Annotated in this window: 56 protein-coding genes and 1 riboswitch (1 of these 57 running past the window's edge); of the genes, 8 read left to right on the top strand and 48 right to left on the bottom strand. The window is 42.7% G+C overall.

Translation table 11 applies throughout. The features are described from left to right. The 3 genes in view from BUB11_RS21265 to BUB11_RS21255 are tightly spaced (at most 12 nt apart) and all read right to left on the bottom strand, a layout consistent with a single transcriptional unit that may run on beyond the window. Window positions 1–693, bottom strand: the 5' portion of a protein-coding gene (locus BUB11_RS21265; protein WP_073032077.1) for an ABC transporter permease. The gene continues 1,686 nt to the left of window position 1, outside the view; the window shows 693 of its 2,379 coding nt (coding positions 1–693); the start codon lies at window positions 691–693; its stop codon lies beyond the left edge, outside the window. Next, entirely contained in the window at window positions 687–1,391 is a 705-nt protein-coding gene (locus BUB11_RS21260) for an ABC transporter ATP-binding protein (protein ID WP_073032076.1), read from the bottom strand. Before BUB11_RS21260 ends, BUB11_RS21265 begins: the two co-directional genes overlap by 7 nt. A gap of 12 nt (window positions 1,392–1,403) precedes the next feature. Continuing rightward, window positions 1,404–2,057, bottom strand: coding sequence for a TetR/AcrR family transcriptional regulator (locus tag BUB11_RS21255; protein WP_084110447.1), 654 nt, complete (start codon window positions 2,055–2,057; stop codon window positions 1,404–1,406). Window positions 2,058–2,644: 587 nt separating this feature from the next. On the opposite strand from BUB11_RS21255, the gene BUB11_RS21250 reads away from it, so the two are divergent. Then, on the top strand, window positions 2,645–3,190 hold the full coding sequence (locus tag BUB11_RS21250) for a hypothetical protein (RefSeq protein ID WP_073032073.1): 546 nt from the start codon (window positions 2,645–2,647) through the stop codon (window positions 3,188–3,190). A 199-nt stretch (window positions 3,191–3,389) separates the two neighbouring features. Here BUB11_RS21250 and BUB11_RS21245 read toward each other — a convergent pair whose 3' ends face one another. Next, complete coding sequence (locus BUB11_RS21245) at window positions 3,390–4,430, bottom strand: YeiH family protein (protein WP_073032072.1); 1,041 nt, start codon at window positions 4,428–4,430, stop codon at window positions 3,390–3,392. Window positions 4,431–4,670: 240 nt separating this feature from the next. Between BUB11_RS21245 and BUB11_RS21240 the strand changes: the two genes are divergently transcribed. Further along, window positions 4,671–5,594 (top strand): LysR family transcriptional regulator, encoded by a 924-nt coding sequence (locus BUB11_RS21240; protein WP_073032070.1) that lies wholly within the window; start codon window positions 4,671–4,673, stop codon window positions 5,592–5,594. A gap of 154 nt (window positions 5,595–5,748) precedes the next feature. On the opposite strand, the gene BUB11_RS21235 is transcribed toward BUB11_RS21240, so the two are convergent. Next, window positions 5,749–6,729: an MBL fold metallo-hydrolase gene (locus tag BUB11_RS21235; protein ID WP_073032068.1), complete on the bottom strand. Its 981-nt coding sequence runs from the start codon at window positions 6,727–6,729 to the stop codon at window positions 5,749–5,751. Window positions 6,730–6,970: 241 nt separating this feature from the next. Here BUB11_RS21235 and BUB11_RS21230 point away from each other — a divergent pair, with 241 nt between their 5' ends. Further along, on the top strand, window positions 6,971–8,146 hold the full coding sequence (locus BUB11_RS21230) for an aminotransferase-like domain-containing protein (protein WP_073032065.1): 1,176 nt from the start codon (window positions 6,971–6,973) through the stop codon (window positions 8,144–8,146). 89 nt (window positions 8,147–8,235) lie between these two features. Further along, on the top strand, window positions 8,236–9,789 hold the full coding sequence (gene pdxR / locus BUB11_RS21225) for a MocR-like pyridoxine biosynthesis transcription factor PdxR (protein WP_073032064.1): 1,554 nt from the start codon (window positions 8,236–8,238) through the stop codon (window positions 9,787–9,789). 134 nt (window positions 9,790–9,923) lie between these two features. On the opposite strand, the gene BUB11_RS21220 is transcribed toward pdxR, so the two are convergent. From BUB11_RS21220 to BUB11_RS21195, 6 genes are read right to left on the bottom strand one after another with little or no spacing between them, the layout of a single operon-like run. Continuing rightward, the gene (locus BUB11_RS21220) at window positions 9,924–10,910 is read right to left on the bottom strand and encodes a zinc-dependent alcohol dehydrogenase (protein ID WP_073032062.1); all 987 of its coding nucleotides are present in this window, start codon (window positions 10,908–10,910) and stop codon (window positions 9,924–9,926) included. Between the two features lie 36 nt (window positions 10,911–10,946). Next, the gene (locus BUB11_RS21215) at window positions 10,947–12,152 is read right to left on the bottom strand and encodes an NAD(P)/FAD-dependent oxidoreductase (protein ID WP_242947636.1); all 1,206 of its coding nucleotides are present in this window, start codon (window positions 12,150–12,152) and stop codon (window positions 10,947–10,949) included. A 25-nt stretch (window positions 12,153–12,177) separates the two neighbouring features. Beyond that, window positions 12,178–12,819 (bottom strand): hypothetical protein, encoded by a 642-nt coding sequence (locus tag BUB11_RS21210; protein WP_073032059.1) that lies wholly within the window; start codon window positions 12,817–12,819, stop codon window positions 12,178–12,180. Then, window positions 12,816–13,562: a 4Fe-4S dicluster domain-containing protein gene (locus BUB11_RS21205; RefSeq protein ID WP_073032057.1), complete on the bottom strand. Its 747-nt coding sequence runs from the start codon at window positions 13,560–13,562 to the stop codon at window positions 12,816–12,818. The genes BUB11_RS21210 and BUB11_RS21205 overlap by 4 nt, the downstream gene beginning before the upstream one ends. A gap of 36 nt (window positions 13,563–13,598) precedes the next feature. Then, window positions 13,599–15,143, bottom strand: coding sequence for an anaerobic carbon-monoxide dehydrogenase catalytic subunit (locus BUB11_RS21200; RefSeq protein WP_073032055.1), 1,545 nt, complete (start codon window positions 15,141–15,143; stop codon window positions 13,599–13,601). Window positions 15,144–15,182: 39 nt separating this feature from the next. Beyond that, on the bottom strand, window positions 15,183–15,707 hold the full coding sequence (locus tag BUB11_RS21195) for a 4Fe-4S dicluster domain-containing protein (protein WP_242947634.1): 525 nt from the start codon (window positions 15,705–15,707) through the stop codon (window positions 15,183–15,185). Between the two features lie 199 nt (window positions 15,708–15,906). Here BUB11_RS21195 and BUB11_RS21190 point away from each other — a divergent pair, with 199 nt between their 5' ends. Next, entirely contained in the window at window positions 15,907–17,478 is a 1,572-nt protein-coding gene (locus tag BUB11_RS21190) for an ATP-binding protein (protein ID WP_073032054.1), read from the top strand. An 82-nt stretch (window positions 17,479–17,560) separates the two neighbouring features. Continuing rightward, window positions 17,561–18,262: a response regulator transcription factor gene (locus BUB11_RS21185; protein WP_073032052.1), complete on the top strand. Its 702-nt coding sequence runs from the start codon at window positions 17,561–17,563 to the stop codon at window positions 18,260–18,262. Window positions 18,263–18,487: 225 nt separating this feature from the next. Here the strand turns inward: BUB11_RS21185 and BUB11_RS21180 are convergent, their stop codons facing one another. The 18 genes from BUB11_RS21180 to BUB11_RS21095 form a co-directional block, all read right to left on the bottom strand. Continuing rightward, window positions 18,488–19,759, bottom strand: a complete 1,272-nt coding sequence (locus BUB11_RS21180) for a TRAP transporter large permease (RefSeq protein WP_073032050.1) — start codon at window positions 19,757–19,759, stop codon at window positions 18,488–18,490. Further along, a complete protein-coding gene (locus BUB11_RS21175; protein ID WP_073032048.1) occupies window positions 19,756–20,238 on the bottom strand; it encodes a TRAP transporter small permease in 483 nt (160 codons plus the stop codon). Before BUB11_RS21175 ends, BUB11_RS21180 begins: the two co-directional genes overlap by 4 nt. A gap of 112 nt (window positions 20,239–20,350) precedes the next feature. Beyond that, window positions 20,351–21,385 carry a TRAP transporter substrate-binding protein gene (locus BUB11_RS21170; protein ID WP_084110443.1) on the bottom strand — a complete coding sequence of 345 codons (1,035 nt, stop codon included), beginning with the start codon at window positions 21,383–21,385 and terminating at the stop codon, window positions 20,351–20,353. A 536-nt stretch (window positions 21,386–21,921) separates the two neighbouring features. Further along, entirely contained in the window at window positions 21,922–23,199 is a 1,278-nt protein-coding gene (locus BUB11_RS21165; protein ID WP_073032046.1) for a (Fe-S)-binding protein, read from the bottom strand. 4 nt (window positions 23,200–23,203) lie between these two features. After that, window positions 23,204–24,616 carry an FAD-binding oxidoreductase gene (locus BUB11_RS21160; protein ID WP_073032044.1) on the bottom strand — a complete coding sequence of 471 codons (1,413 nt, stop codon included), beginning with the start codon at window positions 24,614–24,616 and terminating at the stop codon, window positions 23,204–23,206. A gap of 59 nt (window positions 24,617–24,675) precedes the next feature. Continuing rightward, a complete protein-coding gene (locus BUB11_RS21155) occupies window positions 24,676–25,830 on the bottom strand; it encodes an aconitase family protein (RefSeq protein WP_073032102.1) in 1,155 nt (384 codons plus the stop codon). Window positions 25,831–25,957: 127 nt separating this feature from the next. Continuing rightward, the gene (locus tag BUB11_RS21150) at window positions 25,958–26,380 is read right to left on the bottom strand and encodes a 2-oxoacid:acceptor oxidoreductase family protein (protein ID WP_073032042.1); all 423 of its coding nucleotides are present in this window, start codon (window positions 26,378–26,380) and stop codon (window positions 25,958–25,960) included. Between the two features lie 5 nt (window positions 26,381–26,385). After that, window positions 26,386–27,246, bottom strand: coding sequence for a thiamine pyrophosphate-dependent enzyme (locus tag BUB11_RS21145; protein WP_073032040.1), 861 nt, complete (start codon window positions 27,244–27,246; stop codon window positions 26,386–26,388). A 13-nt stretch (window positions 27,247–27,259) separates the two neighbouring features. Beyond that, window positions 27,260–28,405 carry a transketolase C-terminal domain-containing protein gene (locus tag BUB11_RS21140; RefSeq protein ID WP_073032038.1) on the bottom strand — a complete coding sequence of 382 codons (1,146 nt, stop codon included), beginning with the start codon at window positions 28,403–28,405 and terminating at the stop codon, window positions 27,260–27,262. A 12-nt stretch (window positions 28,406–28,417) separates the two neighbouring features. Next, the gene (locus BUB11_RS21135) at window positions 28,418–28,702 is read right to left on the bottom strand and encodes a 4Fe-4S binding protein (protein ID WP_073032036.1); all 285 of its coding nucleotides are present in this window, start codon (window positions 28,700–28,702) and stop codon (window positions 28,418–28,420) included. Between the two features lie 317 nt (window positions 28,703–29,019). Then, window positions 29,020–30,921, bottom strand: a complete 1,902-nt coding sequence (locus BUB11_RS21130) for a sigma 54-interacting transcriptional regulator (RefSeq protein ID WP_073032034.1) — start codon at window positions 30,919–30,921, stop codon at window positions 29,020–29,022. A gap of 58 nt (window positions 30,922–30,979) precedes the next feature. Continuing rightward, the gene (locus BUB11_RS21125; RefSeq protein WP_073032031.1) at window positions 30,980–31,507 is read right to left on the bottom strand and encodes a nitroreductase family protein; all 528 of its coding nucleotides are present in this window, start codon (window positions 31,505–31,507) and stop codon (window positions 30,980–30,982) included. A gap of 235 nt (window positions 31,508–31,742) precedes the next feature. Continuing rightward, the gene (locus BUB11_RS21120; RefSeq protein ID WP_073032030.1) at window positions 31,743–32,480 is read right to left on the bottom strand and encodes a precorrin-6A/cobalt-precorrin-6A reductase; all 738 of its coding nucleotides are present in this window, start codon (window positions 32,478–32,480) and stop codon (window positions 31,743–31,745) included. A gap of 27 nt (window positions 32,481–32,507) precedes the next feature. Next, on the bottom strand, window positions 32,508–33,362 hold the full coding sequence (locus BUB11_RS21115) for an energy-coupling factor ABC transporter ATP-binding protein (RefSeq protein ID WP_073032028.1): 855 nt from the start codon (window positions 33,360–33,362) through the stop codon (window positions 32,508–32,510). Window positions 33,363–33,367: 5 nt separating this feature from the next. Continuing rightward, window positions 33,368–34,138, bottom strand: a complete 771-nt coding sequence (gene cbiQ / locus BUB11_RS21110) for a cobalt ECF transporter T component CbiQ (protein WP_073032026.1) — start codon at window positions 34,136–34,138, stop codon at window positions 33,368–33,370. After that, window positions 34,135–34,431 carry an energy-coupling factor ABC transporter substrate-binding protein gene (locus tag BUB11_RS21105; RefSeq protein WP_073032024.1) on the bottom strand — a complete coding sequence of 99 codons (297 nt, stop codon included), beginning with the start codon at window positions 34,429–34,431 and terminating at the stop codon, window positions 34,135–34,137. Before BUB11_RS21105 ends, cbiQ begins: the two co-directional genes overlap by 4 nt. After that, a complete protein-coding gene (locus tag BUB11_RS21100; RefSeq protein WP_073032023.1) occupies window positions 34,428–35,213 on the bottom strand; it encodes an energy-coupling factor ABC transporter permease in 786 nt (261 codons plus the stop codon). Before BUB11_RS21100 ends, BUB11_RS21105 begins: the two co-directional genes overlap by 4 nt. 355 nt (window positions 35,214–35,568) lie before the next feature. After that, window positions 35,569–35,753, bottom strand: a riboswitch (cobalamin riboswitch). A gap of 59 nt (window positions 35,754–35,812) precedes the next feature. Then, window positions 35,813–37,477, bottom strand: coding sequence for a ribonuclease J (locus BUB11_RS21095; protein WP_073032021.1), 1,665 nt, complete (start codon window positions 37,475–37,477; stop codon window positions 35,813–35,815). Between the two features lie 502 nt (window positions 37,478–37,979). On the opposite strand from BUB11_RS21095, the gene BUB11_RS21090 reads away from it, so the two are divergent. After that, the gene (locus BUB11_RS21090; RefSeq protein ID WP_073032019.1) at window positions 37,980–38,117 is read left to right on the top strand and encodes a DUF1540 domain-containing protein; all 138 of its coding nucleotides are present in this window, start codon (window positions 37,980–37,982) and stop codon (window positions 38,115–38,117) included. A 177-nt stretch (window positions 38,118–38,294) separates the two neighbouring features. Then, window positions 38,295–38,813: a DUF6125 family protein gene (locus tag BUB11_RS21085; RefSeq protein WP_073032017.1), complete on the top strand. Its 519-nt coding sequence runs from the start codon at window positions 38,295–38,297 to the stop codon at window positions 38,811–38,813. A gap of 115 nt (window positions 38,814–38,928) precedes the next feature. Here BUB11_RS21085 and dapA read toward each other — a convergent pair whose 3' ends face one another. The 19 genes from dapA to infB all read right to left on the bottom strand — a co-directional run. Further along, complete coding sequence (gene dapA / locus BUB11_RS21080; protein ID WP_073032015.1) at window positions 38,929–39,885, bottom strand: 4-hydroxy-tetrahydrodipicolinate synthase; 957 nt, start codon at window positions 39,883–39,885, stop codon at window positions 38,929–38,931. A gap of 36 nt (window positions 39,886–39,921) precedes the next feature. Next, window positions 39,922–41,148, bottom strand: coding sequence for an aspartate kinase (dapG, locus tag BUB11_RS21075; protein WP_073032013.1), 1,227 nt, complete (start codon window positions 41,146–41,148; stop codon window positions 39,922–39,924). A gap of 119 nt (window positions 41,149–41,267) precedes the next feature. Then, on the bottom strand, window positions 41,268–42,257 hold the full coding sequence (locus BUB11_RS21070; RefSeq protein WP_073032012.1) for an aspartate-semialdehyde dehydrogenase: 990 nt from the start codon (window positions 42,255–42,257) through the stop codon (window positions 41,268–41,270). An 88-nt stretch (window positions 42,258–42,345) separates the two neighbouring features. Beyond that, entirely contained in the window at window positions 42,346–42,939 is a 594-nt protein-coding gene (locus BUB11_RS21065; protein WP_073032010.1) for a dipicolinate synthase subunit B, read from the bottom strand. 3 nt (window positions 42,940–42,942) lie between these two features. Beyond that, window positions 42,943–43,860: a dipicolinate synthase subunit DpsA gene (dpsA, locus tag BUB11_RS21060; protein WP_073032008.1), complete on the bottom strand. Its 918-nt coding sequence runs from the start codon at window positions 43,858–43,860 to the stop codon at window positions 42,943–42,945. A gap of 82 nt (window positions 43,861–43,942) precedes the next feature. After that, entirely contained in the window at window positions 43,943–44,746 is an 804-nt protein-coding gene (dapB, locus tag BUB11_RS21055) for a 4-hydroxy-tetrahydrodipicolinate reductase (RefSeq protein WP_073032006.1), read from the bottom strand. A gap of 112 nt (window positions 44,747–44,858) precedes the next feature. After that, a complete protein-coding gene (locus BUB11_RS21050) occupies window positions 44,859–45,128 on the bottom strand; it encodes a YlmC/YmxH family sporulation protein (RefSeq protein ID WP_073032004.1) in 270 nt (89 codons plus the stop codon). A gap of 14 nt (window positions 45,129–45,142) precedes the next feature. Continuing rightward, window positions 45,143–45,451 (bottom strand): hypothetical protein, encoded by a 309-nt coding sequence (locus BUB11_RS21045; RefSeq protein WP_073032002.1) that lies wholly within the window; start codon window positions 45,449–45,451, stop codon window positions 45,143–45,145. Window positions 45,452–45,590: 139 nt separating this feature from the next. Further along, the gene (dut, locus tag BUB11_RS21040; protein WP_073032000.1) at window positions 45,591–46,043 is read right to left on the bottom strand and encodes a dUTP diphosphatase; all 453 of its coding nucleotides are present in this window, start codon (window positions 46,041–46,043) and stop codon (window positions 45,591–45,593) included. A 109-nt stretch (window positions 46,044–46,152) separates the two neighbouring features. Continuing rightward, window positions 46,153–47,421, bottom strand: a complete 1,269-nt coding sequence (locus tag BUB11_RS21035) for a M16 family metallopeptidase (RefSeq protein ID WP_073032100.1) — start codon at window positions 47,419–47,421, stop codon at window positions 46,153–46,155. A gap of 24 nt (window positions 47,422–47,445) precedes the next feature. Continuing rightward, window positions 47,446–48,603, bottom strand: coding sequence for a D-alanyl-D-alanine carboxypeptidase family protein (locus tag BUB11_RS21030; protein ID WP_073031998.1), 1,158 nt, complete (start codon window positions 48,601–48,603; stop codon window positions 47,446–47,448). Between the two features lie 24 nt (window positions 48,604–48,627). Beyond that, window positions 48,628–49,383: a polysaccharide deacetylase family protein gene (locus BUB11_RS21025; RefSeq protein WP_073031996.1), complete on the bottom strand. Its 756-nt coding sequence runs from the start codon at window positions 49,381–49,383 to the stop codon at window positions 48,628–48,630. A gap of 80 nt (window positions 49,384–49,463) precedes the next feature. Further along, window positions 49,464–51,611 (bottom strand): polyribonucleotide nucleotidyltransferase, encoded by a 2,148-nt coding sequence (locus BUB11_RS21020; RefSeq protein ID WP_073031994.1) that lies wholly within the window; start codon window positions 51,609–51,611, stop codon window positions 49,464–49,466. Between the two features lie 376 nt (window positions 51,612–51,987). Beyond that, a complete protein-coding gene (rpsO, locus tag BUB11_RS21015; protein ID WP_007786194.1) occupies window positions 51,988–52,254 on the bottom strand; it encodes a 30S ribosomal protein S15 in 267 nt (88 codons plus the stop codon). 110 nt (window positions 52,255–52,364) lie between these two features. Then, window positions 52,365–53,339 carry a bifunctional riboflavin kinase/FAD synthetase gene (locus BUB11_RS21010; RefSeq protein WP_073031992.1) on the bottom strand — a complete coding sequence of 325 codons (975 nt, stop codon included), beginning with the start codon at window positions 53,337–53,339 and terminating at the stop codon, window positions 52,365–52,367. 48 nt (window positions 53,340–53,387) lie between these two features. After that, window positions 53,388–54,272, bottom strand: a complete 885-nt coding sequence (gene truB, locus BUB11_RS21005) for a tRNA pseudouridine(55) synthase TruB (protein WP_073031991.1) — start codon at window positions 54,270–54,272, stop codon at window positions 53,388–53,390. Then, window positions 54,256–55,239 (bottom strand): DHH family phosphoesterase, encoded by a 984-nt coding sequence (locus tag BUB11_RS21000; RefSeq protein ID WP_073031989.1) that lies wholly within the window; start codon window positions 55,237–55,239, stop codon window positions 54,256–54,258. The genes truB and BUB11_RS21000 overlap by 17 nt, the downstream gene beginning before the upstream one ends. Beyond that, the gene (gene rbfA, locus BUB11_RS20995) at window positions 55,232–55,606 is read right to left on the bottom strand and encodes a 30S ribosome-binding factor RbfA (protein WP_073031987.1); all 375 of its coding nucleotides are present in this window, start codon (window positions 55,604–55,606) and stop codon (window positions 55,232–55,234) included. The genes BUB11_RS21000 and rbfA overlap by 8 nt, the downstream gene beginning before the upstream one ends. A gap of 28 nt (window positions 55,607–55,634) precedes the next feature. Continuing rightward, window positions 55,635–57,671 (bottom strand): translation initiation factor IF-2 (gene infB / locus BUB11_RS20990; RefSeq protein ID WP_073031985.1); only part of this gene is annotated, 2,037 nt, incomplete at its 5' end.

Genomic DNA, 57,671 nt, shown 5'->3' with positions numbered 1-57,671 from the left:
ACTATCCTTCACCGAATCAAAGCTAACTCCGGGTTTCAGAGTGATCACGATATCATTGACTTGTCCTTTTTCCTTGACCAGTGCTTTAAGTGTGCTTAATGGAACATAGGCTATCCCAAATTCTTCAGCTGATGGATAAAGGTCTTGGGCATTTCTCATAATGTATATGAACTCTGGGCTTTGTGCAGTTCCCGTAATATATAAGGAGACCTGATTTCCATCAATACTTACGTCAATTGAATCTCCTAACGACAAATGATTTGCTGCTAGGAATTTTGGGTCTACGAGGATTTCTGGTTGGTTTTCGTCGGGAAGTTGCCCCTCGATAAGCTGAATTTGGTTAATTTGAGGGGCATTGGCATCATTCAATGTCAACATTTTCAAGTATCGATTAGAGTCTTCTTGTTGGTCTATCACACGAACCTCTTTGACAATCCGTCCAGCGGCTTGATCAATTCCAGGCAGGAACGTAAGCGAGTTTACTTTGTTTTCAGGATACCCTGTCACCGTAATAAATCCATCGGCAAAGTTTGTCTCCACATAAAAATCTTGCTGTGCCTTATCCATACTTTCCACTGCAATGGACATCGAGGTATAGAGGAGTAAGCCTAAGGCAATGACCATGATACAAGCGAGATAAACCCCAAAATTTTCTTTGATATCTCTCCATGTCTTTCTTCTAAGCATTACCATGATATCTCCTCAGGGCAAAGTGGTTTTTCTATGACTTTGACATCATCCAGTAATCCGTCCTTCAAATAGAAAACCCTATTCGCCATTTTGGCAATTTCCACATTATGCGTAATGATGATCACCGTCTTATGGTATTCACGATTTAATTTCTGCAAGGCTTTTAAAACCTGAATACCTGTTTGAATATCTAAAGCCCCCGTCGGCTCATCACAAAGGAGAAGTTCAGGGTTTTTAACGATGGCCCGTGCGATAGCAACCCGTTGTTGCTGTCCTCCTGAGAGTTGGGATGGGAAATGATCTGACCAATTCTCCAGACCAACCTCACGCAAGATGTCTGATACAGAAAGAGGATTTTGAGCAATTTCCACAGCTAGTCTTACATTTTCATAGGCTGTGAGATTTGGCATTAAGTTGTAGTTTTGAAAGACAAAGCCCACTTCATTACGGCGGTAAAGTGTAAGCTCTTGGTCATCAATCTCATGAAGCGGTTGTTCTTTGTAATAAAGCTCACCCGTCGATGCCTGGGTCATTCCACCGATAATATTTAATAACGTAGTTTTCCCGGAGCCGCTTTGGCCTAAGACGACAATAAATTCCCCATAAAATATTTGAAAGTTTATTCCCTTCAAAACTTCGATTTCCACTTCACCTGTACGATAATGCTTGCGAAGGTCTTTTCCTTCCATAAGAACGTCCATCCATCTCACCTCCTAGACATGTGAATTAGTCTTCAATTCTGAGCCGTACATTCCATACTTCAAGATTTCCATGTACTCCATATACTCTGCCATAATCTTATCGTAGTCTTGGAACATCTCCTGTTCCTTGCCTTTATAGTCCTTGAGATACTTTTCTCCAAGTGCCCCTAGAAAAAGCATAATTATTTGAATTGCCTTAGAAGGTTCTACACCGCTGCGAAACTTTGAATAATCAATATCTTCAAAGAACAACGGCATCCAATCCTTTGAAGTTTGAAGATATTTCTTTTCAATCTCTGGCCGCATGTCCAGTGGAGCCTTTTCGAGTGATTCCATAAATAGCTTAACAATATATGGATATTTATGGGCTATCTTAAGCTTGATCACTCCCAACTCACTTATCCTTTGAAAAATGTCCTTCGTCTCGGTCAATGGGTATCTCGTAAATTCTTCAATCATTTCCCGAATGCAGTAATCTAAGATATAGAAAAATAAGCTTTTTTTATTCTTAAAATAATGAAACAAAATCCCTTTAGAAATACCTGCTTCTTTAATAATTGAGTTAGTTGACGCGTTATCATATCCTTTATCAGCAAATTCATGGACACATACATCTATAATCTTTTTCTTTTTATCTTCATTTAGATTTTCAAAATTATCGTACAACATGATCTCTCCTTGTAAGACTGCGCTAGAATGATAAATAATCGACGGATGATAGGATTATACACTAAGTTTGACCACTCGGTCAATAGGTTTGTGACCGAGTGGTCAATGCTTATATTACTCCTGATAAATTGGTGGCGCAAGGACATTTTCGTTAGTTTCACATTGCCTTTTCACCACAGTTGTTACCATGCGTGACGCATCTATAGAAAGCTAAATTACGCTCAGCTTCAGGCTCGGGCTATAAATACTAAAGAAGACTTGGCCGGCGCCCACACGAAGACACTGTCTTCGCACGTATTAACCTTCTTGCAGACACTGTCTTCGCAGGTGTTAACTTAGCGGAGAATCCTCCGGCGAGGCGGCAGCCAAGTTGCACTTATGCTTGGAAAGTATATAACGTAAGTTTATACTTTCTGACAGTATAAAAAAGCAGGGGCTGTCCCCCTGCTTTCCCTGCTCAAACAAAAGTGCTAACCTTATGTTTTTTGTTATAAGTATATATTATTACAGTAAAAATTTCAGGCTAAAGATACCTTTACGTGGAAATAACTAAATGATACGTAAACCTAAAGGGGGCTAAACGCTTGGAAGAGATATTTTCGCCCAATAGCATCATAGACTTAGGTCCTGTCGACTTGGTGATTGTACCGCAGGTAGTTTCTGCTCCAAATGTTATAAAGCTAAAAGTTTATGAACGAGAACACTTTTTTCTCAACCCTAATCCAGCTGTTAACCAAAATCAAATAGCAATATACTCTATTTGTTCGAGTTGCTTTACCCAAGCGGTTGCTGAAATCCGCGATCTATATGCTGGATGGTCCAAAATCGATAGAGCCGAGCCTACAAAACTGATTGGTATTCATAATCAAAATCCGAACACCCTTTATATCCAGTTTTCGCTCGGAGAACGTTATTTTATCTATAAACGCTGCTTAACATTAAATAGAGACATGGTTTACGAAGAATTGTTCGGCAAGAAGCATAACCTAAGCAGGCGTTCTCTAAACAGTGAGGATGAACAGTATCTCATCTCTAGGCTTAGGTTTATGCCAAAGGCAAAAAATGCAATTAGCTTTTATGCTTTTAAGGTTCACATCCGTACCCGAAGACATTTTGCATTTTCTCATTAGCCAACCCGCTTTCCTCACCGCAGGATGTAGCTTTAGTCGCACTTATGATTCCAGAAAGTATATATCAATAAGTTATACTTTCTGTCCCAGAAAATTAATTTCTATTCATTAATGGTGCCGTTTTGGCATGGAGGTCTATTAGGAAAAGCTACAAACTACTTAGTAGCAACTGTTCCCAGTTGCCACTGAGTCTGTAACCTTATAGGCCAAACCACATAAGGGTAAAGAAAGATACTGTTGATACTACTATTGAAGCAATGATCATTGCCAGAAGGGGACGCATTGCTCTAGTCCGCAAACTTGACAGATGGACATTAAGCCCTAACCCAACCATGGCTGCTGCCAGCAGAAATGTGGATGCTTTAGAAATATCGTTTAGAACATAATCTGGAATCGGCAGATAAGTTCCCATTAAACTTGTCATTATGAATCCTACCAGAAACCAGGGAAAGGGTGCGCTTTGATTACCCTCACCTTCTCCTTTGCGCTTCATCCAAAATGAAAGGATTAGGCTTAAGGGGATCAGCAAGAATACTCTGCCCAGCTTGGCTAGTAATCCCATCGCTAACACATCCGGGCCAGCTGGCATAGCGGCAGCTGCCACATGAGCTATCTCATGTAAACTGACACCGCTCCAGACCCCGTATTGGACAGCACTCATGGGCAAAAACGGCATCAAAAATGTATATGTTAAAGTAAAGACTGTTCCAATTAAGGCAATAATACCCGCGCTGATTGCAGTATCTTCGTCATTCGCTTTTAAAATCGGAGATACAGCTGCAATTGCTGCGGCTCCACACACTCCTGTCCCGATTCCAAGAAGCAAAGAGAGGTTGAGGTCTGCTTTAAACAACTTTGCCAATAACATAGTAGTTGTTATCGCAATAACAATCGTCATTGCGTCATAAACAAGAAGCATCCCGCCCTTATGAATAACCATATCAATATTAAGCTTGAATCCATAGAGTACGATGGCAAAACGCATCAGGTAACGTGCAGAAAACTGAATTCCTTCGCGAACACTCTCCGGATATCCAATAACATTTCGATAAATAACGGCAATCAAGATAGCACTTAGCATTGCTCCGATTCGGTTGATTCCCGGTAAGGCTGCTAGCCATGTACCAGAACCGGCAACAACCATTGTAAATAAAATTCCAAGTATAAAACGGTTCCGTCTTTCCTGGTCTATCACTAAAGCTTCTTGAAAGCTTAAGTCCACTTTTGCTTGAAACCACATTTTCCATAGGCCTCCTCATCATTCTCTATAGTCCTTTTCTCTTCTAAAGGACTGAGTTTCTATTTAAAACTATAGAATGATTGAGGTAATGGAGCAATATAGGTTCTTGTAAGCAATCATTAGGAATACATATTATTCGCTTTTTCTGAGTTATTGTATTATAATGTAGTACTTCCTTGAAGTGCACGAACATAAAAACCACAGTATTTTCCATAGTTAAATGAACTTGAGGTGTAAACAATGATTGCCGATCCCTTAAAAATCTTTGTAACTGTTGCAGAGCTTAAGAATTTTTCTCGTGCCGCTGAAGAACTGTATTTATCTCAACCCAGTGTCAGCCTGCAGATACGCAATCTAGAAAATGAGCTTGGCTCAAAGCTTATTAATCGTTCACCGAAACATTTAGAGCTCACTCAATCAGGTGAAATACTCTATAGTTTAGCAAAACAGATATTGCAACTGTATGAAAAGGCAAAACAAGATATCAACGAGTTAACAACTACTGTTACAGGATCACTCAAGGTTGGTGCCAGCTATACGATTGGTGAGTATATTTTACCTTTTGCATTGGCAGAATTTGCTGCTCAATTTCCAAATGTAGATATCGATGCATCAATCGCTAACACTGTGGAAATCACCCAAGCTGTCCGATCTAATCATTTGGACTTGGCACTTGTGGAAGGTGAGGTCAATCACCCAGACCTTGACATTCAAGCTCTGATGGATGACGAGATTATTTTAGTTGTCCCTAACCAACATGCTTTGGCGAGACTTCCCATTGTCACAGCTGATCACCTTCAAGACCGAGTATGGATTCTTAGAGAAAGTGGGTCTGGAACTCGAGACTTCAGTGACAAGTTGATTAAGGATTGGAACATTAACGTAAAAAAATCCCATATCTTTGGGAGCAGTCAAGCCGTTAAGCAGGCAGTCATTGCAGGTCTGGGGATTGCACTTGTCTCAAGCTGGATAGTGCGTAAAGAATTGGCTGCCAAAGAATTGACAGCGATCCGAATTAAAGGGAAGAGGCTAATTCGTACATTTTCCATAATAAGACTGAAAAACAATGATATGTCCAAGGCTATGAACGTTTTTACAGAAAACCTTCTCTCACATGACCTTATCTCTTCGCTTATTGATAATAATCCTTCCGTACTCGATTGAAGGATATTCAAAACAGTAATAAATGAGCCCTGCCCCTAACAAAAAGATGTTTTTGTCAGGGCATGGCTCATTTATTACTATTCTCACAAGTAATATCATTCTCTAGGATTCCTTACACTGTATTAAAGTACTTTCGCTCAAATTGGGAGCCTGTTTAGCTGCTTATTCTAAAAATTCTCACGCCATCTTCTTCTGTCTTTTTCAGTTCGCTCTTATACATTAAATACTCAAGATGGGCAAGAGTTTCAGTCATGGCGAAGCGCAACTCGTGATAGCTGAGGTCCTGTCTGAAAACCTGTTTGCACACTTGATAAGCTGTGGCGCCAGCGCCTGTACAACTTTTGATTTCTTGCAACCGAGCTTCGTGGTGAGCCTCTAATTGACTTATTCTCTCTTCAATCGTGGAGAACGGCTTACCGTGAGAGGGTAAAGCCATCTTACAGTTCAAACTACGGATGCTGTCAAGGGCGTGTAAAAAGTTATCCAAGGGGTTAGGGTTAGGATAAACATCAGTTTGGGGCCACAAACTGATATTGGACGAGATTTCGGGTAACAAGTGATCCCCTGATAACAGTACCCCATGATTGACATTATAATAGCAGATATGTCCATCTGAATGCCCCTGTGTCAAGATAACCTGGTAATCAAAATCCCCTATAGTTACCACTTGACCCGCTTTTAAGGTTGTCAACTCTGCATGTGGAGATGTAAAACGAATTATGTCATTTACGGAACCCATTGTTTCTTTGACCATATCATTAGGCATGCCATTTTCTCTAAACAAAGCATCTAAAGCATCGAAGCTATTTTCACTTTTCCAATAGTGTTTTATCAGCTCGGCATCGATTTCCCCGATATAGACCGGAGCACCAGAAAAGCACTGAAGCCATCCCGAACATCCATAATGGTCCGGATGAAAATGTGTAAGATAGATTCCTTTAATATCTGTTGGCTTAATGGAGTGTTCCTCAAAAAATTGCATCCATCCTTCAACTGTGGCCTCTCGACTAAGGCCCGCATCAATAAGCCACCAGCCCAGTGATCCTTTTACTGCATAACAGTTGACATGGTTTAACCTAAATGGCAAAGGCAATTTTACTTTATAAATCCCTAGCGCTTCGTAAATCACGATCATCACTTTCTTTCTTTTCTGTAGATTATATCAGAATAGTCTTACTAGTTATTCTTTATATTATTTCAAATACCTGCCATTTAGTAAGACCATTTCCATTTAAATACGAGGTATCATTAAATGCTGAAAACACATAATGAAAAATATAAGTTATTGGATGTATTATACAATCATCCAATTGGATGTTGTAAGATTGGAAACTCCCCCATATAATTAGCTAAAACTTAAACAGGGGGGAAAAAATATGCCATATACCTTTGCCGAAAGGGTAAATCACATGCAGAATTCAGCGATTCGCGAACTTCTAAAAGTTACTGAACAACCGCAGATTATTTCTTTTGCCGGTGGTCTTCCAGCCCCAGAGTTATTTCCTCTTAAGGAAATCCAGGAATCTTATGCTCAGGTTTTTGGGACAGGCGATCCTTCAGTCCTCCAATACGGAACTACGGAAGGATATTTACCCTTACGTGAAGAGATAGCTGCCCAAATGAGGATTAAAGGCATCCAAACTGAAGCAGAAAACATATTTCTTACGAACGGTTCACAACAAGGCTTAGACCTTATCGCCAAGTTATTTATTAATCCTGGCGATATAGTGCTCCTCCAGAACCCTAGTTATCTTGGAGCCATCCAAACCTTTCGAAGTTACCAAGCCAATTTTGAGACAATCCCTACAAATGGGCCAGGAATTGACAGTGCGGCTCTCGAATTATCAATTAAGCTTAACCGCCCCAAGATCATTTACCTCGCTCCCACTTATCAGAATCCTACCGGCACCACTTTGACTGTTGAAGAGAGAAAGATGGTACTCCGTATCGCGAGCAAATACAATATTCCCATAATTGAGGATGATCCTTACTGCGAACTTCATTATGATGGTTCTTCCATTTTGCCTATTAGGTCTTATTCTACCGAGGATGAAGTAGTTTATCTAGGTACCTTTTCTAAAACCCTTGCACCCGGGCTTCGACTCGGCTGGATTGTCGGAGGAAAGGATCTGATAACCAAACTGGTCGTTGCAAAACAAGGAACTGATTTACACACCAGCACTCTATTACAAAAAGCTACTCATTACTACCTAACTCATTTTAATCCAATTCAACACATCGAAAGGATTCGCCAAGCCTATAAAATACGAAGAAATCTTATGCTTAACGAACTAAAGAAAAACTTTAACGATCAAGCTATATGGACCGAGCCATCTGGGGGAATGTTTATTTGGCTGACCCTGCCAGAAGCGTATGACACTCTTAAACTCCTGCCCTATGCCTTGGCTAGTAATGTGGCCTATGTTCCGGGAGCAAATTTTTATACAGATGGAAAAAGTTACAGCAACATGAGATTAAATTTTTCTAACCCCTCCCCACTGCAAATAAAACAGGGAATTAAACGTTTGGCAAGCATATTACCAAATTACTAATTCGGGATAAGTCGAACCGAGAACCGCGAAATTTAAATATTTGACTTCAGACATGTTAAATCGAAACAAGTAATGTGAGGAAAACAAAAATGAAACTGCACTTAGACCGTTCCCTAAAAACGCCGCTTTACTTACAAATCAGAAGTCAGATTCGTCAACTCATTCTAGCTAATGAACTCCCTCCCGGATACCGCCTCCCACCTGAGCGCAAACTTGCCGCCTCTTTAGGAGTCAATCGCACAACAGTAGTCAACGCCTACCATGAGCTGACAGCAGATGGATTAATTCAGCCACACGTAGGCAAAGGAACCATCGTAAGCCCCGCCCAGACAGTTCAACATTTTCTCAACCGTTTGTCTAATCTCGACCATTCTGAGGTACTTGGTATGCCCGTCCAGCCAATATCTTGGCAGAACTTTTATACAAGTCAGTCTGAACGTATGCACAATCCGGTATTAGCCTCCATACTGGATGAGATCGGTGAAGAGGATCAGATTTCCTTCGCCTTGGGATCTCCCGCAGGGGAATACTATCCGCTAAACGAATTGAACGAAATTTGCAAGGAAGTAATGCGTCCAGGTAATTGGAAGGCCTTAGAATACGGACCTACCATTGGACATTATCCTTTACGCCAATACTTAGCGGATTGGCTTAGTTACCGAGGCATAAATGCTCAAGCCCAAACAATTCTTATGACCTCCGGTTCTCAACAGGGACTTGATCTGCTTACCAAAGTTTTCTTAGAACCAGGTGACTATATTGTAATGGAGGAACCTTCCTTTCTTGGAGCAATAGGGGTCTTTAAGGCAGCCGGGGCTCACATTCTTACTATACCTTTAGATGAAGAAGGCTTAAGAATAGATGTCTTAGAGCAGATTCTCTCACGACATCGGCCTAAATTCATCTATACTCTCCCAACCTTTCAAAACCCCACTGGAACAACCATGAGTATTGGACGGCGGCATGAACTTCTTAGATTAGCCTATCAATACCATGTGCCCATTGTAGAAGACGATCCTTACAGTGAACTCTATTACGAAAATCAACCACTTTCTTCCCTTAAGTCCCTTGATGAGCACGCACATGTAATATATCTTGGAACATTCTCCAAAATGCTCTTTCCAGGTCTCCGCCTCGGCTGGTGCGCAGCACCTCTCCCGGTTCTAGAGCAATTATCCCTAGCAAAACAGCACGTTGACCTCCATACCAGCACAACAACTCAGTGGATTATGACCGAATTTTGTACCCAAGGACTGTTGGACAAGCACCTTCCACTTGTAAGAAGCCAATATAAGAGTCAACGAGATGCTATGGTGAGCGCTTTAACGGAGTTTGCACCACAAGGCTTATCTTGGACCGTTCCAGCAGGCGGGTATTATTTATGGTGTGAATTGCCGCCGGGATTGAAAGCTACAGCACTGCTTACCAAAGCAGCCGAAAAGAAAGTGAATTTTGTCCCGGGAAATGCTTTTTACGTTAACTCCGGAGGGAAGGACCGGATAAGACTCTGTTTCTGTCGTCATTCCGAAACGACGATTCGAGAAGGGATCTTCCGTCTCTGCGGAGCTGTTTCCGAGTTATTAAATCAGCCTAACCATGGAGGCAGGATTCTCAGACCTCGATTTAATGAACCTTTAGTGTGATGAATACTTAAAGAAGGGGCTCTGCTTCAAAAATGATGCAAGCCCCTTCTTTTATGGTATTTGGGTGATTTAAATCCGGCTCAAATAATTCTCCCTTTTCCTTCATCGCAAAAAACAAGGGAACGGTTTGATTATTACGGACGTAAGATGACTTTTATCGCTGTATCATCTTTATCCACTAAATCAAAGGCTTTTGAAATCTGTTCAAGTTTAAACTCATGGGTAATTAAGGATTTAATATCAATCAGCCCTTGAAGAACTGGTCGAAGGGTTTTGGGAGTCCAGACAAATCGTTCACGCCAAGAATGATGAACGAGGCAGGTATTGATAAATTCTATACCATCGTCATGCCACCGGCTGATATCCAAAGTAACTGGTTGGGTAATCCAACTGTACCAGACAAACTTTCCATTATGCCTAAGTACTTTGGTGCACATATTAATAGATTCTTGGCTGCCTGCTACCTCCACCACGACATCTGCACCTTGTCCTTTAGTTAATTCAGCAATTAACTGGGCCGCATCTTGTTGGGTGGAATTTATGACAATATCCGCACCGAGCTTTTTAGCCAGATCTAGTTTCCCCTCCAAGACATCAACGACGATGACTTTTTCCGCACCCTTTTGTTTGGCACATTGAGCGATGATCTGACCCGCAAAGCCGCCACCCATAACTACTACAGTATCCCCTAATTGGACACCTGAGTTCATACCGGAGTACATGGCACAGGATACAGGCTCACCTAAAGCCGCTAAATCTGGGTCTAAACCTTCCGGCACCGCTTGGAGTTCCCATTCTTTTGCTTTAAAATACTCAGCCAGATTGTTATTCCAACCAAAGGCAATAACCTGGTCCCCAACCTTATATTCCCTGACCTTGGCACCCACTTCTACGACGGTGCCGCCGCTCTCGTGCCCTAATCTAAAGGGAAACTCCGGCTTTTGTCTAAACTCAGCTGTCTGGGGAGGCATCTGCCCTCTGTAAAAGGTTTTATCCGACCCGCAGATTCCAATCAAATGGTTTTTAACAATAACCTCATCAGGCCCACATTCTAAATTACGTTCGACAAGAAAAATGTCGTACGCTTTATTGAGTAAAGCAGCTTTTGTAGTTATTCCCATTAAATACACTCCTATTTGCAAATTTGGTTTGGCAGGTCAAGCCAGCATGTCCTCCACATCGAGCACTCTTAAGGAACCCCAGTATCCTTGGTTAAGCAACTGTCCTAATTTGTGATACAAAACCCCAGCTTCCTGGACTTCCCCTGCAAATAAGAGACCTGTTAAGCACCCATTCTCAAGTAAAAGCTTCTGATAGACCCCTGAAGAGGGCTGGCTTAGAATAACTTCCTCCACACCTGAGCCTCCTTCAATTCTCCCTAAAGAAATGATCGGCAACCCAAAAAGTTGAATTGAGTTCATCGCGTGACTCCCAGGATAAGCCGTCCTCGAACCAGCCATACTGGCGCCGGCAATTTTGCCCTGCTGAACCGCTGTCAGCCACAATGCCCTGAGCATTGATTCACCGGTAAGCAGGCTGGCAGCTTGCGCTATATCCCCTGCTGCATAGATTGTCGGGACATTTGATTGCATGAATTCGTTGACCACGATCCCCTTTTCAATTTGCACTCCACTTTCAGTCAGAAAATCAAGATTGGGTCTTACCCCGACAGCTGTGATAACTAGCTCAGCTTCCAGGAAGTGATCTATTGTTTGAACTCCCTCAACCTTGTTCTCTTTAACTTGTAAAGATTTAACCTCGGTCCCCAGTAAAACCTGTACTCCATGGTTCCCAAGGGCTTTTAACAGCATATCTGCGGCAGCTTGATCTAGTTGTCCCGGCATTAGGCGGTTGGCCATTTCCACAACACTAACCTTAATGCCGCAGGCATTTAAAACTCGAGCGGCCTGTAAACCCACGAGACCCCCACCAATTATCACCGCATTTTTAACTTGGGGTAAAAACGAGTTTATTTCCTCGGAATCCGCTTTATTCCAAAGGGAAAATACCCCTTCCACCTCTAGATCAATCCAGCTTGGAATAAAGGGCCGAGATCCTGTGGCAATTAAAAGCTTATCATAAGCAATTTTCTCGCCATTCTCTAAGATAACCGCGTTTTCCAGTACGCGGACTTGTTCCGCCCTGTGCCCAAGTCGAGTTTCTACACCATAGTTTTCGTAGAAATCAGCATCTCTAATATACATATCTTGTTCTTCGAGTTCATTTGTCATATATTCCGGGGTTGTAATTCGGCTATACGGAAGGTTAGCCTCTTGAGCTATCAAGATAATTTTCCCCGTTGGGTCGATGTTGCGGATCTGTTCGATCGCATTTGTCCCCGCAGGGCCATTACCCACTATCACATAAACCAATGGTGTAACCCCCTGTCTATACTTCGTCAAAGCACCATACTTCTGCCAATTCCTCAAGTAGTCTCTGCGCCCTTTGGGGATTAAAGACTCCACACACACAGGGAGTAGCCAAATATTCCCCCGCTTCTTGAGCAGTGCGTTTGCCACGTTTTAGATCCAACAGCATTTGCCTGACTAAATGCTGTGAAACCATACCATGTCCGCACATGGTCGTAATTTCAAGGAGCTCATCCTCAGGAATTCTCGCAAGCTTACCGCGAATTCCGACTGAGTACTCTACAGTATGGGGATCAATCCCGGCTTCCTGACAAGCCTGTTCCACATGCTCAACGATTCCTGATACAATCACCGAAACCCCAAGGTCTGCCTCTTTCAGTTCTTTTAGAGCATCTCTGAGTTGCTTCCGATCCGAAAACACTGCGTGAACGATCGAGGTGTCTGCAACATTGTTGATGATTTGATCCTTATTAACAAGAAACTTCCCACCAGTTTTCATATCACCCATATTCACATGTTCATATTTATCGAGGATTCGTAAAAATTCCTGTAAAGCGTACCTGGAATTAACTTCATTAAAACCTTTGGCAGTCATAGAAAAGACAATATAATCTTGTTGTAAGTTTGCTTCAGTTCCTCGTCGATGAAGGGTATGGCTCATTTTACACCCGCTCCCTTCACGTTCATGTGACCCAACCCCAAATTAATTTTTCCGTTGATTGAAAACCATTTATCATTTTCATTCATAATGCGGGCTGTAGGAACGGAAAAATCCTCATCAGTCCTCGCCACTAAGTCGATTGAAAATACCGTATTGATTTCCTCTGCCACCCTCTCCATCGTTTCCAGCACAGGAATCACCTTATCTAAGGGAATAATCATTTCAATAATCGCGGAAAGCACCTTTTCATTGAGCACCTCTGGGTTCATCTCCCCAGTGGTTTTATCTTTGAGTAATCCTGTCAAAGGATTATTGGGTTCAAACTCTACACCTAATTTGGCTAAGGCCATAAAGACCTTTTCTGCTTCGCGCATTCGGGCGCCCGTACCCGGACGTCCCATCTCAGCAGCCATTCCAGCAAAGCCTCGTTTAAAACGATTGGTAATATCATTAGTCTTCATTTCTTCTGTACCGCGACCTGGCACTCGGGTTTCCTTATGTTCAGCTAACGGATTGCTAAAGGTTCCTCTGATGGAACGAGGCCAACCATAGAGTGGTTGATGAAGGGCATCGACTGGACATACCTGGGCCCGGTAGCATATTCCGCAATCTACACATTCATCCTCATCTACATAGCAATGAACTTTGGTCCCTTTTCCACTGCGAGTGAAATTAATCACTCCCATAGTGCAAAACGGCCTGCATTGCCCACATCCTACGCACTTATTCGCGTCAATTTGCAAAACTTATCCCTCCTTTCAGCTTGAGCCTTGCGCAAGCTACTCTTGAATTCCAAAACATTTCGCCACAGTATCAGCTAAATCTTTAGGTTCACTGTACTCGATGACTTTACCAATCTCTTCTGAAATCTTAACACTGCCTGCAACAGGTAATTGCACGCCGGTAAATACCTTAGCCCCTGTCTGGGCTAGAGCTAAAGCCATCTGCAAATCTCTGGCACTGGTTAACTCCGGGAAAACTGCTACAACTTTTTCTACTCCAACAGCCCCAAGTACTTCAATTAGCTTAGCTGCATCCCCTTCCCCGCCCACACTGCAAATCAGTGGCGTAGCTTCGCCTTCCAATTCGTCTGCCAGGACTTTGTTTTCCAGTCTTTCCGAATTCAAACAACCGTACTTAGCAAGAGTTACCGCCGAATTTCCATAGGTTAGGCATAAAACCTTCTGAAAGCTCAGCTTTCTGGCCAGATCCAAATTACCTAGATCTTCCGTGAGCTTAAGGTTTGAACCTCCGCCAATCACACAAATTCCCTTGATCAAACCTTGGCCAAGGAGCGACTTAATCCCTAATGGATTAATGTCAGATACCCCTTCAGCCTTTTCGACTTGATTAGAAACCTTTACTTTCTTCAGATTACGTTGACTATAAGCGGCAATGCCTTGCATAAAGACTTCCTTAAGTGCCTCTTTGGTGGAAACTGCTGAAGCGACGACGGTATGATAACTAGCGGCAGGGATCCTTCCTTTACCAAGCCCATCTCCAATAAGATATAAATCTACGAGTCCTGTTAAAACAGCAAATTCGACCGTCCCCTGATTGCAGGAGGTATTAAAGCCAAAGTTCGAGGAGAAATCCCCAGCTAATACAATGTTCAAACCATCACTCGCACCTAGTTGGATCGCTTCCCCCTCAAGTTCATTGCGTAACTCAAACGCTTTGGCTAGCATCAGAGGGCTCACACCATCTAAGCAAATGTTGACGGCTTTTTCTTTAATTACACCTAACCCAACCAAGCGGGACTGACTGCTGTACTTGCCGTATAGTACCTCTGCCAGATCAGCGTTAAAGCCTGCTAAATTGATTTGTTGGGTTCCTAAGGTCATTAAATCATTTATATTACACGTTTTAGACTGTGCTCGATGATATGTTAACTCTGCAAACTTGAGGCTCAACCCCATCACCAAGTCACCCAAATCCGTCCCATTGACAGACCATTTTGTTGCTTTTAATTGGAGTAAATCCAGGGCCACTTCGCCAACTGAAACTTTACTCTTAAGCTCCGCTAGCATTTGTGAACCTGCAGCAACCAATTCGCGATTTTCTCCGGCTTGCCTAGTTAACCAAAGTAAGACCAGCTCATCGTTCCCTAAACCGCAAACCGTGCTATTTTCCTCAGGGCGAAAGGGGTTTAAGCGGCACGGCCCCTGCAAACACTCGTAACAGCTCAGTCCAATTTGGCTAAACCCGTCTTGAGGTAACATACCCTCGTATTTATTCCAAGAAAGTTGAAGCCCCTCGTTTTTAGCCTTAAACAAATAGTCTCTAGCAGCAGTATCCATTGTTTTTCTTCGAACTTGACGCATGAATCAAAATCCCTCCTTAATTCAACTTAGAAACTATTTTTATACATCTTTATCAACCCAGGCAAGCCCAGACTCCCTTTTTTGCTTTAACTGAAGTAAATAGTCCTCAAGAGAGATTTCCTGTAAGGCACCCGTTGGGCAGGCCGCCACGCAATAGGGTTGCGACATTTGGAAACATTGGTCACATTTATCCGCAGAGTGTTTCTCGTGGGCAGGCGCAATCACTCCATAAGGACAAACCATAACACACATCCAACAAGAGATACATTTGTTGCCATTGACAAAAACACAGCCACTCTTCTCATCTCGTTGCATTGCCCCGGTTGAGCATATTTCCAAGCATGGGGCATCTTCACAATGCCTGCACTGAATCGGTGAAGAATTCTCCCCATCCCATTCTACATAGACTCTTGGCCTTGGCAAGATTTGTTCCTGAACAGCCTCTGGCAAGGATTTGCTTATAGAGCTGCGTTCGACCGCACATCTTAATTCGCAGGTTTTACATCCTAAACAACGACTCTGATCCACGAAAATGCGCTTACGCGCGGGATTATCCATAACCATCTTGCGATCCCCCTTTCGAAAAATTATGATTCGCTCTCCATCTCCCGGCATCCTATATTTTTTCATTGTTTTCATTTGTTTTTTGAAAATTACGTAAATTGAATAAATTTTCCGAAATCCATCTAGGAATTAATTAAAAAATCTGTTAGTATTCAAGAGTAGCTGTCTACTAGCACTCCATTTACAGCCGGAGGGTATTATGGGAAAACCACTTCCTTTGCGTGTTCGAGTTTTTATTACCACTGCAATTAGTAGTTTAATACCCCTTATCCTAGCAATAAGTATCTTACATTTCAGTTTTATCGATAGCTTTGAGGAGCAGATTGCCAATCAAGCTATGGATATTGCCACACTCGCTTCCCAACGTCAGGACGTCATCGCAGGATATTATTCGGAAAATCCAGTCAATGACCTCCAGATAATCGCAGAGGAGATTCGAAATTATACACACGCGACGTTTGTTGTCTTTCTTGATAAAGAAGGTAAACGACATAGTCATCCGAATGAGGCCTTAATTGGCTTGCCTTTCACAGGAGGGGACGAGGGCCCTGCTTTGCACGGTCAATCTTATACCTCTAAAGCAGTAGGAATATCCGGCCCCTCGATAAGGGCCTTTGCGCCAATCTTTAACGGTTCTCAACAAATTGGCGCAGTTGCTGTTGGCTATTTTGAACCTGGAATTTCCCTAACTCTAGCGAAAATTTACAAAATATTCTATCTTGTCATTCCGCTTGGCCTTTTACTAATTGTGCTCTTTTCGATTTTATTGGCCAATAACATTAAAAACTTAATTTTCGGAATGGAACCTTTAGAAATTGCAACCTTGCTTAAGGAGCGGGACTGCATGCTTCAATCCGTTAAAGAAGGGATTATTGCGATTGACCAAAATTCCGAGGTTACAGTGGTCAACCAAGTAGCTCAAAACCTTTTCCCGCCGGGCACGGTATTTATTGGATGTCACATTTCTAAACTAATTCCAGACTCTCAACTGACGCTTGTTATGAGTACTCAACAACCCTTAGAAGACGAGCAGTTATTGATTAATGGAAATATCGTCCTAACGAATCGTCACCCCCTTGTTATTAATAATAAAATAATGGGAGCAATTGCTACTTTCCGTCCTTTAACTGAGGTCAACCGTATTGCCGAAGAGCTTACTGGGGTGAAGAATATCGTCGGCGCCTTACGTGCACGTACTCATGAATTTTTGAACAAACTCCATGTTATTTCTGGCTTAATTCAACTCGAAGCTTATGATGAAGCAAAAAGTTATATTTCATCGATCACCTTGAAAGAACACTCATTAGTCAGTTTTCTGATTGACAGTATTCAGAGCAGTGCCGTCGTCGGACTATTAACTGGTAAAGCCAGCGAAGCTCAAGAGAAACAAATCAATCTGGAAATCGACCGCGAAAGCCAACTCGTTACCCTTCCTAAGTATTTCGATGAACATGCTATGATTGTTGTTTTAGGGAATTTGATTGAGAATGCTTTTGATACAGTTGCTGGCCAGGAAAAACGTCTAGTTCGTGTGCTGATAAAACAAAGCCCTCATGATATTTGTATACTAATAGAAGATAGCGGCACCGGAATTCCTATAGAATACCGCCATCGAGTATTTGAGGCTGGATTCACCTCTAAAGAACACGGTCAAGGCTTTGGTCTTCCGAACTGCAAGAACCGTATCGATGTCGCTGGTGGAACAATTACCTTTTGCACTGACGAAAACGGGACTGTTTTCCGAATCGTTATTCCTTATGAACTTCCCTAAGATTTCTGCTCCATTGCAAGCGTTGGCATTCGATCTAAGCTTTATCTACCGCTGAAATTATCACGAAAGGAGTTGTTTTCACTTGGACCCAATTCGAGTGTTTATAGTTGAAGATGATCCCATGGTAGCAAGCATTAATAAACGGTTTACCGAAAAAATGCCTCCTTTTATAGTGGTTGGGATAAGCAATAATGAAAATGATTCTTTACAGCTAATAAAGGAAACCAAGCCAGATTTAGTTTTATTGGATATCTTTTTAACTCACGGTAACGGCCTGAACATTCTGAAACGAATCCGGCAAAGAAAAATATCTACAGATATTATTTTAGTGACAGCCGCTAAAGATAGTTCAACAATCCATGAAGCCTTACGCTACGGCGCTGTCGACTATTTGATTAAACCTTTTGATATGGAGCGTCTCCAACAAGCTCTCCAAAGTTATTTGAGGCTTCGTAACATGATGTCAAAAAACTCAGACTTAAGCCAACATGAGCTTGATAAGCTTAATACCCCGGTTGAAGTTACTCGCGAAATCGTACCAATGGCTAAATCTACGCCCCTTCCTAAAGGGGTTCATCAATTAACTCTTGAACAAATCCTAGGCTTTCTTAATAAACAAGAAAAATCCCTTTCCTGTCAGTCCATTGCCTCAGAACTGACCATGTCTAAAATTACCGTTTGGCGTTATTTAGAATACCTATTAGAAACTGGGAAGGTTCAAGTTGAATTGGAATATGGTACTCTCGGACGTCCGACTAAACTGTATAGTGTTAATCCTTGGTGATTATGGCCCAATATCGGTTACCTTATAAGCGAAGCAACCAGTCGTTTGGTATTTGAACAATGCCCACTGGTTGCTTTAGTTTTGCTGTTGACCATGGCCAGCGCATAAGGGCAACTAAAGTTGCCGACTGCGCTTATGGCTTCTCCGCTAAGTTAACACGTACGAAGACAGTGCCTTTGGGCGCCAACCAAGTTTTCTTTATCGTTATTCACCTTATTCTCACCTCTACATCACCGAAGGTAAATAAGTACTAATTATCGGAACATAGGTTATCAATGCTAAAATTCCCAGCATGACTGCTAAGTAAACTTTGAGATAAGGGAAGGTTTGAACCAATGGAACATTTCCGACTGAACAAGCTGTCAGTAAAACAGAGGCAACCGGTGGAGTTTGCTGACCAATCCCCAGGTTAATGGTGATGATGATCCCGAAGTGAATCGGATCAATCCCCAATTCACGAATTAAAGGCATCAAAATTGGGATAAGCATAATGATCGCCGCTGCAGAATGCATGAACATCCCAACAATCAAAAAGAAGACATTTAGAATCGCTAAAACGGCAATAGGATTAGAAGTTATGGTTGTCACCCAAGCAGCCAAACCCTGAGGGATTTGCTCACTCGTTAAAAACCAGCCGATAACAGCTGAAGCGGCGATAATAATCATGACAACAGCTGTCTGATTAGCTGCTCTTATTAAAAGGTCAGGCAGATCTTTAAACTTTAATTCCTTGTAAATGAACATCCCTATTAAAAACGCGGCAACCGATGCTACAGCGGCAGCTTCGGTAGGGGTAAATATCCCGCCCCAGATTCCGCCGAGAATAATAAAGGGTATCGTTAGTGCCCAAAAGGCTTCTTTAAAGGTCTTTCCTACAGCCGGAAAAGAAAAGGTAGAAGCAGCTTCCCAATTGTTTTTCTTAGCAAAGAAGTGATTGACGACTGTTAATACAAATCCAACAATCAATCCTGGGAAAATACCTGCAATAAACAAATCCGATACACTGACTCCAGCCATAACTCCGTACAGAATCATGGGAATGCTAGGAGGTAAAATAATGGCCATTGTTGCAGCCACAGACACTAAGGCTGCCGCAAACCCCTTCGTGTACCCCTTTTTCTCCATTTCCGGGATCAAAATCCCGCCTAAAGCAGCCGCACCAGCCACAGCGGAACCGGAAATTTCGGCGAAAATCATCGAGGTCACAACGGTTACTTGAGCTAATCCTCCGCGAGCAAAACCAACAAGACTACCCGCGAAATTCACGAGTCTTTGGGATAAATTCACAGCGCCCATTAACTCCCCAACAACCATAAATAACGGAATGGCGAGTAGGGGGAAGTTATTAGAACCATCAAACAAAATAATCGGCAACATATCCAAAGGAGCGCCTGTCAAGATAAATAGCCCTACTCCAACAATCGCTAAAGCAAAACCTATCGGCAGTCCTAAAAGGACTAACCCCATAATCCCACCAATTAGTATAGTTGCAATCATTTGCTATCACCTCTTTTAAACGAATTTACCGTGTCTGAGAAAAAACCAATCACCATAATTGCACTACCTATAGGAAGGACTAAATAAGCGATACCTTTAGTGATTGGAAGAGATACGGTCTCAGCAGACATTGCACCAATTGACAAGTTAAAGCCAAGGATCATAACAATTGCAAAGAAGGCAAGCATACTAAGATTGAAGATCGTTTGAATAACTAATCCTATCGATTTAGGAAGCATATCAAATAGCGATTCAAAACGAATATGAGTTTTTTGATATACTGCATAGGCAGAACCAAGAAAGGTAATCCAAACTAGAGAAAAGCCTGAAAATTCCCCTGTCCACGTTGCAGCATTTTGTAATATAAAACGAGTGAATACTCCCCAAGCCACACTCAACGTAATCGCAATCATAAGTATGATAAGGGTCCATTTTAACCCGGCTTGTATAATTCGATCAATTCGACTTAGGAACTGCATTTGATTCTGCCTCCTTTAGCTTTATTAATTAAGAACTCATGCCCCCATATTCGAAGCCATAAATATGAGAATAAGGGACATGAGCTTTTTAAACTTGCGATCGATTCTTTAATTACTCCTTGGCTGTTTTCACTACTTTATCCACAAACGCAGGATCAATAGATTCTTTGAGCAGATCAATGACCGGCCCTGTTTTGTCCTGGAAGGCTGCTACATCAGCTGTGTTAACGGTCATTCCTGCTGCCTTAAATTTGGCTAGGAGCTCGCCTTCTACTTTCGCTCCATATTCACGAGTAAAGTCACCTGCATCAACAGCAGCTTTTTTTAAGATCTCTTGTTGCTCAGGCTTTAATTTGTCGAACCATACCTTACTGGCGACTAAGTAGGCAGGTGTATAGGTATGATTTGTAAGGGAAAGATATTTTTGAATTTCAGCGAAACGACCAGCTTCAATTTGCACGAATGGATTTTCCTGACCATCAAAGACTCCCTGCTGTAACGCTGTAAATACCTCACTGAAATCTGAAGTCGATGGATTAGCCCCAAATTCCTTAAACATTGCTACTCGCAGTTTACTTTCTGGTACCCGTATTTTAATTCCTTTTAAATCTTCAGGAACGTTAATCGGACGTTTATTATTGGTAATGTGACGGAAACCATTTTCCCAGAAGCCTAAGCCATACATACCGTACTGCTCAAATAAAGGTTGAAACTCTTTCGTCCACATTTCTCCGTGTGCGAATTTAGTGACTGCAGCAGCATCTTTAAATAAGAACGGGATATCAAAAACTCCAAATTTCGGATCTATTTGAGCCATAGCTGTTGAAGGAAGAGACAAATGGATTGCTCCAGTTTTATGGGCATCAATTGCAGCTAGGTCTTTCGCTAATTGACCATCAGGAAACACTTGAACCGCTATATCTCCTTTAGAGCGCTCTTCAACAAGTTCCTTGAACTTCATCGCCCCTTCATACATTGCTCCACCCTTACTGGATGTCGAGGATAGCTTTACAGTAACACTTGGTTTCTTAGCAGAATCACTTCCTGCTGTGTCCGCAGGCTTAGTTGCAGCAGTCGATCCACACCCAATGAGTGCAAAAGCAATTACCGACACAAGTGCTAGATTAATAAAGCGATTTTTCTTCATCAATATAAATCCCCTCTCATTTTAGAAATTCCCCACCCGTTCCTAACCACCTTCACCTCCCAGAAAAATTGTTACATTACTCTAAATAGATAATTTTGAGAGAATGTTCAATTTTTTTCTCTCAAAAAAATTGCATTGGATTTTGAATATTGCAATTTTTATGCCAATTTTTATCATTTTTTTCTTAAGCTCCTTCGCTTTAAACCCAATGTTCTCTTATCACAGTCCCCTGCTTGTGTCTCTATTTAAACATTTCAAATATATGGATTATCAGAATATATCGTTGTAGGAATCGTCTTATTATTGAAACATTGTACTGCTTATTTTGCAAAAACCGTTTCTTATTTGAAACAGTTTTTGCAAACTTTTGGTAACTTGATTCTACTGCCAATGATACTCCTATAAGTAAGTCCCACGTTCTCTTATCAGAGTGGACTTCTCCAATGAATAAGTGATTCGCCTTTTGACCTTTTACTCCTATTTATTTTCATTGTTTTCATTGTTTTGAATATTTAATATGACATATGATTTTAAAGTTAGGTTTTCGTCTGATACGTTTTAGCCAATAACTGAACTGGATGTACTACCTGTGCAACCATACCGTGTGTTTTTAACCCGTAACTTAACTGCATTGTACAGGTTGGGCAACTGGTAGCAACCACAGTAGCTTTGGCAGTTGCGATGTTACTAATCTTCCGTTCAAGAACTTTCATGGACAGATCATGATGCATAATACTAAAGCTGCCCGCCGAACCACAGCAACGATCCGCTTCCTTCATCTCTTTAAACTCCACACCAGGAATAGCTTTTAATAGTTCGCGTGGTTGCTTAAAGACATTTTGCCCCCGTTTCAAATGACACGGATCGTGGTAGGTTACCGCGACATTAACTGGATTAGGACCTGGCTGAACACCCGTTTTTTCCACTAAAAACTTACTGAGATCATAGACCTTGTTACTTAATTCTTTTGCCTGGTTGTATTCGTCTGTACCCGGCTCAAAAAGCTTTGAATAGCTTTCCGCTAAAGTAGCCGAGCACGACGAACAATCAGTCACAACTGCGTCCACTTGTGCTGACAGCAAAATCTTCAGATTTTTTTTGGCCAGTTGTACCGCTGTATCCGTGTCCCCATAGGCTAAATGCGGCATACCGCAACACTTTACAGCCGGAGTTATCACTTCACAACCATGCCTGGCTAGGACGTCCACCCCACTCACCACAACATCTGGATAAATTAAATTCGTCGCACACCCTAAAAAATAAGCTACGCGAAAACGCTTTTCTCCATAGGGCTTAACAACTTCCGGTATCCGTCCACGAGCTAGTTTTTTTGAGACATCCGGCAATATTTTTGCACCTGCACTCATTTGTTCTGGCAAATGCTCAATTAGTTTTGACCTTGTCAAAACATTATTTAACCCCGTCTTTTGATAAAGTTTCACGAGTGAAAAAGATGTTTGAAGCAGAGCTGGGCGAGTTAAGAATCCCCTAAGCACCAACTTTTTGATAATGTTTCTATCTAAAACATCATCAAGGTAATCTCTTACTCCCATCACAATTTCATCCGTAATCACCCCAGACGGGCAATTGACAGCACAGGTTTTGCAAAGTAAGCACCCATAAAGTTTTTCAGACAGTTCTGCAGAGGGTGTGATCTTGCCTTCTTGGAGAAGTTTTACCAAGGACAGTCTTCCACGGGGTGAATCTGGCTCTCTTTTTGACTCGGAAAAGATAGGGCAATTCGCTCGACACTCACCACAGCGAACACATTTCTTAAGTTCCTCAGCAAAATCGACTCGATATGTTGTTTTCATACGCTTACCTCTCAGCCCATATCTTACCAGGATTCATAATTCCTTTAGGGTCTATGGCGTCTTTAATAATTCTCATGATCTCCAAGGCCTTACCGTGTTCTTCTTCCATGAATTGGGATCTAGTAAAACCTACCCCATGTTCTCCCGTCGTTGAACCTTCTAATTCCAAAGCAAGTTGATGAATATCATCTGCCACGCGGTGGGCGGCTTGAACCTCTTCTGGTTTTAAGGGATCAATAATTGGCGCTGTATGCATATTCCCGTCGCCAATATGACCATAAATGACCACAAGAGTATTATGTTTTGCCCCAATCTCCTTAATTCTCCGCAACGCTTCAGGAACCTTAGCCATCGGAAAGCAAACATCTTCTCCACAAAAAATTCTGGTTGCCCCTTCTTTGACACGAGCGGAAGCGGCTCCGATGACAGCTCGCCCTTGCCAAAGCTTCGCCATACGTTGGGCATCTGTAGCCCATTCTACCGAACTTGCCCGTTTTTCTGCAATCTCCTTGACTTGCTGTCCCTCAAAGTCGACGGCTGCTTTACTCCCATTAATTTCAAAGAACAGGGCTGCCTCAGCCTCAGGAAGCTTTAGATCCGGTTGAAATTTATTAGCGGCTTTAATCCCAGAGTCATCCAATATCTCAATACCCGATGGAATAATCCCATTCTTAAACACTTCTAATACGGTTGCAGCTGCATCATCCAAACTGGAAAACAACGTAAGCAGGATCCCTCTAACCGGTGGTTTTGGCAGAACCTTCAGTCTAACCTGAGTGATAACCCCTAGGGTGCCTTCTGACCCAACGTAAAGGCTTGTAAGGTTTATCCCGGAAACGCTTTTCAGGGCCCTGGAGTGTAATCCTCCGGTCTTCATGACTTCCCCATTTGGCAAGACGACTTCCAACCCCAGCACATACTGGCCTGTATTGCCAAACTTGACTGCTCTCAACCCACTGGCATTATTCCCAACCATGCCGCCAATCGTGGCCATTTTCGAGCTTCCTGGATCAGGTGGGAAAAATAGCCCATAGGGTGAAAGTGCAACATTAAGGTCAGCGTGCACAATTCCTGGCCTCACAACAACTTGCATATTTTTCTCATCGATTTCCACAATATCCGTCCAACCTGAAAGGTCGAGTACAATACCGCCTTTCACAGCTACACTCCCTCCGGTTTGACCGGACCCTGCTCCTCTGGGCGTAACAGGTATATTATGTTGATAAGCATAGCGCATGATGATTTGAACGTCCTCAGTGTTCATTGGACAGACCACAACATCAGGGTAAAATTCATTCAGCTGTGATAAAAAAGAACTGTCATAAGTATAGGTATACCGCTCGAGCTTACTGGAAATCACTTTTTCCGGGCCTAATAACTTCTTCATATCGTTAACTAGTTGACTTTTTTCTAACATACTTTCTTCCTCCCTTCTCCCTAGTACCTATTCATACATTTTACCAGCTACCAAAATATTTAGATTACACCTTTTACAGCGGCTTGCGCTACAGTTCGAGGAGATGCTAAGTAAATGCTGGCCTTAGTCGATCCAATTCGGCCAGGCGTATTCTTAACCGTCGTAGTAATTGCAACATCCCCCTCAGCCAATACTCCGAAATGTTTACCAGGGCACGGACCGCAACCTGGTGACATGATAAGTGCACCACGGTCTCTTAGAAGTGTGCTTAATCCTTTGTTATCCATCTCTTTGGCGACTTCTCGCGAAGCTGGAGTAATAATGAAGGTAACCTCAGGATGCACTGATTGGTCTCTTAAAACTTCTGCGATAACCTCCATATCTTCTACCCGGCCGGATGAACACCCTCCAGCGATTGCTACAGTCACTGTAGTACCTTCAAGCTCATGGACAAACCTAACCTCAGCGGGAGATGGAGGGACGGCGATCATCGCCTCTATTTCACGGGCATAAAGGGTGAAATTAGGTCGTCCCTCTTCCCCTGGAGGAACTATGAATGCTGTCACAGCCCCCGCTTCAGGAAGGAAATTACAAATAGCCATACACCCAGCATCGCTTAATCCATTAACCAATGCACCTGATAAAGCTATTGCCTTACCATTAATCTGGTCACCTAATTTCCAACTAAGGTATAAGGCCACATCCCTAGGCAGAATTCCCGGGCCTAATTCACCATCCAATTGAACAGACAGGACATGGGGTACTTTTAGTCTTAATTTCCCCGTGGTCATAACAGGGATCAACTCTTCCGGTGTTAATGCAAAAGCGATGGCTCCAAAAGCTCCCGCTGTTGCAACATGACCGTCCGCGCCGGCAATAATCATACCTGGGCATAGAGAGAGCCTTTCAGCCACAACTTGGTGTAAAACCCCTTCACCTTTATTATAAAGTGTACAACCCTGGACCTTTGAAAATACCGCAAATTCTTTATGAAAAGCACGGTCTTGGGGGGTCGGGGCAGGAAAAGCATGATCAACAGTAAAAACTACTCTCCGCCCATCAAACACTCTTTCTTCCGGATTCCATAGTTTAAGCAACTTAGGTCCGGTTCCATCGTGAGCCAGTACTAAATTTATATCTACCTCAATATCCTGTCCCTGCGAGATTTCCAGTAATCCCGCACTGCGAGCTAGATTTTTATAGAAATAATCCACCAAAAACCTAACACCTGCTTTCCGGAATTAGTTAGAATCAAAATCTATTTTCTTCATTGACGATTGAGAAGGTCAGATTTGTTGACAATAACTTATTGAAACATGCTACTGCTAGTTCAAAATTATTTTAGAACAAATCTTGTTTTTGAAGTAATTTGATAAAATTAGCTTCTATATTTGCACTCTCTCCGAAGATAGGCTCTAAAGGAACAAACCCGAAACCATTAGCTTTATCACCCAGAACCTCTTCACTAACCCCCAAGGCCATGACCTTTCCAGAACTTTTCAATCCTTTTGTAACATCCGTTACACTGAATAGACTATTGTCTAAGATGACAACCGTATCAGGCCGCGTATTGTTAGTGGATCTCACTCGGATGGGTTGTTCAGAAACTCTTAAAATTGAATACATTGGCGCCCCCGGGCGAAATGCGGCAAAAGAGTCAAACACTTGTACATTTTTCCCCTGACCCAACGCATATTTGCCAAGAACTCGAACTAATTTACCAACAGGTTGACCAAAGCGACCATGAAAGCGAATCTCTGTCATTTTTTTCACTCCCCTCTTCCATAGTGCCTGTTTACTCCAGCTTGAATATCTTGAATATCTTCTTGAGTCAAATCCTTAAATCGACCTTGAGGCAGCAGATAATTATCAACCGGAATAAAGGTGGGCTCAACCGTGCGAGTTCGCTTACCTTCATCTACTTCGTAAAGTTCAAACAAGCCACTTTCCACTGCTAAACGGGCAAGTTCGATGGTTTTTTCCGCCGGAATTTGCCAACCGCGATGACAAGGTGCCAAGATATGCATATAGGAAAAACCAGGTTTTTTGGCTGCTTTTTTAAATTTGGCGATGAGATCTAACGGATACGCTATCGAGGCACTTGCTACATAATCGATTTCATGGGCTTCCATAATCGCCAACATATTCTTCTTCTTAACCTTTTTGCCATTCGCCATGTTACTAGTAATCGCGAACTTAGGGGTCTGACTGCCCGTTTGCCCCCCGGTATTCATGTACATCTCGTTGTCATAACACACGTGCATCATGTGTTCATTACGTTCCGCCGCTCCCGTCAGAGCTTGGAACCCAATGTCCGCTGTACCTGCATCCCCCGCCCAAGAAACTACGTTGACATCTTCGATCCCTTGGGCATCTAAGGCTGCCCTGATTCCGGAAGATACTGCCGGGGCTATTTCAAATAACGTATGATAAAAGGGAATCTGCCAAGTCGTTTTTAGGTTTGAGCCGCCCATGGTTGCCATGCACGATGCTGGAATTGTTATAATCGTCCTTGAGCCTAAAGCCTTCATTGCTTGCCTTCCAGCAACGGCTGCACCACAGCCCCCACAACCCGCATGTCCTTGACCAAATAACTCCTCTTTCGGCAAATCAGCGATGGATAGAGCCATGTTTAATCCCTCCTTATAACCCGAACCACTCGGAAGCGGTTGCCTGTTGTTCAGTTTTCTCTGAAAGTTCGAGTACTTGCTTAATTTCTTCGGTCGTTACATCTCGGCCACCCAGCCCTAGAATATAACTGTTAATGCGTACGGTTTGCCCGTATAATGCTGATCTCACTTCAGTACCTAACGCTCCCCCGAGGCCATAGACAATATTTTTATCACCTACAGTAATCAGTTGAACCTTCTTCAGGGCTCGTCGGAGTGCTTCGGCTGGGAAAGGACGCCATGTCCGCATTTTGACTAACCCAACTTTTTGACCTTGACTCCGCAGTTCATCAACTGCGATTCGGGCATCACTGATCATTGAGCCCATTGCTACAAAGGCATGCTCTGCATCTTCCATTTGATAACTATCGATTAACCCCGACCAATCTCGGCCAAATTCATTAGCATAATCTGTGGAAACACTGTCGATGACTGTTAGGGCTTGCTCCATGGCCTCATTTTGGCGGAACTTATAATCCATATAAAATTCAGGACTGGCAACAGTATTGACCGCCTGTGGGTTCTCAACATCAAGGGTTCGAACTCGAGTTAAAGGTAAAAATTGATCTAGTTTCTCCTGATCAGGAACCTCAACTTCTTCTAGGGTATGAGATTGAATATACCCTTCATAATTCACCATCACTGGCAAACGAACTGTTTCGGCGATTTTAAAGGCCTGGAGCATATTATCCAGCACTTCTTGATTATTCTCACAAAAAAGCTGAATCCAACCGCTGGCTCCTTGGGAAATCGCATCCCCTTGTTCCGGGAAACGGCTATGCGGTGCGGAAAGAGCTCGATTGGCAACTGCCATCACCACAGGTTGACGCAATCCAGCCGTATGATATACGACTTCCGTCATATAGAGCAATCCTTGAGAATTTGTCACAGTAAACGTTCGACTGCCTGCAAGACTGGCACCCAATGCCGCTGCTAAGGCACTATGATCAGATTCAACTCGTACAAATCGGGTATTTAAATCACCCTCATCAATAAACTTACTAATCCTCTCCATTGCTGGAAAAGCCGGTGTAATCGGGTAATATGCCAAGACTTCAATACGGGCGAGCTTTGCCCCATAGGCTGCTGCCTCACTGCCTGTTAATAACGTTGTACTCATTCATTTCCCCCCTTAACGGAAAACGCCCTTAACCCCAGAATACTCAGGGATCATTTGTATGGCATTCTCTTTACATTCATTCGCACAAATTCCGCACCCTTTACATAACCTTAAGCTTAGAACTAATTCACCCGCTTGTTGGACTATAGCCCCATCTGGGCAAAACAAGGTGCAATCTAAGCACATATTGCAGTTCTCTAAAATTTCTGGATGTTGAATACGCCATGTTATTCCTGTTGGCGTCTCGACGAGGCTTCCTGCCTTCGCTGTCGGAACAACCGGAAGATTTTTAACCACTGATTTTCCTCCTTTCGTTTTGTATTTGAAGAATATTGCAATTGTTGTGCCAACAAAGAAACAAAAAAAGAGCCGAAGCTCTTCTAATACTAAAATATTCTGTCATTAAGCCTATGGCGCCAATATATGTCCTCTTAACTAGTTGTATATTTTAAAGCTTTTCCATGAGGCCTGGTTAACTGTTTCACATAAGCAACATAAAGCATCCAGTAGTTGAAACAAACCGTTGCGATTACTGGACGCTTTATCTTTTTCTTGCATCTTACCAAAGTAAGCTGAGCTCTCTCGATACGTTTCCCTATGACTATTATCAATTATTACATATCCTCTGCTTCTTGCATCTTACGCCACAAAGTAGTCCGACTAATTCCTAAACGACGGGCCGTTTCAGTTTTGTTGCCGCCACATTCCTTAAGGGCCTTTTGAATGGAACGAATTTCTGCTAACTCTACTTCGCCGCGCAGCCTCTCTTCCCGTTCAGGAATAATGACAGTCTGCTTTCGGTCCAGGCCAAGCGCCCGAGCAGTATCATCCTCGGAAATTTCCCTTTCCCCGGTCAGCATGACTAAACGCTCCATGGCATTGCGCAATTCGCGTATGTTTCCAGGCCATGGATAGTCTAAGAGGATCTGCTCAGCTTCTCCAGAAAGCCCACCCGTACTCCGTTTCATCTTTCGACTAAATTCGTCCAAGAAATGACGGGCAATTATTAGAATATCACTCCCACGCTCAGCAAGCTCTGGCACTACTAAGGACAAAACATTCAAACGATAAAACAGATCTTCTCGAAAACTTGCCTTTTCGACCATTTCTTTAAGGTCTCGGTGTGTCGCTGCCACTAGCCGAACGTTCACTGGCAAAATGCTGTTATCCCCCAAACGCATGACCTCGCCCTCTTCCAGTACCCGAAGTAAGCGTGCTTGCAACGAGGGTGCCATCTCCCCAACCTCGTCCAGAAATAAGGTTCCGCCATGGGCGATCTCGAATACTCCTGCCTTGCCACCTTTGCGAGCCCCTGTGAAAGCACCCTCAACATAACCAAATAGTTCACTTTCTAAAAGGTTTTCTGGCAAAGCTGCGCAGTTTATGGCCACGAACGACTCACACCGTCGCGGGCTGGCATTGTGAATTGCTTGAGCAAAAAGTTCTTTTCCCGATCCGGTCCTGCCATGCAATAGGACTGTAGAATCAACTTGGGCATATTCCCGCGCCCATTTTACAGCATCTTTAATCGCTTGACTTTGCCCTAAGATATGACTAAAACTATGCTTTGCAACATGTCCCCTGTCGGCCAGAGTGCGCCGCACTTTATGCTCTAGACTTTGCAACCGGTCAACGGACTGAAAGGTAGTAACAACCCCCTCTACTTTATCGTCCACTTTAATAGGGATATTATTAGCCACAACTTTAGCCCGATTTATCTCCATAATCTCCCCAACCTCTGCCTTGCCCGTCTTTAAGACATTTTGACAGCGGGATTTTTGCAGCACGTCAATAACTAAACGACCAATGGCTTTTTCAGCAGTCCATCCCGTAAGTTTCTCCGCAACCGGATTAAAAACGCTAATTCTCCCCTGTTCATCCAAGGCAATGACCCCGTCATAGGTGAAGTCTAAAATAGCTTTTAATTGTTCAACACGACGTTTTTCTAATTTACGCACTTCTAAGACACGCTTTGCTTCCGCTAGGGCACGCCGGACTGCTTCTCTGCCAGACCTAATTACCACCGCCTGCATGCCTAATTTTTTAGCCGCATTTGCCATAGCCACTTTACCAATTACAACTTGTACATTAGCATCTTTCAGGGCAGCTACCCCTTTAAGAATATCCTCTTTCTGATCTGCCAAGGTATACTTTACGAAACTCTCTCCGACAATTTCTTCGAAACTGGCTATCTCTTGAATCATATCATTAACATCAACAATCCCAATTGGGCTTCCGAGATTTTTAGCCTGTAAATAAGCTTCCAGGATATCTAATCCACCAATAAGTACATCGATGACAGGGAGAGATGCTCTAGATTCTCTAATCATCCAAGCGGTAACTCCCCTGCTGACAATTACGTGATACCCCTGTCTCTCGGCTTCTAAGGCAAGTTTCACCCCTTCTTCCATTCGGGCAACTTTAATATCGATCTCCGGCGCCTTTTCCAGACGACTGACTTCTTTAACCAAACTAGCCAGCTCTTGTAATGGTGCGATAAATAAGATTTCTGCCATTTCTTACGCCCCCCGGTTTCATGTTTTGCCATTGATCAACCAGCATGGCGTCTATGTCTTAGAATTTCGACCCATACTTATTCAAGTGAACCTTATCAAACCCTAAATCCCCCTCTACATGAGGCGACTTGAATTCGTCAGGGTATCCGATAGAAATAATCGAAGTAACCTTAAGGTTCTCTGGAATGCCCAAGATCCTTCGTATGTTCTGTTCGGCCGTTTCGGATTCCGAAAACTGGCGTTCCCTAATTTGAATCCAGCAAGATCCTAATCCTAAAGATGCTGAAGTCAGATGTAAAATCGTTGCCGCAATGGATGCATCTTCTATCCATACATCACTTTTCTCAGGATCAGCCAAAATTACAATGCCCAAGGCAGCATCCTTTAGAAACCCTGCACCTTTTTTACATGACGCTAACTGAGTTAATACCTCTGGATCATCGACAGCAACAAATTGCCACGGTTGGAACCCACGCGAGGAGGGGCTCAATAAAGCAGCTCCCAAAAGCAATTGAACTGTATCAACATCCAACTTTTCAGATGCATACTTCCGAATACTGCGGCGTTTATAGAGAAGATCCAACATAATTCTACCCCCTGTCAAATTTGAACCTAGACAATAATTGTCGAATTTTATGTAAACTTAAATATACTCATTAAGATTATATTGAACGCCCCCGATTATTTTTGCAAGCCCTGAGAAAAAATTTTCCGAATCCACTCTCCCGTCCTTAGGTTTCTATTCTAGGAGAGCATTTTAATATGCCGAAAAAAGAGGCGAGGATCAGGCATCCTCGTCTCTAGTGATTATATTTATAAATTTAGGTACATTTTGGCAAAGTAACATTAGCGTCTACCCAATCAAGCAATTCATGAACACTGTTCACCGTCAATCCTAAATTCAGATTGTTTCTTTTGATAAACACAATCTCTAAACCCAATTCCAAGGCAGCAGAGATTTTCGTATCAGTCCCACCAGCAAACCCGCTGTCTCGAGTCAAAAGAATATCAGCTCCGTAAAATTTAAAGAATACTCGATTTACATCTCTAGAAAATTGTCCTTGCATAGCAACGATGTTCCTTGGCGGAATGCCCATATCTTGACACTTCTGTACTAAACGCCCCTCGGGCAGAACCCGGACAACTATACGGGCAAATCGGGCAAACGGACTTCGTACGATGCTTTCTAATTGGTGACTTCCCGTCGTGACAAAAATCGTTACAGGACGTCCTTTCTCTTGATGCAAAGCACCCACGCGCCACTCCAATTGGAGCAGTGCTTCCTCCCAATTATCTACTGGATAGATTAACGGGCTAACAGGAATAATTGTCTCAGGTCTTTCTAAACGCAGATAAGGAATACCTCGCGGTTCACACCATTGGCGCAAAGGGGAAAACTTTACACTGCTGGAAGGTGGGCTGGCATCAATGATTAATGTCGGCGAATGGAGACACATCTTTTCGCTCCACGTTTGCATTCGTATTAGCTCAAGCCTTCTGCTATTAAGACATTCACTAATTTCACGCGCCGCAGCTGTTTCTCCCAAAAGCAATATCATTTGCTAACCTCCATTGAAGCTCTCATTCTATGCACTTTGCTGACCGCTCTTAACCGGAATGTTCCGGAATAGATCTTCTTTTGATTTTGGTAAAGACGCAGACGGAGGCAGCCATCCTTTTTTGACCAACTCACTATGTGTCTCTATCAGCCAGGGAATGGTCAAATCAGCGCGTTTCACGATCTCCGTCCGAGAAAATAGTTCACCGGGTAATCCGTGCGCGAGAATTTCTCCACGGTACATGATTGCTAACCTATTTGACCAGCTATAGGCTAAATCGACATCATGAGTCGAGAGAATAATTGTCTTTCCTTCATCACTTAACTTTTCTAAAAGTTGCATGAACTCTTGAGCGTGACGAGGATCCATCCCAGCAGTAGGCTCATCAAAAATAATAATTTCCGGCTCCATTGCCAATACCCCCGCAATAGAAACCCGCTTTTTCTGACCATAACTTAACAAGTGAGTGGGTTTATCTTCTATGTCTGTGGTTTCAGTATCTAACAAGGCTTGTTTAACTCTTTGTGTTACAACTTCCTCTGAAAGTCCGAGATTAAGCGGGCCAAACGAGATATCTTGCCATACACTAGCGGAAAATAGCTGACTGTCCGGATCTTGAAAGACAATTCCCACCTTTTTGCGAAGATCAGTTAAGTCCTTCTTTTTATAAGAGATACCTTGTCCTTGATATTTAATAAAACCCGAGTCAGGGCGATAGATTCCATTAAAATGCATAAACAAAGTCGACTTTCCGGCTCCGTTTGATCCTAGAATAGCTAACTTTTCTCCCTTTTGAACTTGTAAATTCACTTTGCGCAAAGCACTTGTACCATCTGGATAAGAATATTCTAGGTCAACTGTTTCAAGTATGAGCTCTGACAACTATATTACCTCCAAAGCAAATTCAATAAAATTAAAGGGGTCTCGATCACAGCTATAATAAAATAATTTTTGAAGCTAACGGGCCGTTTCTTGGTAAGCACCTTAATCTCTCCCGTGTAACACCGTGCAGCCATGGAATTGTAAAGGTCTTGCGATTTAACAAAGACCTTCCCTAAGAGTGCAGAGAAGAGCCTGCTCATAGAACGAAAAGAACTATTCATGGAGATATAGCCTGAACGAGAATACTGTGCACGCCGAATCGCAGTTGCGGTTTCCATAAAAACGAAGATAAAGCGATATATAAGCACCATTAATTCTGTAATTATGAATGGTACTTTTAACTTATGGAGGACTGTAATCAGTTCAGTGAGCGGAGTAGTCAAGGCCAGAAAATAGAGACACGATACAGCTCCTAACGACCTGAGAAAGAGGTTTGCCGCTGTCATTAGATCTGGGTAGCGTATTCCTATGGTAAAGCCCTTATAGGTTTGTGCGAGCCAAAAACCTGAAGAGTTGATCGATACTGAAAACACTATTGTTAATATACTGATTAAAAGAAAGGCCAGTGGAACAGTCATGAGCTTAATTAAAACTCGGGTTGGAATACCTGCTTTCAAAATAATTCCTCCGGCCATTACGGCCAAAACGATGAGAGGGGTAATCATCGTTGAAGATGCTAGGCATACACCCATTGTAAACATCGCAAAAAGTGATTTTTCTGCTGGATGTACGCTTTTGAGATTATTGTTATAGGCGTAAGAATCAACGGCAATCACACTTGATCCCTCTTATTAATACTGTTTCTGCCCTTCGTGTACCCTAGATAATAAAAAACGAATCCACTCCCGACAGCAGCCTGCAAGGCGAACAAGAATGACTCCACCTCTCCGCTGGGCGGTTCCCAAAATGACTCAAACCAAGGTGTGTAACTGGCATTGAGTGTGCTGATCGCTTCTGAGGCTTGAGTATCAGCACCAGCAAACTCGGCGCCTCGGGCTATGTAAAGTGGGACAAATGCCAATAGCGCAACAAATGCAAGAATTATCATATTTTTGTTAAAGAGTTTCATGCTTTCACCTCCCGCTTAATGGAAGATATCCTTTTGCCCGTAAATGCAGTTAAGACCTGTAACTCTTTTTGACTGTAAGCGGAAAGAATATTAAATACCATGACCGTAAGCAAACCTTCGCTGATAGCTAAAGGGATCTGGGTGAGTGCAAAAATGCCCAAGAATTTAAGTATGGCAGCAGTTACTCCGCCTGCCGCTGCCGGAAACGCCAGTCCCAACTGAATAGAGGTTGTCACGTAGGTCATCAAATTTCCTAAAGTTGCCGCCATAAAGATAGAGAGCCATTGGGGAGCTCCCAACTTCTTTAAACCTTTGTAGATACCATACGAGACAAAAGGGCCAACAATCCCCATAGAAAAAGTATTTGCCCCTAAGGTTGTTATTCCTCCATGAGCTAGTAAAAGAGCTTGGAAGACTAAAACAATCATACTTAAAACAGTCATGGCTGTGGGTCCAAACAAAATTGTCCCTAAGCCCACACCTGTAGGGTGTGAGCTGCTGCCGGTAACAGATGGGATTTTTAAAGCTGACAGCACAAACGCAAATGCTCCCGCCATACCTAGCAGCATTTTTAAATTAGGGTGGAGTGTGACTGTTTTTTTGATGGAACGCACCCCGGCAATGACAAAAGGAATCATGACCATCCACCAAAAAGCCGCCCAGTTAAAAGGTAGAAATCCTTCCATAATATGCATAGCATAAGCATCATCCGGAAAGAAGATGTATATAGACATAACATAGGTTATTAATAACCCAATATGTTTGCTTTTACGAAGAAACATAGCTTTATCACTCCTTCTTACATGTTAAATGCGAAACCTAATGTTTGTTAACTCAACTATCTGAGATACCTTTTATTCACTGTTTCTGGATCCCCCCTCTCTCATAAAAAAAATAAAGAGATAACCCTACATCACTAATCCGAAAGACAGCAATGTATTGGTTATCTCGAACGGTGCGTTCTCTTCTGCTTTCAAGTCGCATTCGCATTTTTGAAAGCAAATCCCGCATGAACAAGACATATACCTGCAGATAGTTTCCCTCGGGAAACCTATTATGTACACAAAATAATATATAAAGCCCTCCATGATATGGAGGGCTGAATTAACAAAAATTCCTGCCACTCATCCATCGTGAGTTAAAGCATACGAGCAGTCAGGTCTCCTGGCTTAGGTTCATCGTTTATTGCCTCCTTCCCAAGTTTCCTCAGTGGATATGGCAAAAACTCCCCATTTACAGTGGCGGGACCGCGCCGGATTCACACCGGCTTCCCTGTTTAATTTTTCTTATAAAGAAAAATCACTTGCTCGAAATATTTACTTTTTATAAATTTAACACGAATACTCTTCCCCGTCAAGTAAGAATTTTTTCAACTTTATAACTATTCAACCTCTTGAATAATGGGTAAAATAACAGGTCTGCGGCGTGTTTTTTCATAAAAGTGTTTGCTTAAAGTATCTCGGATTTGGTTTTTAAAGACAGCCCATTCAGTAACTCGATTCTCTCGACAACGCGCCATCGTCTGTCTAACCTTTTGTTTAGCTTCTTCTAACATGGTCTCTGACTCACGTACATAAACAAATCCTCTTGTCACAATATCCGGACCCGATACAATAGCTCCACTTGAACGGCTTATGGTCATGACGACAATTAGAATACCGTCTTGTGAGAGTTGTTTGCGATCTCGTAACACGATGTTGCCTACGTCTCCGATCCCTAACCCGTCTATCAAGACTTTTCCAGCCATTACCTTACTGCCTAAAGCTGCCCCATGGCGCGTGAATTCAACAACCCCACCGTTCTCAGTGATAAAAATATTTTCTCTGGGAATACCGAGTTGTTCTGCTAACTGGGCATGTTTGATCAACATGCGATACTCCCCGTGAACAGGCATAAAATATTGCGGTCGAACCATGCTGAGCATTAATTTTTGTTCTTCCTGACTTGCATGACCCGATACGTGCATTCCTTCTGCAGATTCGTAAATCACATTCGCTCCCAATTTAAACAATTGGTCGACTGTCTTAGCTACAGATTTCTCATTACCTGGAATTGGGCTCGCAGAAATGATCACAGTGTCTCCCGGTTGAATCGCTACATGCCGATGATCGTGGTTAGCCATGCGGGTCAACGCTGACATCGGCTCACCTTGGCTCCCAGTCGTTAAGATACAAGCCTGATTTCCCGGCAGTCCGATGATTTCATCGATATCCATAAGGGTCCCCTCTGGAATATCTAAATACCCCAGTTCCTCAGCAATTCCTACTATATTTACCATACTTCGTCCCACGACCGCTACTTTGCGATTAGTATTAACTGCTGAGGTAATCGCTTGTTGGAGTCGGTATACGTTGGAAGCAAAGCTGGCAAGAATGACACGATCCTTAGCATTACGAAACGCTTCATCAATCATTTCCCCAACATGACTTTCAGAGGGCGTAAATCCAGCTCTTTCTACATTGGTACTGTCTGACAGTAAACATAAAACCCCTTTGTCTCCCAGTTCGGAGAATTTATGAATGTCTAGTATCTCACCCGAAACAGGGGTGTGATCTAGTTTAAAGTCTCCCGTTACAACAACTGTTCCTAAAGGAGAATGGATAGCGATCGAAACTGAATCCGGTATACTATGATTGACACGAATAAATTCAATGCGAAAAACTCCGAGCTTGATAACATCACGAGGCTGTACAACCGTTGCCTGGATATTATTTAAGTTATTCTCTTTCATCTTGGACTGTATGATCCCTAAAGTCAAACGCGTTCCAAAAACGGGCACATCCACATCTCTCAATAAATATGGCAAGGCACCGATATGATCTTCATGTCCATGGGTTAGCAATATACCTAGAAGCATTTCTTTGTGTTCAATCAAATATGTGTAGTCTGGTATTACAATATCAATCCCCAGCATATCTTCATCCGGAAACGCTAATCCAGCATCAACAAGCACCATCTGGTTATCATAGCGTATTACTGTCATATTCTTTCCAATTTCTCCTAGTCCGCCCAAAGGAATAATTTGCAATTTATGATCTTTCGGCAATCAAATCCACCTCCTATTTTTTGTACTAGTATAAGGGCAACTGCCTTCGGCTTGGCGCTAACCAAGTTTTCTTTATACTACCCAGAAAGTATTAACTTAACGTTATATACTTTCTGAAGCATAAGGGCAACTAGGCGACCGCCTGCGCCTTCGGCTTGGCACTAGCCAAGTTTTCTTTATATCTCATGTGCCTAAAAAGCTAACGGGATCCCCGTGGTTTCTTCGAAGCCCCAAAATAAAGCAACAAAAAGACGCGAAATAACATAACGAACACAATGACGCCCAGTATTCGCCAGTACTTCGATAATCATCTATGAAACTAGCCGCACAATAAAGATACTACATTATAGCGCGAAAAACGAAGGCTTGCAAGTTAGTTCATTTTCTCTTAAAGCACGTTGATCACTGTATTTCTGACATAGATAATGTATTAAATACCACAATTCGGGAACTATACCTTTAAGTCGTACTTTCTGACTAGTACTAGAAAGGTGGAATAGTCATGACCAATGTTGTTTGTAGCGCAACCAAATGCCATCATAACGAGGATGGCCACTGTCAACTTGAAACATTAAGTGTCACCTCCAGCTTAATGGATCGTGAAGCTGAATGTGCTTTTTACGAACCCGGAGATAAATAAATCTTCTACAATCTATTAATTCCCTTATTATATCTCTTCTATAAGTCATCACCTTAGTGGGTGGTGACTTATATTATTTTTAACAGGCAGGAATTTAGATAGTGCTAGAGAATACTATTTTAAAATAAAAAATATTATAAATATTTTGTGGATTATTTACAAAAAAGGAGGTTAAAGATGTTAAACTCTAAAGACGATCTTACCCGGGAGCAAGCATTAGCCCTTTTAGAAGATTTTGCAGTACGCTGGTTAGCACATGATGGGCTTTGGTTCCAAGCTATCGAGCAAATGCGAGGGATTGATGAAGCAGTCGAACTAGATATTAAGGCTTGGCGAACGTTTACTGTCTTAGAGGCTAAACGAATTATGAAGTTCCTTGGGTTACCTAAAGATGGAGGGCTTGACGCATTGGAAAGAGCTCTAAAGTTTCGACTTTATGCCTTTATCAATGTACAAGAATGTTTCAGGCCTGACGATCATACCCTTATTTTCCAAATGAAGGATTGCCGTGTTCAATCCAAACGAAAACAAAAGAATATGCCTGACCATCCTTGTAAGCCGGTGGGAGAAGTCGAGTATTCGTTATTTGCTTCTACAATTGACTCGCGAATTAAGACGATTTGCATAGCATGCCCGCCAGACCCTCACCCTGAAGAATTCTATTGCGGTTGGAAGTTTACTCTTGGCGATGAATAGCTATAAAGAAAGTGAACCTCTGCTTAGACGTAAGCAGAGGTTCATTTTCTTTATAGAATATATAAAGCGCAGAGCATATTCTTCGGTTGCTTCGTGTTTTGCTTGTTTAAATCTCCTAGACGATTGGGTGTCCAGGTTTTTCGGAAGCAACTTTTAATTCTGATATTACTTGTGCCTGAATTCTATTCTTAGACGTTGACTTTTTTATAGTTTTCATAAGATCTTGTAAAAAGCCTATTTCCTCACTCGTTGCCTCAACTAAAGGCAAGCGAACTCTACCGGCTTTGATACCAATCATATTCATAAGTGCTTTAATCGGGACAGGGTTTGATGTTACAAATATCCCCTTAAATATAGGAAACAGTTCAAGATGCCATTTTGTTGCTTGAGCTGTATCCCCTGCGAACCACGCATCTACCATGGCTTTCATTTCGTCTCCAATGACATGGGCTGCAACGCTGATTATTCCGCTGCATCCTAAGGCCAGCATTGGCAAGGTCATTGAGTCATCTCCGCTGTATACCTCAAATTCAGCCGGCAACAGTCTTTTTAGCTCACTGACCTGATCCAAGGAGCCTGCTGCTTCTTTTAAAGAAACTATGTTAGGAATTTCAGACAATCTCTTGACTGTTTCTGGCATTAAATTAGCTGACGTTCTGCCAGGTACATTATAAAGCATTAAAGGTAATGATGACGCCTCTGCTATTGCCTTAAAGTGCTGAAACATTCCCTCTTGGGAAGGTTTATTATAGTAGGGTACAACTGCCATTAAACCGTCTACACCCGTTGTCTCCGCCATGCGGGCCAATGAAACACTGGAATTTGTGGAATTTGATCCAATCCCTGCAATCACCGTTGCCTTCGTTCCCAAAGCCCCTTTAATCGCCTTAAAGAGCTCAATTTTTTCTTGATCGGTTACAGTCGGAGATTCTCCTGTGGTACCACACACAACAACCCCATCTGATCCGTGGTCTGTCAAATACTGAGCCAGGCGTACGGCTTCTTGATAATCCACTTCCAGCGCTTCGTTCATGGGAGTTACCATGGCAGTCAAGATTCTACCAAAATACATCTTTCTCATCCTTTCTTCCCACATCCATTTTACATACTATATGTCTAGCTCAAACTTCTTGTGCAACGCTTGTACTGCAGTCACCATGTCCCCCTGATGAACCAGCACCCAAATTGTTGTATGTGAATCAGCCGATTGCAGGATAGTCACACCAGCGTCCGAGAGTGCTTCGACCATATCTGCCATAACACCTGGGACGCCTGCAATTCCAGCCCCAACTATGGATACCTTTGCACAACTAGGTAAAACCTCTGGTTCAAAGTCCATATCCTGTAACATTCGGATTGCTTTTGTCGCAACCTCATCTGAAACAGTATATAACACTGCTTCTGGTTGCACACTTATAAAATCTACACTTATATCAGCAAGTGCCATTGCTTTAAAAATCCGCTTATCTGTAAGATGTTTGTTTGAAGCATCTGCGGTTAATATCCGAAGTTGAGTGACATTAGGTGTATGGGCGATTCCCGCAATGATGCGGTCAGTGGTAATATCCGTTCCGACTTCCCGATTGGGATGCATATTGGTTACCAATGTCCCTGGGGCTTTAGAAAAAGTTGATTTTATCCTCAGCGGAATATTTCGTTGCATCGCAATTTCCACAGCGCGTGGATGAATAACTTTTGCTCCTTGATAAGCCATCTGACATATTTCATTATAAGTAACAATATCTAAAATACGAGCATTTTCAACAATTCTAGGATCAGCAGTCATGATCCCATCAACATCTGTATAGATATCGATAAATTCAGCAGCAAGGGCAACCCCGAGTGCTGAAGCTGTAGTATCACTTCCTCCTCGACCAAGAGTTGTAACCTGACCCCCTTCTGTAACTCCTTGAAATCCGGTCACAACTACAACATATCCTTCTGCCAATTGCTTTAGTATCTCAGCCGGCTCCACTCGCACAATCCGGGCATCGCCAAAATCATTATTAGTAATAATTCCTGCCTGCCCTCCTGTCAAGAGGACCGCTCTCAACCCCAGGCTATTTAAAGTGCTTACCAAGACAGTCCCTGAAATGACTTCTCCACAACTCATCAGTAAATCTAACTCGCGTTTGGGTAAATCAGGATGTATTCCTTTAACCATATTCAGAAACGTATCCGTTGCATAGGGGTCCCCGGATCGTCCAATAGCCGATACCACCACAACTGGAGAATACCCATCCTGAACTGCTTCTGTAACTATAGAAGCCACCTGAGTCCTTCGCTCTTCTGTAGCAAGGGAGGTACCGCCAAATTTCTGTACTAGGATATTCAATTCCTATCCCCCCTTCTCGTGGTTCGATGTTCGTGGTTCGTGGTTCGAACTGCGAACTCCAAACTATATCTTTAACCAATAGAACTTTAGAACACTAAATCTCCAACTGCGATCCTCGATTAAAGTAATAGCTCTGCGATTTGAACAGCGTTTGTGGCCGCACCTTTGCGAATTTGATCTCCTACCACCCACATATTAAATCCCTGATCGATGGAGTAGTCTTTACGCAAACGTCCAACATAGACTTCGTCTTTGTCAGAGCTAAACCATGGCATTGGATAGTGATCCTTACTAGGGTCGTCTATTACTACGACACCGGGAGCTTTGCTTAAGGCCTCCCGAATTTCTGAAACACTCACCAGCCTTTCTGTCTCAACATTAATAGATTCTGAGTGACTCCGAAAAACAGGTACACGAACAGTTGTCGCGGTAATGGCCATACTAGGTACGTGGAAGATCTTCTGGGTCTCTTTAACCATCTTCCACTCTTCTTTGGTATAGTCGCCCTCTTGAAATACATCAATGCGCGGGACAAGGTTAAAGGCAATCTGATGAGGGAAAACACTGGAAATAAGTTCTTCCCCTTGAGACCAAGCTTTCACCTGTGCACCTAATTCTTCAATACCTTCTCGCCCGGCACCTGAAACGGCTTGATAAGTAGATACTACCACGCGACGGATTCCAGCTAAATCATAAATCGGCTTAAGTGCTACTACCATAATAATTGTCGAACAATTAGGATTGGCAATTATCCCCTTATGCCATTTTACATCTTCCGGATTAACTTCTGGCACTACAAGGGGCACTTCCGGGTCAAGTCTAAAAGCACTGCTGTTATCAATGACCACAGCCCCACTGTCAACCGCAGATCGGGCATATTCAGTACTTGCTGATCCACCTGCAAAGAGCGCAATATCTATCCCCTTAAAACTATCGTGGGTTGTCTCCTGAACCTCTAGTTCTTGACCCTGCCATGCAATACGTTTACCAGCAGAACGTTTTGAGGCTAACAACCTCAGTTCATCAACTGGAAACTTACGCTCGGCAAGAATTTTAAGGAACTCTTGTCCTACTGCACCTGTGGCTCCAACAATTGCTAAATTTGACATTAATTATGTTCCTCCTTACTTTTATCTGGAATTGACCAGTGGGGGGTGCCTTACTGCACGCAAGGCACCTTATCTTGCCAGACGATGATCACTTTACTAAATAATCCACTAATACTGGTTGAATTTGCTTTCCGGCACAAGCCATGAGAATGGTATCCGGAATTTTATCCATATGTGCCACTAAAGAATTTGCCTTGACTTCTGGATTATCTTGACCAAACGGCACCAAGTATATATTTTTTGTAATGAGTAAGGTTCCAATATTACGGGCATTTAATCCCAATCCGTCATTACTGGAAATTGCTAAAACTAAAGGTCTTTGATTTCGAAGATGGGATTTTGCCGCCATGAGCACAGGGCTGTCAATAATTCCGTTAGCAAGTTTTGCCAGAGTATTTCCTGTACATGGAGCAATAACTACGCAATCGAACATCTTCTTGGGTCCAATCGGCTCCGCATCAGGAATAGTATAAATCAGCTCCTTATGAGTAATCTCTTGAAATTGATGCTTCCAATCCTCTGCTTTGCCAAATCGTGTGTTCATACTATCAACAGAATAAGAGATAATCGGTGTCACCTCTGCACCCTCATCAACCAATCGCTTCATTACCTGGGTAACCTCATGTATTGTACAGTGTGATCCTGTTATAGCAAAACCAATTCTCAACCCATCAAACTTCATCCCTTACACCTCCACTTTACGAGTAGTGTTCACTGTGGTCAAGTGACGAAGAATAAGTTGCGGGTAAATATGAGCAAGAATTCGTCCGGCTGTTTTAGGCGCTACGATGCCGGGGAGGCCGGGAGCTAAGAATGCTTTTATACCTTGATTCTGAGCATATTCGAAATCTGTGCCTCCAGGAGCAGATGCCAAGTCCACGATTACCGCTTCTCGATCGACCTTTTCTAACATCATGCGATTTAAAACCGGATGAGGTACTGTGTTAAAGATGATTTCAGCGTGACCAATCTCATCTTCAATATCTGCGAAATGTACCGCATGAACTCCCATCTCGGTAGCACGTGCTAAATCGGAAGGCTTTCGAGCAACACCCGTTACATGGGCTCCAATTCCTTGCAACATGCGAGCTAAAGTCCAACCACACCGACCTAAGCCAATGACGAAACTATTGCTGCCATGAATTGTAATCGTCGTGGCCTGCATCGCCATTTGAATAGCACCTTCTGCCGAAGGTATGGAGTTAAGGATAGCAAGTTCATTTAGGCTGGCAGTTTCTACTAATTGAATTCCTAATTCAACTGCGCTTGCCTTCAGATCTGGTCGTGCAAAACCAATGACCAATGGTACATGCTTCGGAATAGATTCAAGTACCTTCTTGTTTAAGACAATGGGTGAATCTGCGTATTTAGCTTTGACCGCCCCACGTTCATCCGTGCCGAAGATTGGAAAAAGCAACACATCCACTTGGCCAACCGCTTCTTCCAGAGATGGCGCAAGAGTCATTCCCGAAATGGGAGAAGCCTTTTCGAATCCGACACCGACTATGTAGGCCCCCTGTTTTTGTAGTTCGGAAATTAAATAGAGTTCCCGATCATCTCCTCCAACTACTGCAAAACGAATTCCCTTCAAACCCGCACTCATTTTTATGCCCCCTTTGAGACAGTGTCCTATGACTACTATCCATTATATGAGGGTATGCAGGCTGCGGTTACGCCGAAAATCATTAATCAAGGAAATTATCGAGCCCTATTACCAGTTCTGTCAGCTCAGAAGATTTACGTATACTCAGCATAACCCCAGGCATATAGGTTTCTCTGGAAAATGCATCATGCCTAATGGTCAGTGCCTGACCTAATCCCCCGAATATAACTTCTTGGTGAGCAATCAAACCTGGCAAACGTACAGAGTGAATATGAATTCCAGCAATGTCGGCACCTCTGGCTCCTTGGATTTTTTCGTATTCATTCGGGTGTCCTTGGATCATAGGTTCACGGACTTCCAAAATTCCTTCCGCTGTTTTTAAGGCTGTACCCGATGGAGCATCTAGTTTTTGATCATGGTGCATTTCAATGATATCAACATTAGGGAAATATTTTGCAGATTCCCTAGCAAAACGCATCATCAAAATTGCCCCAATAGAGAAATTCGGCGCCAAAAACGCACCTGTTTTTTCTTTTTCTACGAGTGTACGAATTTCACCTATCTCAGCTTCATCTAACCCGGTGGTTCCTATAATCGGAACCACTCCAGCCATTATAGCTGTTTTCGAATTTTTTAAAACTGATTGGGGATTCGTGAAATCAACTAAGACATCGGCTCGCGAAGAACGCAAATTCCCGATCTCCAATGGCCCTGTAATATCGATACCAACCCTCGGAGCACCAACAACAAACCCAACATCCATTCCTTGATGTCGCGTATCTGAAGCCCCTACTAAAAGGAGATCATCTTCTTTCAAAATCGTACGGATCACTTCTTGACCCATCTTCCCACTTGCTCCAGCCACGTAAACACGAATTTTCTTCAACGAAACCCCTCCTGCGATGATAAGGTAAAAGCCCCGTTGCAAAAACGCAATGCGGGGTTAAAGCTTTTCCATTCATTTTATTGGGTATCAGGTCCTCTGTCAAATTGAATTTTCAGCGAATTCTTTCCGATCTGTTCTGTAAATCCACGATAATGACCTCAGACCCGACTTTTTTAACCGTTTGCCAAGGTATCACAAGCTGTTCACGCTCTCGATCTCCTTTGGAGCCCCAAAAACCTGAAAAACCTCCTCGGGAAGTAAGAATGATTGCTTCAACGGATCCATTAATGGAAATCTCAAGATCTGCATCTCCCACTAGTCCCAGTTTTCCTCCGTCATAGAGATTAATGATTTCTTTCCCAGCGAGATCACTTAAAAGCATCTTTATCCTCTCCCTTATTTTCTCAATTTTATCCAAGCTTTTAGAACAAATGGTTGTATTATAGCCAGTAATAGAGAAATTACTGCAAGTGGCTCTACAAAGTATATTGAGTTGTTGCTCCACCAATCTTCCGGTATCTTCAAGAAGGAAAATAAAAGTTCCAATGACAGATAAATCCCCCCGGCGGTCCCAACTAATTGACTTAAGGCCGAAGCAAGCATGTTAGATGACGGCTCAGATGATCGCCACATCATTTTATATTTTCGTTCACGTACTGAAACAACAATACCGATTGCTAGAAATATTGCCCCAAGGGCTTGCATTTTCACTCCCCCTCATGGGGAGTGTATGAATAGACAAACTTCCTTAGAACAAAAAACAGAAGGTTTTTAGATTCCTAAGGAAGTTTGCAACGCACGCTATTTTTTTAGTTACTAAGCTTGGCGCTAGCCATGCATTTCTTTACACACCTGTCGAACCAAAACCGCCCGTTCCTCTGGCAGTTTCTTCAAGTTCTGTGACTTCTTCAAAGACTGCCCTAAAAATAGGCATAAATATCATTTGAGCTATTCTGTCTCCTGAATTGACCGTAATTGGCTGGTCACCCAAATTATGCATCAATACTTGAATTTCCCCACGATAATCTGAATCAATCACTCCAACACCGTTTGTTAAGCCTATTCCGTAACGACTGGCCAAACCGCTACGTGCAAAGACAAGTGCAACAACATGCGGTCCTGGAAGTTCAATAGCCAGACCTGTAGGAATCTTAACATTCTCTCCTGGACTTAAGGTCAGGGTGTCTTTCAAATCGGCACACAGGTCAACTCCAGCTGAAGCCACGGTTGCATATCTTGGCAGAGCTAAAGAATTTTTACTCACTTTTTTTATTTTTACGTTTATAGAGTTAGACACTGAAAGATTCCCCCAAAACGATATTCGATGTTCGTGGTTCGTTATTCCACTTTAAATTACGAATATTGAACTTCAGCCCTAGTACAGATATTCGAACCACGAACCGGGACTACTCCCATCCTGTTTGCTTCAACATGTCGGGCATAACCACATCATGCCCGGCTGGGCCCAGGGTCATAATACTTATATTCTCCTTTTGCCAGAGACGCCCAATCACACGTAAAACATCCTCTTGAGTTACCTTCTCGAGTTTCTCTACCACTTCCTCCGGTGAAAGTACGCGATTATAGGTTAATTCCGTCTTCCCTAAGCGGCTCATTCGACTGCTAACCGCTTCCAATCCGAGATATAACCCACCTTTAATTTGAGCTTTTGTTCTCACCAATTCTTCGACACTGATCCCCTTTTTCTTCATCTCCATCAATTCTTCCAGAATACAGGCGATGACTTCCTGAGTATTTTTCGGGCTTGTTCCCGCATAGACCGCAAATAACCCGGTATCAACGTAAGTTGAGTGATAAGAATAAACAGAGTAAGCCAATCCCCGCTGTTCCCGTATCTCCTGAAACAAACGAGAACTTAATCCTCCGCCTAAAATATTATTAAATATGTGCATAGCGTAGATATCTTCATCATCTTGACCCAGTCCAGGCACTCCCAAGAGGATATGCATTTGTTCTGTATCTTTCTTCTGATAATGTTCTATCGTCAAACCTTTGGGCGTCTCTTCGAGTACTCTTCGCCCGCCTCGGTTAAATGTGCCAAAATGAGGAGAAAGCTTAGCTACAACATCCTCATGTTTTATTTTACCAGCGACAGAAATCACCACATTATCAGGAGCATAATGTTCAGTAAGAAACTGCATAATTCTTTCTCTGCTTAGAGACCTTATACTCTCTTCTGTGCCTAATATCGGTTTCCCCAGAGGATGATCATTCCAAACACACTCTGAAAAGACATCGTGGATTAACTCATCCGGAGAATCTTCGTACATTTTAATCTCTTCAATTACAACATTCTTTTCTTTTTCGATTTCCTTTTCATCAAAAAGCGAACTGAAAAACATATCACTTAAAACATCAATCGCAAGATCGAGGTCCTCATCAAGTACTTTAGCGTAATAACAAGTGTATTCTTTGGTTGTAAAGGCATTCAACTGCCCGCCAACCGCTTCAAGTGATTCTGCTAAAGCACGAGCACTTCGATGCTCGGTTCCTTTAAAAAACATATGCTCAATAAAGTGGGAAATACCCTCAAACCCTTCACGTTCATCTCGAGATCCTGCCCCTACCCATATTCCTAAAGCAGCCGAACGAACATGGTCAATTTCTTCTGTAATAATCCTGACTCCATTAGGCAACAACGTCTTTTTATACAATAAATTCACTCCCTCGTACTTCCTTCAATGATAAGGAATTATCGTTTTAAGGAACGATTTTTCTGCGACTTCATTTTCACTTATCAGATGAACGCTATTCAGCCTTTTTTCTCCCAGCCAAACTTCGAAACGACCTACCCGTTCTCCGGCACGAATAGGAAGATTCGTTGCTTTCTCCCACTCGATACAGGTTAACAGCTTCTCGCGGTCAGCCTTCGGAATGCTAACATCGAGCGGATCAGTCGTTAAGACTTGGACCGTCTTTGTAATATGAGGAAACTCTCCAATAACCTGTCCAACATCTGCCAATCGAACAGTCTCAGTGTTTTGAAAGCCCCACTCTAAGAGTTTCTTAGCATCTCCGAATCGATCGGGTGCATTGAGAACGACAACTAACAATTGACGTCCTTCCTTCGTGGCAGAAGCCACAAGGCATTTGCCAGCAGCGGTCGTCGTCCCTGTTTTTATACCATCAGCATAGGGATAGTTCCAGAGCAATTTATTCGTATTTCTTACATCCATAAAAACGTCCGGTTCAATAAAATGAATTTCCGTTTCCTTTTGCCGGGTAATTGATTGGAATTGAGGAATTTGCAAACCATATCGTGCCATTACAGCAAGGTCATAGGCTGTAGAATAATGCTCCTTGCGGGGTAAGCCATTAGTATTTACGAAATTTGTATCTTGAGCACCAAGAGCTAAGGCCTTACGATTCATAAATTTGACAAACTGTTCTTCACTTCCGGCGATATGCTCTGCTATTGCAACGCAAGCATCATTGCCGGAACGGACCAATGCCCCCGTTATAAGTTCATAGAGTGTAATCTTTTCCCCCGGGTCAAGATATATGGTTGATTCTCCTACAGCCGCCGCTTTTTCACTGACCGTAACAACTTCATCGGGCCGACCTAACTCGAACCCTAAAATTGCGGTCATGATTTTGGTGGTACTTGCGGGAGGACGACGTTTATGCGCCTGTTTACTAAAGAGAATATCCCCTGTTGCCACATCCATCAGCACAGCAGCATCTGCGGTAACCCCTGAGGGACCCTTTGCATCCACAGGTTTATTTTCGAGTTTCTCAACTGGGACACCATATACGGGATTCACCAATAACAAGCTTATGACTATAACACAAAGAATAACGCAGTCCCAAGCCTGCGTCCACTTTAGCCTGATCATTCAACCACCTCGACTTTTCATTTATCATGAGGTAGTATCTCCGCTCTGGTCATATGTTATTAGCTCATCAAGAGTTTGGAAAATATAACCCTCTAAAGTTAGTTGTTTAAGAATCACAGGCAAGGCTTTGACTGTATTTGCTTTAGGATGCATTAATACTATGGCTCCAGACTTATTTGGCTTAATTCCGAACCGTATCGCTGGATTAATAATTCGTTTGGCAATGATTTCCGGCGTGCTTTCTGGTCTCCAGTCAACCGTATCTAATGTCCATAGAATAGTCTGATAACCTAGCTCATGGGCAGCTCGAAGTCCTGGCATACCCTTCTCACCATAAGGAGGGGCATACAAATGTGTCTTTTTCCCTATAATTCCTTCGATAATACTCTCAGTTTTTTTGATTTCCTCTCGATTAGTCCCCACGGACAGCAGATCTGGATGGGGATGAGAATACCCGTGATTTTCGATCTGGTGGCCTCTGATATGGATTTGTTGCAGTAATTCTGGATTTTTCTTAGCCCAACGTCCTGTAACAAAAAAAGTTACATCTGCTTTGCCATTCTCCAATTCATCCAACATCGCTGGGATATATTCTTCGCCCCAATCCACATTAATCGTTAAAGCCATGATTTTCTGATCCGTCTTGATCTGCTCAATTGGTTTAGAGACAGGCGTATTGGATGTTGTAATCCAACGCCCTGCCATAATTCCGGCGAGTAACAGAAAGAAAATCCCGCCAAACGAGAGTATTCGTCGCGAGATTTTTAAGTTAATGAACATATGCGTCCCCCCTTCCTTAAAATTTATGCGGATAGGAGGACTCACAGACTGATCATTTGTTGATTATTTGGTTAAAGTCGTTAAGATTTAGGAATCGTTGGATTCTCCTTACGGGGCATTGCCTCTTTGCGAGATAGATTTAACCTGCCTTGCTTGTCGATAGCAGTTGCTTTAACTGTAATCTCATCCCCAACTTTAACAATATCTTCTACTTTTTCTACACGTTCGTGAGCCAGTTGAGAAATATGAACTAGGCCTTCCTTACCAGTAAGTCCCAAAACCCCTGGAATGACTTCAACAAAAGCGCCAAAATCCATAACTCTTGTTACCTTACCTTGATAGATCTTACCAACTTCTACTTCCTGAGTCAGGGCTTGAATAATTTTCAAGGCCTTCTCTCCGCCGTCGCCACCAACTGAAGATATGAAGACACGTCCGTCATCCTCGATATCAATTTTGACATCAGTTTCCTCTACAATCTTCTTAATCGTTTTTCCTCCAGGTCCGATAACATCACGAATCTTATCCGGATGAATTGTGGCGGTGATAATTCTTGGTGCATAGGAAGAAAGTTGCGGTCGAGGCTTGTCCATGACAGCTAACATCTTATCTAGAATGAAAAGACGGCCGGCTTTAGCTTGGGTTAGAGCTTTTAAGAGAATCTCTCTGGATACACCCATGATTTTAATATCCATTTGCAAAGCGGTTACCCCTTTGCTGGTTCCAGCCACTTTAAAATCCATATCCCCAAAGTGATCTTCCATACCCTGAATATCTGTAAGAATGGCAATTTGATCTTCTTCCTTAATAAGACCCATGGCAATCCCTGCTACTGGCGATAAAATAGGAACGCCTGCATCCATTAGAGAGAGTGTGCTGCCGCATACGGAAGCCATCGAACTGGATCCATTGGATTCCAAGACCTCAGAAACCAAGCGAATCGTATAGGGAAACTCGTCCTCATTTGGTAAAACCGGGATTAAGGCACGTTCTGCTAAAGCACCATGCCCTATTTCTCTTCGTCCCGGCCCACGCATAGGCCTTGTCTCTCCAACACTGTATGGAGGGAAATTATAGTGATGTATATAACGTTTCGATCTTTCTAAACCCAAACCGTCTAAAATCTGTTCATCTCTTGCAGCACCCAAAGTCGCTACTGTTAAAACCTGAGTCTGCCCGCGTGTAAAGAGGCCCGTCCCATGTGTACGAGGTAAGATCCCTACTTCGACACTTATTGGACGAACTTCATCAACTGCCCGACCATCCGGTCTAATCTGCTCGTGGGTGATCAATTTGCGGACAATCTGATGGACAATGTCCTCTAAAACATTTTTAATGACTCTTGAATCATCTGGGAACTCAGCTTCGAAATGAGCCAAAGTTTCAGCTTTAACTTCGTCAATTGCACTCTCCCGAGCTTTTTTCTCTTCCACGCGGACAGCCTTATCTAACCTGTCGTAAGCATAGGCATTAACCGCTTCTACAAGATTAGCCGGATTTCCTGCAATCTTTAATTCAAGTTTATCTTTTGCTAAGCCCATCTTAAAAGCTTCCTCACGATAGTCTTCAATAAACTTGGTTATTTTCTTGATTTCTTCATGTCCAAACATAATAGCTTCTAGGATCTTATCCTCTGGCACTTCATGAGCACTGGCTTCTACCATCATAACTGCATCCTGCGTTCCTGCTACTGTAAGAAGCATTTCACTTTTTGCTCCTTGTTCAATAGTAGGATTAATGATGTATTCATCTTCTACAAGTCCTACCGTAACTGCCGCAATAGGACCTTCAAAGGGAATGTTGGATATGCTTAACGCTGCAGAAGCAGCATTGATTGCGGTAATATCTGTTGCACAGTCTTGATCAACTGACATTACTGCTGCAACCACTTGAACTTCATTGCGAAATCCTTGCGGAAACAACGGGCGGATAGGACGGTCAATCAAACGTGCTGACAGGGTAGCCTTCTCACTCGCTCTTCCTTCACGTTTAATAAATCCGCCTGGAATTTTGCCTGCAGCATACATGCGTTCTTCAAACTCAACAGTCAAGGGAAAGAAATCAATGCCCTCTCGAGCCACAGTACTGCATGTAGCAAATGCAGTCACCACAGTATCTCCATAGCGGAGAAATATTGCACCTCCCGCTTGCTTACCAAGTTTCCCGGTTTGGAAAGTCATAGTTCTTCCACCTACCGAGAGTGACCTTTCTAGTATTTCCTGTTTCACAATGGAACCTCCTTAAATCTATTCAAATCCTTTTTAACTTGTTTTCTCTTCGACATATTGTTATTATTTCCTGCAATTTGCAGAAATAAAACTAAGTTAGCAATAATATCTCTTATACTGTATAAAAACCATCTTTTTACTATCATTTCTAGCCATTACAGCCATAGAAAGGCACTTAATCCCCCTATAAGAAACCTTACTCCTTAGGTTTCTCTTACCGATCAAATATTTATGTAGAATATTTAAGGGTCCCTAACATAGTTTAATTTAAAATCATGAGTTGAGAACTCACCCTTAGACCTCAACTTCGCTCAGTGTCTTTTAAAGGAGAAAGAAGCGGATCTATGTGATCCGCTTCTTTCTCCTTTAAGCTAGATTATTTCCGCAAGCCAAGTACACCAATAATATTACGATAACGATCAAAATCAACGTTCTTCAGATAAGTTAATAACGCACGCCTAGAACCAACCATTTTCAAAAGTCCACGACGGGAATGGTGGTCTTTCTTATGCGTCTTAAAGTGTTCTGTTAAATACGTAATTCGCTCAGTGAGAAGCGCAATTTGCACTTCCGGAGAACCGGTATCCCCTTCGTGTTGTGCGTGCTTTAAAATAATCTCTTGCTTTCTCTCAGGTGTCATCATGATAAAATTCCTCCAATTTTTATGATTCCCGACTGCCCAGGTTAACGTTGGAGACTTCGTTTGGCCGAGTCAGTGGGTCCTAATAGTTTCTAAAGTAGTATACATGTTAATTATTGATTTGTAAAGTTAGTCTGCAATAGGGCTTTATTGCTGTCTTGGCGATCTTGGATTTTATCTAATACCCCTTTAGCATTTGAGCAATCTCTTTCTAACTGAGTCAGAAGCTCGTTAACCCCATTAAATTTTCGTTCGTCTCGCAAACGTTCTTCAATACACACTGTGATTTCCTTGCCATACAAATCACCTTCAAAATCAAAGAAATGGACCTCTACCACAGTATCATACACTTCATGAAAGGTTGGTTTCATTCCGATGTTCATCATCCCTAATACGCGTTTTTCATCAATAGTACTCCAGACTGCGTAAACCCCTCGCTTCGGAATCAAAAAATCGTCTGAAGTTAAAATATTGGCTGTAGGGTAACCAAGCATCCGTCCGCGCTCTTCCCCATGTATAACTGTCCCACGCAGGCAAGGAAGGTGTCCAAGCAGAGAGCTTGCCAATTGAATATCCCCTAGTTGTAATGCTTTACGAATACTGCTGGAAGAGATCACACGGCCACCCAAAGTCTGAGCCTGAAGCACACTCACTCCAAAGCCATGCTTTTGCCCCAATGCTTGAATCAACTCGGAATTACCTTTACCTTGAGCACCAAATGAATAATTAAAACCAACTACAACATGAATTACCCCAAGAGGTAAAAGAATCTTCTCAACAAACTGTTCTGGAGAAGTATTCGCCATCTCCATGGTAAAGGGCAGATGGTAGACTGTACGAACCCCAATCTCCTCCATATAAAGCAATCGCTCTTGAGTCGTGGACAGTAGTTTTACTCCCCTTTCGGGAAATAATACTTTTAGCGGATGAGGCTCAAAGATCAAAACATCAAGCCCCACTCCTAAACGCACGGCTTGTTCAAGCCCATGCTCAAGCAATCGACGATGTCCCAGATGTACCCCATCAAAATTACCTAGCGCTAAGACACAAGGTTCTCTTTCCATAGGCAGACTTGTTCGAACTTGCACCGATTTGACCTCCTAAATATCAGAACTAGTCAGCGACTTTCTGACTAGTCATTTGAAAACTTTATGTGGGTAAAGAACTTCCTCACGCCAGACCCCTATTCCGATTAATTCTTCACTCTCCATAACTTGTACGTAAGGCTCTTTTTTATCATCTAAAATCTTAACTTGTTCTCTTTTAGTTGGCAACCCATTCCTGAAAGCATTTGAACGTAATCCGGATAAGGAAACCTTAGGCAGATCAATTCCAGCAGTTAACGGCAGTATAAAGGAAAAATTACCGTCACATACAGCCTCTTCGATCTCTTCAAGCGTCCAACTTTCTTGGATCTTAAACGGCCCGGAACGAACTCGTACTAAGTAGGACATATGTGCACCACAGCCTAATGTTTGTCCAAGATCATGACAAATTGTCCTTATGTAGGTCCCTTTTGAACACTCAATGTCCAAGATAGCTTTTGGAAACTGTCCCTCAAACCATTCTTCAAGGTTCAATTTATAAATAGACACTTCACGTGGATTTATCTCGATCGGTATCCCTTTTCGAGCATATTCATAGAGATGTTTACCTTCTTTACGAACTGCGGAATACATGGGAGGAACTTGGGATATCTTACCTGTAAAATTGGGCAAAATTCGTTCTAATTCACTTCGGTTGAGCATTGGGGAGGTCTCGCGGATTACTTTACCATATGAATCCTGAGTATCTGTCGTAACGCCAAACGTCACTTCGGCAATATATGCCTTCCCTTGCTCTGTTATGTACTCTGCTAAACGGGTTCCCTTGCCCACACAGATCGGTAACACACCAGCAACCCCTGGATCAAGAGTTCCTGTATGTCCAACTTTTTTTATCTTTAGAATTTTTCTTATCCAGACAACAACATCCGAAGAAGTCATTCCAGGCGATTTGAGGACGTTAATAATTCCTTCCAATCCTTAACGCCTCCCCAATCGTACTAACTATGCTTTGCTTCGCATCCTCTATTGGAACTCTGAAGGTACAACCCGCAGCTCGATTGTGTCCTCCTCCGCCAAACTTAGTTGCAATCTCGTTAACATTCAACCAGAGATTCGAACGCAAACCCGCCTTAATTTCTAATGGTCCTGCCTCTTTAAGTAACACAGCTGCCTCAACACCCACAATACTGCGTGCATGATTAACCAAACCCTCACTTAATTCTTGTTCTGCGCCGCTCTTTTGAAAATCCTCTAAGGTTAAAGTCATAAGGGCCAACTGACCCTCGGCGTGGATTTCCAATCCATTTAAAGCATATTGAAGCAGCTTGATTTGGGAAAGTGGCTTTTGATCAAAAATGTTGTGGTGAATACTAACCAAATCTATACCTAGATCCAATAGTTCTGCAGTCAAACGATGAGTCTGAGCTGTAGTATTACCATACTGAAAACACCCTGAATCCGTCACAATGGCTGTATAGAGATTTGTAGCAATATCACTGTCTATCTCTGCACCTAAAAGGTTAATGAGAGTCAAGGCAAGCTCTCCAACAGCACTTGCTTGGGCATCAACCCAGTTGATGTGTCCAAAGTGTTGATTCGAGATGTGATGATCCAAGTTAAGTATTGTACTTACTTTAGAGATATCTGACGTCAAAAGGTTAACTCGTCCCAGATCTGTACAGTCCACAAATACAAGAGTCTCTGGTTGAGGATCAGGAAGTTGCTGACTTATACGGGATGAACCCGGCAAAAACATTAAGTTGCTTGGCACCAGATTCGGGTTATAAAACAATACCTCTTTGCCCATTTTTTCCAATGCCAAACCGATGGCCAACATTGATCCTAAACAGTCGCCATCCGGAGATACATGGGAGAAAAGCGCCACCTTTGGCGCTTTTCTCAGGACTTCAAGGAACTCTTGGACAAGGGTGTTTTCATTCATGGGATTCTTCCTTACCCGTTTCATCGGATACCCCAACATCTTTTAGTAATTTTGCAATGTGTGCACCATGTTGAATGGAAGGATCATATTTGAAAACGATTGATGGGACATGTCTGAGTCTTACCCGTTTTCCAATTTCAGATCGAACATACCCTGCCGCGCGATTCAAGGCATCCAATGATGCATTTCCTTCATCCTCAGTGCCCAAAACACTTATATACACTTTTGCGTGTGATAAATCATCTGCAACATCCACACTTGTGAGAGTAACAAATCCAATACGAGGATCCTTTAACTCCACTCGAATAAGTTGAGAGATTTCCTCTTTAAGTGTTTCCGCTAACCGATTGGGTCGATGTTTTGACATACCTAATACCTCCAGGGCTGATTTACTGCTATAATGTCCGCTTTACTTCTTCCATAACAAATGCCTCAATAGTGTCTCCCTCTTTGACATCATTATACTTTTCTATGCCAATTCCGCATTCGTAACCCTCAGCAACTTCTTTTGCATCATCTTTAAAGCGCTTAAGAGATTCCATAACGCCTTCATGGATTACTATACTATCCCGAATAACGCGCACTTTCGCAGCACGTATGATTTTTCCTTCTGTCACCATACAACCAGCGACCGTTCCCGCTTTAGGGACTTTAAAGACCATACGCACTTCAGCCTTGCCTACGACAACCTCTTTGAAGGAAGGATCCAGCAAGCCAGTCATAGCAGCTTTAACATCCTCAATGGCATCATAGATGACTCGGTAAAGTCTCACATCTACGCTATCCAGTTCAGCCGTCGCCTTCGCGTTGGCATCTGGTCGGACATTAAAGCCCAAAATAATTGCATTTGAAGCTGACGCGAGCATAATGTCATTTTTATTAATTGCACCAACCCCGCCATGAATTGGATTGACGCGTACCTCACTCGTCGAAAGACGAAGTAAGGACTGCTTTAAGGCTTCGACTGAACCTTGTACATCTGCCTTAATAATAATGTTTAGGTCTTTGATCTCGCCCTCTTTTATCTTATCAAAAAGGTCTTCTAAACTCACTTTAACAGCTACGCTTTGCTTGGACTCTGCTACTTTTCGTACAGCAATACGTGCCGAAGTTATTTGACGAGCCAATTTTTCATCTGCTACAACATAGAAAGGTTCCCCTGCTTCAGGCACCTCGGACAGACCATGCACTTCCACGGGCATGGATGGACCGGCCTTTTTAACACGTCGGCCTTTTTCATCCAACATAGCCTTAATTCGACCATAGGCACAGCCGGCAACAGCCACATCTCCAATGTTAAGCGTACCCTTGGAAATAAGAACAGTAGCGACAGGTCCTTTACCCTTATCTAATTCGGCTTCGATGACTGTGCCAGCAGCCGAACGATTGGGGTTTGCTTTGAAATCACGAACTTCAGCGACTAATAAAATCATCTCGAGAAGTTGTTCGATGTTTAGATGACTCTTTGCCGATACAGGAACGGCAATCGTATCTCCGCCCCATTCTTCAACGACAAGACCGTACTCGGTCAGTTCCTGTTTTACCTTTTCAGGAACTGCATTTTCTTTATCTATCTTATTAATAGCTACAATGATAGGCACGTCAGCTGCTTTAGCATGATTAATAGCCTCAATGGTTTGTGGCATGATTCCATCATCAGCCGCTACTACCAAAATAGCGATATCAGTTACTTGAGCACCTCGAGCACGCATAGAAGTAAAAGCTTCATGCCCAGGTGTATCCAAGAAGGTAATCTTTTGACCATTAATTTCAACTTGATAAGCCCCGATGTGTTGAGTAATCCCTCCCGCCTCCGAAGCCGTTACATGTGTCGTTCGAATAGCATCAAGAAGGGAAGTTTTTCCGTGGTCGACATGTCCCATTACTGTAACTACAGGTGGACGGAAAACGAGGTCTTTTGGATCATCTTGGATCTCTTCAATAACAGCCATTGATTTCTCGGCTTTAACCTCAACCGTAACACCCATTTCACCTGCCAGAATGGTGGCTGTTTCAATGTCCAACTCTTGATTAATTGTAGCCATAACTCCCAGAGTCATAAGCTGTTTAATCAGTTCACCAGCCTTACGGCTCATTTTAGAGGCTAAATCTTGGACAGATATTGATCCTTGTATCACAATATGCTTTGGAGTCGTATCCCTAACTTCTTTTTTGGGATGTTTTTGAAAGCGTCTATGTGGTGACCGGATGGCATTTTCTCTTTCTTTTTCTACTTCACGTTTCCGTTCATAAGCCTTATCCTGAGCCTTCTTATTTGCAGGCATCTGTCTTTTGGCTTGCTCTACGATGATTGGTGACGGCGGGGCACCTCCACCAGCACGTGGAGCCATTCCTGGACGATTACCTTGCGATTGACCTTGATATCCTGGACGGGCACCTTGCGGTTGACCCTGATATCCTGGTCGCGGACC

The organism is Desulfosporosinus lacus DSM 15449 (genome assembly GCF_900129935.1).
Taxonomy (GTDB): domain Bacteria; phylum Bacillota; class Desulfitobacteriia; order Desulfitobacteriales; family Desulfitobacteriaceae; genus Desulfosporosinus; species Desulfosporosinus lacus.
This window is presented reverse-complemented; position numbering and strand designations above follow the sequence as displayed.

Coding starts and splice junctions, on each gene's coding strand:
- BUB11_RS21260 (WP_073032076.1), bottom strand. CDS start 1,391: ATGGACGTTCTTATGGAAGGAAAAGACCTTCGCAAGCATTATCGTACA.
- BUB11_RS21245 (WP_073032072.1), bottom strand. CDS start 4,430: ATGTGGTTTCAAGCAAAAGTGGACTTAAGCTTTCAAGAAGCTTTAGTG.
- BUB11_RS21240 (WP_073032070.1), top strand. CDS start 4,671: ATGATTGCCGATCCCTTAAAAATCTTTGTAACTGTTGCAGAGCTTAAG.
- BUB11_RS21235 (WP_073032068.1), bottom strand. CDS start 6,729: ATGATCGTGATTTACGAAGCGCTAGGGATTTATAAAGTAAAATTGCCT.
- BUB11_RS21230 (WP_073032065.1), top strand. CDS start 6,971: ATGCCATATACCTTTGCCGAAAGGGTAAATCACATGCAGAATTCAGCG.
- pdxR (WP_073032064.1), top strand. CDS start 8,236: ATGAAACTGCACTTAGACCGTTCCCTAAAAACGCCGCTTTACTTACAA.
- BUB11_RS21220 (WP_073032062.1), bottom strand. CDS start 10,910: ATGGGAATAACTACAAAAGCTGCTTTACTCAATAAAGCGTACGACATT.
- BUB11_RS21210 (WP_073032059.1), bottom strand. CDS start 12,819: ATGAGCCATACCCTTCATCGACGAGGAACTGAAGCAAACTTACAACAA.
- BUB11_RS21200 (WP_073032055.1), bottom strand. CDS start 15,143: ATGCGTCAAGTTCGAAGAAAAACAATGGATACTGCTGCTAGAGACTAT.
- BUB11_RS21195 (WP_242947634.1), bottom strand. CDS start 15,707: ATGGTTATGGATAATCCCGCGCGTAAGCGCATTTTCGTGGATCAGAGT.
- BUB11_RS21190 (WP_073032054.1), top strand. CDS start 15,907: ATGGGAAAACCACTTCCTTTGCGTGTTCGAGTTTTTATTACCACTGCA.
- BUB11_RS21180 (WP_073032050.1), bottom strand. CDS start 19,759: ATGATTGCAACTATACTAATTGGTGGGATTATGGGGTTAGTCCTTTTA.
- BUB11_RS21175 (WP_073032048.1), bottom strand. CDS start 20,238: ATGCAGTTCCTAAGTCGAATTGATCGAATTATACAAGCCGGGTTAAAA.
- BUB11_RS21170 (WP_084110443.1), bottom strand. CDS start 21,385: ATGAAGAAAAATCGCTTTATTAATCTAGCACTTGTGTCGGTAATTGCT.
- BUB11_RS21165 (WP_073032046.1), bottom strand. CDS start 23,199: ATGAAAACAACATATCGAGTCGATTTTGCTGAGGAACTTAAGAAATGT.
- BUB11_RS21160 (WP_073032044.1), bottom strand. CDS start 24,616: ATGTTAGAAAAAAGTCAACTAGTTAACGATATGAAGAAGTTATTAGGC.
- BUB11_RS21150 (WP_073032042.1), bottom strand. CDS start 26,380: ATGACAGAGATTCGCTTTCATGGTCGCTTTGGTCAACCTGTTGGTAAA.
- BUB11_RS21145 (WP_073032040.1), bottom strand. CDS start 27,246: ATGGCTCTATCCATCGCTGATTTGCCGAAAGAGGAGTTATTTGGTCAA.
- BUB11_RS21140 (WP_073032038.1), bottom strand. CDS start 28,405: ATGAGTACAACGTTATTAACAGGCAGTGAGGCAGCAGCCTATGGGGCA.
- BUB11_RS21130 (WP_073032034.1), bottom strand. CDS start 30,921: ATGGCAGAAATCTTATTTATCGCACCATTACAAGAGCTGGCTAGTTTG.
- BUB11_RS21125 (WP_073032031.1), bottom strand. CDS start 31,507: ATGTTGGATCTTCTCTATAAACGCCGCAGTATTCGGAAGTATGCATCT.
- BUB11_RS21120 (WP_073032030.1), bottom strand. CDS start 32,480: ATGATATTGCTTTTGGGAGAAACAGCTGCGGCGCGTGAAATTAGTGAA.
- BUB11_RS21105 (WP_073032024.1), bottom strand. CDS start 34,431: ATGAAACTCTTTAACAAAAATATGATAATTCTTGCATTTGTTGCGCTA.
- BUB11_RS21100 (WP_073032023.1), bottom strand. CDS start 35,213: ATGTTTCTTCGTAAAAGCAAACATATTGGGTTATTAATAACCTATGTT.
- BUB11_RS21090 (WP_073032019.1), top strand. CDS start 37,980: ATGACCAATGTTGTTTGTAGCGCAACCAAATGCCATCATAACGAGGAT.
- BUB11_RS21085 (WP_073032017.1), top strand. CDS start 38,295: ATGTTAAACTCTAAAGACGATCTTACCCGGGAGCAAGCATTAGCCCTT.
- dapA (WP_073032015.1), bottom strand. CDS start 39,885: ATGTATTTTGGTAGAATCTTGACTGCCATGGTAACTCCCATGAACGAA.
- BUB11_RS21070 (WP_073032012.1), bottom strand. CDS start 42,257: ATGTCAAATTTAGCAATTGTTGGAGCCACAGGTGCAGTAGGACAAGAG.
- BUB11_RS21065 (WP_073032010.1), bottom strand. CDS start 42,939: ATGAAGTTTGATGGGTTGAGAATTGGTTTTGCTATAACAGGATCACAC.
- dpsA (WP_073032008.1), bottom strand. CDS start 43,860: ATGAGTGCGGGTTTGAAGGGAATTCGTTTTGCAGTAGTTGGAGGAGAT.
- BUB11_RS21050 (WP_073032004.1), bottom strand. CDS start 45,128: ATGCTTTTAAGTGATCTCGCTGGGAAAGAAATCATTAATCTCTATGAC.
- BUB11_RS21045 (WP_073032002.1), bottom strand. CDS start 45,451: ATGCAAGCCCTTGGGGCAATATTTCTAGCAATCGGTATTGTTGTTTCA.
- BUB11_RS21030 (WP_073031998.1), bottom strand. CDS start 48,603: ATGATCAGGCTAAAGTGGACGCAGGCTTGGGACTGCGTTATTCTTTGT.
- BUB11_RS21025 (WP_073031996.1), bottom strand. CDS start 49,383: ATGTTCATTAACTTAAAAATCTCGCGACGAATACTCTCGTTTGGCGGG.
- rpsO (WP_007786194.1), bottom strand. CDS start 52,254: ATGATGACACCTGAGAGAAAGCAAGAGATTATTTTAAAGCACGCACAA.
- BUB11_RS21000 (WP_073031989.1), bottom strand. CDS start 55,239: ATGAATGAAAACACCCTTGTCCAAGAGTTCCTTGAAGTCCTGAGAAAA.
- rbfA (WP_073031987.1), bottom strand. CDS start 55,606: ATGTCAAAACATCGACCCAATCGGTTAGCGGAAACACTTAAAGAGGAA.